This is a genomic window from Staphylococcus equorum, assembly GCF_001747895.1.
Classification (GTDB): Bacteria; Bacillota; Bacilli; order Staphylococcales; family Staphylococcaceae; genus Staphylococcus; species Staphylococcus equorum_A.
In genome coordinates this window covers 1-57,671 of sequence record NZ_LNNB01000012.1, presented here as the reverse complement: position 1 = coordinate 57,671, position 57,671 = coordinate 1, and the positions used below count along the sequence as shown (strand labels likewise).

At 33.1% G+C, this 57,671-nt stretch carries 58 protein-coding genes and 2 riboswitches (1 of these 60 running past the window's edge); of the genes, 27 read left to right on the top strand and 31 right to left on the bottom strand.

Annotated elements, in window-relative coordinates; translation table 11 throughout:
• The 4 genes in view from guaA to xpt are tightly spaced (at most 35 nt apart) and all read right to left on the bottom strand, a layout consistent with a single transcriptional unit that may run on beyond the window.
• On the bottom strand, window positions 1–1,472 hold the 5' portion of the coding sequence (gene guaA / locus AST02_RS06680; protein WP_069816699.1) for a glutamine-hydrolyzing GMP synthase. Its footprint begins 70 nt before the window's first position; 1,472 of the gene's 1,542 nt are visible here — the first part of the coding sequence; the start codon lies at window positions 1,470–1,472; the stop codon falls past the left edge of the window.
• Between the two features lie 21 nt (window positions 1,473–1,493).
• Window positions 1,494–2,960, bottom strand: coding sequence for an IMP dehydrogenase (gene guaB / locus AST02_RS06675; protein ID WP_069816697.1), 1,467 nt, complete (start codon window positions 2,958–2,960; stop codon window positions 1,494–1,496).
• A 35-nt stretch (window positions 2,961–2,995) separates the two neighbouring features.
• Window positions 2,996–4,264, bottom strand: a complete 1,269-nt coding sequence (pbuX, locus tag AST02_RS06670) for a xanthine permease PbuX (protein ID WP_069816695.1) — start codon at window positions 4,262–4,264, stop codon at window positions 2,996–2,998.
• On the bottom strand, window positions 4,261–4,842 hold the full coding sequence (gene xpt / locus AST02_RS06665; protein WP_069816693.1) for a xanthine phosphoribosyltransferase: 582 nt from the start codon (window positions 4,840–4,842) through the stop codon (window positions 4,261–4,263). The genes pbuX and xpt overlap by 4 nt, the downstream gene beginning before the upstream one ends.
• A 250-nt stretch (window positions 4,843–5,092) precedes the next feature.
• A riboswitch (purine riboswitch) is annotated at window positions 5,093–5,195 on the bottom strand.
• Window positions 5,196–5,422: 227 nt separating this feature from the next.
• On the opposite strand from xpt, the gene AST02_RS06660 reads away from it, so the two are divergent.
• The 4 genes from AST02_RS06660 (at window position 5,423) to AST02_RS06645 (ending at window position 9,573) form a co-directional block, all read left to right on the top strand.
• Window positions 5,423–5,836, top strand: coding sequence for a general stress protein (locus tag AST02_RS06660; protein ID WP_069816691.1), 414 nt, complete (start codon window positions 5,423–5,425; stop codon window positions 5,834–5,836).
• Between the two features lie 246 nt (window positions 5,837–6,082).
• Window positions 6,083–6,745 carry a hypothetical protein gene (locus AST02_RS06655; protein WP_069816690.1) on the top strand — a complete coding sequence of 221 codons (663 nt, stop codon included), beginning with the start codon at window positions 6,083–6,085 and terminating at the stop codon, window positions 6,743–6,745.
• Between the two features lie 125 nt (window positions 6,746–6,870).
• The gene (locus AST02_RS06650) at window positions 6,871–7,917 is read left to right on the top strand and encodes a hypothetical protein (protein WP_069816688.1); all 1,047 of its coding nucleotides are present in this window, start codon (window positions 6,871–6,873) and stop codon (window positions 7,915–7,917) included.
• A gap of 276 nt (window positions 7,918–8,193) precedes the next feature.
• Window positions 8,194–9,573: an L-cystine transporter gene (locus tag AST02_RS06645; protein WP_069816686.1), complete on the top strand. Its 1,380-nt coding sequence runs from the start codon at window positions 8,194–8,196 to the stop codon at window positions 9,571–9,573.
• Window positions 9,574–9,694: 121 nt separating this feature from the next.
• Here the strand turns inward: AST02_RS06645 and AST02_RS06640 are convergent, their stop codons facing one another.
• The gene (locus AST02_RS06640) at window positions 9,695–10,270 is read right to left on the bottom strand and encodes a hypothetical protein (RefSeq protein ID WP_069816782.1); all 576 of its coding nucleotides are present in this window, start codon (window positions 10,268–10,270) and stop codon (window positions 9,695–9,697) included.
• 75 nt (window positions 10,271–10,345) lie between these two features.
• On the bottom strand, window positions 10,346–11,101 hold the full coding sequence (gene nfsA, locus AST02_RS06635; RefSeq protein WP_069816684.1) for an oxygen-insensitive NADPH nitroreductase: 756 nt from the start codon (window positions 11,099–11,101) through the stop codon (window positions 10,346–10,348).
• A gap of 166 nt (window positions 11,102–11,267) precedes the next feature.
• Between nfsA and AST02_RS06630 the strand changes: the two genes are divergently transcribed.
• The 10 genes from AST02_RS06630 (at window position 11,268) to AST02_RS06585 (ending at window position 22,107) form a co-directional block, all read left to right on the top strand.
• The gene (locus tag AST02_RS06630) at window positions 11,268–12,047 is read left to right on the top strand and encodes a 2-keto-4-pentenoate hydratase (RefSeq protein WP_069816683.1); all 780 of its coding nucleotides are present in this window, start codon (window positions 11,268–11,270) and stop codon (window positions 12,045–12,047) included.
• A gap of 339 nt (window positions 12,048–12,386) precedes the next feature.
• A complete protein-coding gene (locus tag AST02_RS06625; RefSeq protein WP_069816681.1) occupies window positions 12,387–14,378 on the top strand; it encodes a catalase in 1,992 nt (663 codons plus the stop codon).
• Between the two features lie 261 nt (window positions 14,379–14,639).
• A complete protein-coding gene (locus AST02_RS06620; protein ID WP_069816679.1) occupies window positions 14,640–14,993 on the top strand; it encodes a helix-turn-helix domain-containing protein in 354 nt (117 codons plus the stop codon).
• A gap of 153 nt (window positions 14,994–15,146) precedes the next feature.
• Entirely contained in the window at window positions 15,147–16,079 is a 933-nt protein-coding gene (locus AST02_RS06615; RefSeq protein WP_069816677.1) for a LytTR family transcriptional regulator DNA-binding domain-containing protein, read from the top strand.
• 95 nt (window positions 16,080–16,174) lie between these two features.
• A complete protein-coding gene (locus AST02_RS06610; protein WP_069816675.1) occupies window positions 16,175–17,023 on the top strand; it encodes an ABC transporter ATP-binding protein in 849 nt (282 codons plus the stop codon).
• A gap of 1 nt (window position 17,024) precedes the next feature.
• The gene (locus AST02_RS06605; RefSeq protein ID WP_069816673.1) at window positions 17,025–17,732 is read left to right on the top strand and encodes an ABC transporter permease; all 708 of its coding nucleotides are present in this window, start codon (window positions 17,025–17,027) and stop codon (window positions 17,730–17,732) included.
• A gap of 381 nt (window positions 17,733–18,113) precedes the next feature.
• On the top strand, window positions 18,114–18,683 hold the full coding sequence (gene ahpC / locus AST02_RS06600) for an alkyl hydroperoxide reductase subunit C (protein WP_069816672.1): 570 nt from the start codon (window positions 18,114–18,116) through the stop codon (window positions 18,681–18,683).
• 16 nt (window positions 18,684–18,699) lie between these two features.
• Complete coding sequence (ahpF, locus tag AST02_RS06595) at window positions 18,700–20,223, top strand: alkyl hydroperoxide reductase subunit F (protein ID WP_069816670.1); 1,524 nt, start codon at window positions 18,700–18,702, stop codon at window positions 20,221–20,223.
• A 614-nt stretch (window positions 20,224–20,837) separates the two neighbouring features.
• Window positions 20,838–21,464: an NDxxF motif lipoprotein gene (locus AST02_RS06590; protein WP_069816668.1), complete on the top strand. Its 627-nt coding sequence runs from the start codon at window positions 20,838–20,840 to the stop codon at window positions 21,462–21,464.
• Window positions 21,465–21,891: 427 nt separating this feature from the next.
• A complete protein-coding gene (locus AST02_RS06585; protein WP_002511986.1) occupies window positions 21,892–22,107 on the top strand; it encodes a hypothetical protein in 216 nt (71 codons plus the stop codon).
• 41 nt (window positions 22,108–22,148) lie between these two features.
• On the opposite strand, the gene AST02_RS06580 is transcribed toward AST02_RS06585, so the two are convergent.
• Window positions 22,149–22,727, bottom strand: a complete 579-nt coding sequence (locus AST02_RS06580; protein ID WP_069816666.1) for a histidine phosphatase family protein — start codon at window positions 22,725–22,727, stop codon at window positions 22,149–22,151.
• 140 nt (window positions 22,728–22,867) lie between these two features.
• On the opposite strand from AST02_RS06580, the gene AST02_RS06575 reads away from it, so the two are divergent.
• Window positions 22,868–23,233, top strand: a complete 366-nt coding sequence (locus tag AST02_RS06575) for a DUF4870 domain-containing protein (protein ID WP_069816664.1) — start codon at window positions 22,868–22,870, stop codon at window positions 23,231–23,233.
• Window positions 23,234–23,332: 99 nt separating this feature from the next.
• On the opposite strand, the gene AST02_RS06570 is transcribed toward AST02_RS06575, so the two are convergent.
• The 3 genes from AST02_RS06570 to AST02_RS06560 all read right to left on the bottom strand — a co-directional run bounded on the left by AST02_RS06570 (window position 23,333) and on the right by AST02_RS06560 (window position 24,713).
• Window positions 23,333–23,959 carry a LysE family translocator gene (locus AST02_RS06570; protein ID WP_069816662.1) on the bottom strand — a complete coding sequence of 209 codons (627 nt, stop codon included), beginning with the start codon at window positions 23,957–23,959 and terminating at the stop codon, window positions 23,333–23,335.
• Window positions 23,960–24,072: 113 nt separating this feature from the next.
• Window positions 24,073–24,387 (bottom strand): DMT family transporter, encoded by a 315-nt coding sequence (locus AST02_RS06565; RefSeq protein WP_069816660.1) that lies wholly within the window; start codon window positions 24,385–24,387, stop codon window positions 24,073–24,075.
• Window positions 24,387–24,713, bottom strand: coding sequence for a DMT family transporter (locus AST02_RS06560; RefSeq protein ID WP_069816658.1), 327 nt, complete (start codon window positions 24,711–24,713; stop codon window positions 24,387–24,389). Before AST02_RS06560 ends, AST02_RS06565 begins: the two co-directional genes overlap by 1 nt.
• Before the next feature lie 52 nt (window positions 24,714–24,765).
• Window positions 24,766–24,863, bottom strand: a riboswitch (guanidine-I (ykkC/yxkD leader).
• A 300-nt stretch (window positions 24,864–25,163) separates the two neighbouring features.
• Between AST02_RS06560 and AST02_RS06555 the strand changes: the two genes are divergently transcribed.
• Together AST02_RS06555 and AST02_RS14330 are read left to right on the top strand one after the other, a co-directional pair.
• Window positions 25,164–25,388: a hypothetical protein gene (locus AST02_RS06555; RefSeq protein WP_069816656.1), complete on the top strand. Its 225-nt coding sequence runs from the start codon at window positions 25,164–25,166 to the stop codon at window positions 25,386–25,388.
• Window positions 25,389–25,593: 205 nt separating this feature from the next.
• The gene (locus AST02_RS14330; protein ID WP_176722975.1) at window positions 25,594–25,770 is read left to right on the top strand and encodes a hypothetical protein; all 177 of its coding nucleotides are present in this window, start codon (window positions 25,594–25,596) and stop codon (window positions 25,768–25,770) included.
• 64 nt (window positions 25,771–25,834) lie between these two features.
• Here AST02_RS14330 and merA read toward each other — a convergent pair whose 3' ends face one another.
• Window positions 25,835–27,157, bottom strand: a complete 1,323-nt coding sequence (gene merA / locus AST02_RS06550) for a hypothiocyanous acid reductase MerA (RefSeq protein ID WP_069816655.1) — start codon at window positions 27,155–27,157, stop codon at window positions 25,835–25,837.
• Window positions 27,144–27,578 (bottom strand): redox-sensitive transcriptional regulator HypR, encoded by a 435-nt coding sequence (gene hypR, locus AST02_RS06545; RefSeq protein ID WP_069816652.1) that lies wholly within the window; start codon window positions 27,576–27,578, stop codon window positions 27,144–27,146. Before hypR ends, merA begins: the two co-directional genes overlap by 14 nt.
• A gap of 193 nt (window positions 27,579–27,771) precedes the next feature.
• Between hypR and AST02_RS06540 the strand changes: the two genes are divergently transcribed.
• Together AST02_RS06540 and AST02_RS06535 are read left to right on the top strand one after the other, a co-directional pair.
• Entirely contained in the window at window positions 27,772–28,146 is a 375-nt protein-coding gene (locus tag AST02_RS06540; protein ID WP_069816650.1) for a VOC family protein, read from the top strand.
• A 229-nt stretch (window positions 28,147–28,375) separates the two neighbouring features.
• Window positions 28,376–29,122 carry a poly-gamma-glutamate hydrolase family protein gene (locus tag AST02_RS06535; protein ID WP_069816649.1) on the top strand — a complete coding sequence of 249 codons (747 nt, stop codon included), beginning with the start codon at window positions 28,376–28,378 and terminating at the stop codon, window positions 29,120–29,122.
• A gap of 69 nt (window positions 29,123–29,191) precedes the next feature.
• On the opposite strand, the gene AST02_RS14535 is transcribed toward AST02_RS06535, so the two are convergent.
• The 7 genes from AST02_RS14535 to AST02_RS06505 all read right to left on the bottom strand — a co-directional run bounded on the left by AST02_RS14535 (window position 29,192) and on the right by AST02_RS06505 (window position 34,891).
• A complete protein-coding gene (locus AST02_RS14535; protein WP_256092386.1) occupies window positions 29,192–29,653 on the bottom strand; it encodes a PTS sugar transporter subunit IIA in 462 nt (153 codons plus the stop codon).
• A 32-nt stretch (window positions 29,654–29,685) separates the two neighbouring features.
• Complete coding sequence (locus AST02_RS06530; RefSeq protein WP_256092385.1) at window positions 29,686–31,065, bottom strand: BglG family transcription antiterminator; 1,380 nt, start codon at window positions 31,063–31,065, stop codon at window positions 29,686–29,688.
• A gap of 42 nt (window positions 31,066–31,107) precedes the next feature.
• Window positions 31,108–32,487: a glycoside hydrolase family 1 protein gene (locus AST02_RS06525; protein WP_069816648.1), complete on the bottom strand. Its 1,380-nt coding sequence runs from the start codon at window positions 32,485–32,487 to the stop codon at window positions 31,108–31,110.
• Window positions 32,488–32,499: 12 nt separating this feature from the next.
• Window positions 32,500–32,814, bottom strand: coding sequence for a PTS lactose/cellobiose transporter subunit IIA (locus tag AST02_RS06520; protein WP_069816647.1), 315 nt, complete (start codon window positions 32,812–32,814; stop codon window positions 32,500–32,502).
• A gap of 6 nt (window positions 32,815–32,820) precedes the next feature.
• On the bottom strand, window positions 32,821–34,116 hold the full coding sequence (gene celB, locus AST02_RS06515; RefSeq protein WP_069816646.1) for a PTS cellobiose transporter subunit IIC: 1,296 nt from the start codon (window positions 34,114–34,116) through the stop codon (window positions 32,821–32,823).
• Between the two features lie 9 nt (window positions 34,117–34,125).
• Complete coding sequence (locus tag AST02_RS06510; protein ID WP_065337227.1) at window positions 34,126–34,440, bottom strand: PTS sugar transporter subunit IIB; 315 nt, start codon at window positions 34,438–34,440, stop codon at window positions 34,126–34,128.
• A gap of 211 nt (window positions 34,441–34,651) precedes the next feature.
• On the bottom strand, window positions 34,652–34,891 hold the full coding sequence (locus AST02_RS06505; protein WP_069816645.1) for a hypothetical protein: 240 nt from the start codon (window positions 34,889–34,891) through the stop codon (window positions 34,652–34,654).
• A 313-nt stretch (window positions 34,892–35,204) separates the two neighbouring features.
• Here AST02_RS06505 and AST02_RS06500 point away from each other — a divergent pair, with 313 nt between their 5' ends.
• On the top strand, window positions 35,205–35,810 hold the full coding sequence (locus AST02_RS06500; protein ID WP_069816644.1) for a hypothetical protein: 606 nt from the start codon (window positions 35,205–35,207) through the stop codon (window positions 35,808–35,810).
• A gap of 75 nt (window positions 35,811–35,885) precedes the next feature.
• Here the strand turns inward: AST02_RS06500 and AST02_RS06495 are convergent, their stop codons facing one another.
• Together AST02_RS06495 and AST02_RS06490 are read right to left on the bottom strand one after the other, a co-directional pair.
• Complete coding sequence (locus AST02_RS06495) at window positions 35,886–37,187, bottom strand: peptidoglycan recognition protein family protein (protein ID WP_069816643.1); 1,302 nt, start codon at window positions 37,185–37,187, stop codon at window positions 35,886–35,888.
• A gap of 217 nt (window positions 37,188–37,404) precedes the next feature.
• Window positions 37,405–37,593: a hypothetical protein gene (locus AST02_RS06490; RefSeq protein WP_065337215.1), complete on the bottom strand. Its 189-nt coding sequence runs from the start codon at window positions 37,591–37,593 to the stop codon at window positions 37,405–37,407.
• A gap of 444 nt (window positions 37,594–38,037) precedes the next feature.
• On the opposite strand from AST02_RS06490, the gene AST02_RS06485 reads away from it, so the two are divergent.
• Complete coding sequence (locus tag AST02_RS06485; protein WP_069816642.1) at window positions 38,038–39,099, top strand: type I restriction endonuclease; 1,062 nt, start codon at window positions 38,038–38,040, stop codon at window positions 39,097–39,099.
• Window positions 39,100–39,178: 79 nt separating this feature from the next.
• On the opposite strand, the gene rpsR is transcribed toward AST02_RS06485, so the two are convergent.
• Genes rpsR through rpsF form a run of 3 tightly spaced genes read right to left on the bottom strand, consistent with a single transcriptional unit; the run spans window position 39,179 to window position 40,337 of the window.
• Complete coding sequence (gene rpsR, locus AST02_RS06480) at window positions 39,179–39,421, bottom strand: 30S ribosomal protein S18 (protein WP_002506086.1); 243 nt, start codon at window positions 39,419–39,421, stop codon at window positions 39,179–39,181.
• Window positions 39,422–39,472: 51 nt separating this feature from the next.
• Window positions 39,473–40,012: a single-stranded DNA-binding protein gene (gene ssb, locus AST02_RS06475; RefSeq protein WP_069816640.1), complete on the bottom strand. Its 540-nt coding sequence runs from the start codon at window positions 40,010–40,012 to the stop codon at window positions 39,473–39,475.
• 19 nt (window positions 40,013–40,031) lie between these two features.
• Entirely contained in the window at window positions 40,032–40,337 is a 306-nt protein-coding gene (gene rpsF, locus AST02_RS06470; protein ID WP_002511967.1) for a 30S ribosomal protein S6, read from the bottom strand.
• Window positions 40,338–40,741: 404 nt separating this feature from the next.
• On the opposite strand from rpsF, the gene AST02_RS06465 reads away from it, so the two are divergent.
• Window positions 40,742–41,536, top strand: coding sequence for a GH25 family lysozyme (locus tag AST02_RS06465; RefSeq protein WP_069816638.1), 795 nt, complete (start codon window positions 40,742–40,744; stop codon window positions 41,534–41,536).
• Window positions 41,537–42,551: 1,015 nt separating this feature from the next.
• Here AST02_RS06465 and ychF read toward each other — a convergent pair.
• The 6 genes from ychF to AST02_RS06435 all read right to left on the bottom strand — a co-directional run bounded on the left by ychF (window position 42,552) and on the right by AST02_RS06435 (window position 50,797).
• Complete coding sequence (gene ychF, locus AST02_RS06460) at window positions 42,552–43,649, bottom strand: redox-regulated ATPase YchF (protein WP_069816636.1); 1,098 nt, start codon at window positions 43,647–43,649, stop codon at window positions 42,552–42,554.
• Window positions 43,649–43,864: a DUF951 domain-containing protein gene (locus AST02_RS06455; protein WP_002506091.1), complete on the bottom strand. Its 216-nt coding sequence runs from the start codon at window positions 43,862–43,864 to the stop codon at window positions 43,649–43,651. Before AST02_RS06455 ends, ychF begins: the two co-directional genes overlap by 1 nt.
• Before the next feature lie 21 nt (window positions 43,865–43,885).
• The gene (locus tag AST02_RS06450; RefSeq protein WP_069816634.1) at window positions 43,886–44,770 is read right to left on the bottom strand and encodes a mechanosensitive ion channel family protein; all 885 of its coding nucleotides are present in this window, start codon (window positions 44,768–44,770) and stop codon (window positions 43,886–43,888) included.
• A gap of 1,297 nt (window positions 44,771–46,067) precedes the next feature.
• Entirely contained in the window at window positions 46,068–46,436 is a 369-nt protein-coding gene (locus AST02_RS06445; RefSeq protein ID WP_002506093.1) for a DUF2294 domain-containing protein, read from the bottom strand.
• A 202-nt stretch (window positions 46,437–46,638) separates the two neighbouring features.
• The gene (locus AST02_RS06440; protein WP_069816627.1) at window positions 46,639–49,266 is read right to left on the bottom strand and encodes a DUF2309 domain-containing protein; all 2,628 of its coding nucleotides are present in this window, start codon (window positions 49,264–49,266) and stop codon (window positions 46,639–46,641) included.
• 1 nt (window position 49,267) lies between these two features.
• Window positions 49,268–50,797: an NADH dehydrogenase subunit 5 gene (locus AST02_RS06435; protein WP_069816625.1), complete on the bottom strand. Its 1,530-nt coding sequence runs from the start codon at window positions 50,795–50,797 to the stop codon at window positions 49,268–49,270.
• Window positions 50,798–51,461: 664 nt separating this feature from the next.
• Between AST02_RS06435 and fmdA the strand changes: the two genes are divergently transcribed.
• The 5 genes from fmdA (at window position 51,462) to AST02_RS06410 (ending at window position 56,102) form a co-directional block, all read left to right on the top strand.
• Complete coding sequence (gene fmdA / locus AST02_RS06430) at window positions 51,462–52,655, top strand: formamidase (RefSeq protein WP_069816623.1); 1,194 nt, start codon at window positions 51,462–51,464, stop codon at window positions 52,653–52,655.
• A complete protein-coding gene (locus tag AST02_RS06425) occupies window positions 52,655–52,921 on the top strand; it encodes an FmdB family zinc ribbon protein (protein ID WP_069816621.1) in 267 nt (88 codons plus the stop codon). The genes fmdA and AST02_RS06425 overlap by 1 nt, the downstream gene beginning before the upstream one ends.
• 354 nt (window positions 52,922–53,275) lie before the next feature.
• Window positions 53,276–54,079, top strand: coding sequence for an oxidoreductase (locus tag AST02_RS06420; protein WP_069816619.1), 804 nt, complete (start codon window positions 53,276–53,278; stop codon window positions 54,077–54,079).
• Window positions 54,080–54,116: 37 nt separating this feature from the next.
• The gene (locus tag AST02_RS06415; RefSeq protein WP_069816617.1) at window positions 54,117–55,403 is read left to right on the top strand and encodes a condensation domain-containing protein; all 1,287 of its coding nucleotides are present in this window, start codon (window positions 54,117–54,119) and stop codon (window positions 55,401–55,403) included.
• A 3-nt stretch (window positions 55,404–55,406) separates the two neighbouring features.
• Window positions 55,407–56,102, top strand: a complete 696-nt coding sequence (locus tag AST02_RS06410) for a thioesterase II family protein (RefSeq protein ID WP_069816615.1) — start codon at window positions 55,407–55,409, stop codon at window positions 56,100–56,102.
• 80 nt (window positions 56,103–56,182) lie between these two features.
• Here the strand turns inward: AST02_RS06410 and AST02_RS06405 are convergent.
• On the bottom strand, window positions 56,183–57,671 hold a 1,489-nt coding region (locus tag AST02_RS06405; RefSeq protein ID WP_141714588.1), incomplete at its 5' end, for an SDR family oxidoreductase.

The following is a 57,671-nucleotide window of genomic DNA, read 5'->3' as shown; positions in this document are numbered from 1 at the left end:
TCATTTACAATACGACTTGAAATCTTTTGTAAGACTTCCCAGTCAATGCGTGCGAAGTCACTTGTCATGCCATCAATAGAAGTTACAGCACGGATGCCTACTGTGTGATCATACGTGCGGTAGTCTCCCATAACACCTACAGATTGGATGCCTGGTAATACCGTGAAGTATTGCCAAATCTCACGTTCAAGACCTTCTTCACGTACAACTTGTCTTAAAATCGCGTCAGATTCACGTACAATTTCTAGTTTATCTTCTGTGATTTCGCCAAGCACACGAATACCAAGTCCAGGACCTGGGAACGGTTGTCTCCATACTAAATGCTCTGGAATTCCTAATTCGATACCTAATTCACGTACTTCGTCTTTAAACAATGTATTGATTGGTTCGATTAATTGGAAATCCATATCTTCTGGTAATCCCCCAACGTTATGGTGTGATTTAATTGTTTGTGCAGTCTTCGTACCTGATTCAATAACATCTGTATACAATGTACCTTGAGCTAGGAAGTCTACGCCTTCTAACTTAGATGATTCGTCATCAAATACATAGATGAATTCATTACCAATGATTTTACGTTTTTGTTCTGGGTCAGATACACCTTTTAGTTTACTCATGAAACGTTCTTGTGCGTCCACACGAATAATGTTCATATTGAAACCTTCACCAAATTGTTCCATTACCATGTCGCCTTCACCTTTACGTAAAAGACCATGGTCTACGAAGATACATGTTAATTGGTCACCGATTGCTTTGTGTAGTAATACTGAAACTACTGATGAATCTACCCCACCACTCATTGCAGAAAGGACTTTACGATCGCCAACGAGGTTGCGGATTTTTTCAATTTCAATATCGATAAAGTTTTCCATTGACCATTCGCCTGTACAATCACAGACGCGACGTACAAAGTTACGTAATAAATCGTTACCGAATTCTGTATGACGTACTTCTGGGTGGAATTGCACGCCATAAATGCGGCGTTCTTTATCTTCGATAGCTGCATAACGTGTGCTTGGGCTATCTGCAATGACTTCAAAGCCTTCAGGAATTTCAATTACTTTGTCCGAATGACTCATCCAAACATTTTGTTCTTCTGGTAAACCAAAGAATAATTCATCCGTTTTAGCATTAATAACTGCTTTACCGTATTCGCGTTCATTAGCGCGCTCAACTTTTCCACCTAATAATTTAGTTGTAAGTTGCATACCATAGCAAATACCTAAAATAGGAATACCTAAATTATATATTTCTGGATCAATTGTAAATGAATCTTCTTCGTAAACTGAATTTGGTCCACCAGAAAGGATAATACCTTTAGGGTTCAAACTTTTAATTTCATCCATACTCATTTCATGGTCGTGTAATTCACTGTACACTCCCATTTCACGAATACGACGTGTAATTAATTGGTTGTATTGGCTACCAAAGTCTAAAACAAGTATGAGCTCTTGCTCTTTCGCCATTTCCATAACTTTTAAATCTCCTTTGACTTAGAATGAATAATTTGGTGATTCTTTTGTAATTTGAACATCATGTGGGTGACTTTCTGCTAGTCCAGCAGGTCCCATACGTGTAAACTGTGCTTCTTCTCTTAGTGCTTCTAAGTTTCTTGAACCAGTATAACCCATACCAGATCTTACGCCACCCATAAGTTGATAAATTGTATCTTGTAATGAACCTTTATAAGCAATACGGCCTTCAATACCTTCTGGAACGAATTTCTTAGGTGTTTTGTCCTCTTGGAAATAACGGTCATTTGAACCACTTTCCATAGCACCTAATGAACCCATGCCTCTGTATACTTTATATTGTCTACCTTGGAATACTTCTGTTGCGCCAGGGCTTTCTTCAGTACCAGCGAGTAAGCTTCCTAACATTACCGCATGTCCACCAGCAGCTAATGCTTTGATGATGTCACCAGAGAATTTAATACCGCCATCAGCAATAATTGATTTGCCTTGTCTACGTGCTTCTGTAGCACAATCATAGATAGCTGTAATTTGAGGTACACCAACACCTGCTACAACACGTGTTGTACAAATTGAACCTGGGCCAATACCTACTTTAACTACATCTGCACCTGCATCATATAACGCCTTTGTACCTGCAGTAGTAGCTACGTTACCAGCGATTAATGTTACTTGTGGGAATTGCTCTTTAATATGTGCAACTTGGTCTAATACGCCTTTAGAATGGCCATGCGCTGTGTCTATAACTAACGCATCTACACCAGCTTCAACTAATTTTTTAGCACGGATGTCTGTGTCTTTAGCAATACCAATTGCTGCACCAACTAATAATCTACCGTGTGCATCTTTAGCTGAATATGGGAATTCAAGTACTTTTTCAATATCTTTAATTGTGATTAAACCTTCTAAACGCCCTTCTTTTACTAGAGGTAGTTTTTCGATTTTATGTTTTTGTAATAATTTTTCAGCTTCGTCTAATGTTGTACCAACAGGTGCTGTAACAAGTCCATCTTTAGTCATCACATCAGAGATTTTAATTGAAAAATCTTCAATAAAACGTAAATCACGGTTTGTAATAATACCTACAAATTGTCTATCTTGTTTACTGTTAACAATTGGTACGCCTGAGATACGATATTTACCCATTAATGCTTCCGCTTCAAAAACACTTTCTTCAGGTGTTAAGAAAAATGGATTTGAAATAACACCATTTTCAGAGCGTTTTACTTTTTGAACTTCGTCTGCTTGATCTTCAATGTGCATGTTTTTATGGATTACACCAAGTCCACCTTGTCTAGCCATTGAAATCGCCATTTTCGATTCAGTTACTGTGTCCATACCCGCTGAAATCACAGGAATGTTCAATTTAACGCCTTCTGATAATTGAACACTTAAATCTACTTCTTTCGGTAAAACATCTGATTCTGCTGGTAACAATAACACATCGTCAAAAGTTAAAGATTCTTTTTCAAATTTATTTTCCCACATACTGGTACAGCCTCCTATTATTTGTTTTATAGTTATTATTTCATAACTTCCGTATTTTGTTGACTCTTTATACCATTAAAAAAGAAATTCAAAATAATTGCTGAAATCGCGCCAAGTACAATACCATTTTGAGTTAACCATGCAAACTGTTCACCTAATGCTTCAAATGCTTGAGGTACTGCACTTATACCCGTTCCTAGCCCAACTGATACAGCAATTACTAACAAATTGTTTTGATTCTTAAAATTAATATTACCTAATATACTAACACCATATGCCATAACCATGCCAAACATAGCTATCATGGCACCACCTAATACTGGAAGTGGGATCATATTCGCCAATGCACCTAATTTAGGAATACATCCGCAAATAATCAATAATATAACCATGCCATATATCACATTGTTCTTTTTAGCACCTGATAACGATACTAACCCAACATTTTGAGAATACGCTGTATATGGGAAGGCGTTAAAAATTGACCCTAATATAATCGCAATACCTTCTGCAGTATAGCCTTTACGGAAATCTTTACGTTCTAGTTTCTTACCTGTAATCTCACTTAATGCATGATACACACCTGTTGATTCTATCAAGCTGACTAATGCAACAATGAAAAATACAAGCGTCGCACCTAAGTCAAAGCTGAAAGTTGAAAACCTAAATGGTTGTGGTAACGCAAACCAATGCGCTGTTCCAACTTGCTTCACATCTACAATACCAAATATCGAAGCTAAAATCGTCCCTGCAACCAATCCTATTAAAATAGCAATAGATTTTAGAAAACCTGATGTAAATCGTTGAACTATCAAAATAATAATTAACGTCGTCGCACCAAGCATAATATTCGTAGCATCACCATAATCTTTTGCGTCTTCTCCGCCAGCTAAATAATTCATTGCAACTGGCATTAGGTTAATCCCTATTATCGTAACGACACTACCTGTTACAACAGGTGGGAATAACTTCACTAAATGCGAAAAGAATGGCGCAATAACAACAACTAAGATACCTGATAAAAATAGTGAACCATATAAGTCACCAATACCTTTTGTCTGACCAATCAAAATCATCGGTGCTACTGCAGTGAATGTACACCCCAATACAATAGGTAATCCTGTACCAGTACCTTTCCAAACTTGTAAAAATGTAGCTACACCACACATAAAAATATCTACTGTAACTAAGAATGCAATTTCTTCTGGAGAGAAGTCTAAACTTGTTCCAACGATAATAGGAACTAGGATGGCTCCTGCATACATTGCCAATAAATGTTGTAAGCTTAAGAAAAAGGTCTTCATGCTTCGTCCCCTAGAAACGTTACTTTGTTTCCACTTAAAGAAGCAACTTTACATAGTGATGAAACTGTAAGACCTGCTTGTTCTAATCGCTCTCTTCCGGGTTGGAAGCTTTTCTCTACTACAATGCCAACACCGACCGTAGTTGCATGCGCTTTTTCTACAATTTCGTTTAAACCAAGTGATGCATCGCCGTTCGCTAAAAAGTCATCTATGATTAATACGCGATCATGCTCACCTAAAAATTCATTTGAAACAATGACCGTACTTGTCGTGTTTTTTGTGAATGAATGGATATCTGCTTGATATACATCTTTCTTTAACGTACTCGGCATTGCTTTTTTCGCAAATAGACACGGTACATCAAAGTGCATTGCAGCCATGATAGCTGGTGCAATACCTGAAGCCTCTATTGTTAATATTTTAGTAATACCTTCGTCCTTAAACTGCTCATAAAACGTTTGTCCTACATCGTACATTAACCTTGCATCGATTTGATGATTTAAAAATCCGTCCACTTTCAAAATCTTCTCATCAATAACGACACCATCTGCTTCTACTTTCTGTTTCAACAAATCCACTCGAAAAAACCTCCTCATTTTGTGTACAAAAAAAGTCCTAAACTAACTTAGTTTCAGGATCTATGAGTGAACTTGCAATACGAGAAGAAGCCCTTCTTCAACTTATAACTCATGTTGCCCAAGTTGGTTGTTTCACATTCATTTCCCAAATTATATGTAAAAAGGTTAGATTTGTGACAACAGTAGCGATAAGTGTTCTAAAACGTGTACGTCTTCTTACGATTTAAAACATATGAATTCGAATTACTTATGTATTGTATTGGTTACCCATAGTCATATCGTTAATGGCGACATGGTAGAAACTTCTAAAGCCTTATCCTTTAGATTATATGAGTTAGATAAATTATTAACTGATGATAGCAAATTTTAGCTTTATTTTCAATACACATATTACAAGTAAGCGCTTCACAACGACCTTTTTATTACTTTTTTCTCGAATTTGTAAACGTTTTCTATGGCGATAAAATGATGTTTGTCAGAGTTATCATTCCGTTATATAATAAAGTTGTATTCGTTTTATCTATATGTGAACTGGGTAAATACTTAATAATCATTAAAACAATGGCTGGAGGGATTTTACATGACAGATTTTACAATTGTACAAAATGAAGAAGAATTATTACAAAAAGTTAAAGAAAAAGTTTCTGAAGGATACGATGAATCAGAGCTATCCGTTTTATCTAGAACAAAACTCCATATTGATGAATTACATAATTCCGAAGTGAGTTTAATAGCAACAAGCGGATCATTTAGTGATAAAGTCGCTAAGATTATGACTGGTGAAGACGGTGAAGAAGTTGTCTTATCTCACTATGATATTACAGATGATGAAAAAGAACATTATAAAAAGGAAATACTAAACGATAAATACATTATCGTAGCTGCGAGAGATACCTCTTCACATGAAGAAGTAGAAAAAACAAATGCTGCTTATGAAGATGAATCAGTTGTTGGGCATCATTATGCCGAAGAATCAAACGGCCCAAAATCGTAAAGATGCACTTACTATAATCATTTTGAGTCTGAAACATAATTGCATTTATTAATTTAGAGACTGCACAGTAGTTGACTAGATATTTAGTCAACTTAGTGGGGGCGGGAATACGAAATCAAAATTTGATTTCTGTCCCGCTCTTTTTCAATTACATAATAAGTATTAACAAGATTTAGATTATGTGTTAATAAATTACAAATATAACTATTATGTTATAATGAACGCAATAATTTTGGGGGTGAGTCTATGGAATTTAAAGCCGTAACATCAATTGATGATCCATTGTTCAAATCAGCTTTAAAGATATATGACGAAAAGTTTGATATCGGGTTAACAGAGGACGAACAAATATTTAAACAATCGTTAAAAAACGAACGTACTAAACATGATTATTTATTTTTAGTAGGTATCGAGTCAGAAAAACCAGTGAGTTTAGCTACTGCTCACTATGAAGCAACGACGAACTCAGCTTTTTTAATTTATTTAATAGCCCTCGATCAACCGAACCATGATGAATTAATCAATTTAACACTAAAACGTATGGAAAAAGAAATTAATAAATTATCTAATCAACTCCATGCTCATGATGTTAACTTCATCATGTTGGAAGTGCCAAAAGAACCTGAAGAAGCGTCTGAAGACGAAATAACTATTATGGATAACAGACGTCAGTTTTTATTCGAAAATGGTTTCGAAAGACAATATGACATCGATTATTTAGCACCCAGTCTGAAAGGTTTTTCTGAAGGACGACCTATGGATTTATTTATTAAATCTAATATCGAATTAACTAAAGATATTTATGGACCAAGTATTAAATCAAATTATATATTAAAGTATGTATTTGCTAACAGAATATCTAGAAGTGTTATTTATCCTTTACTCACGGAAATGGATTTGCGCAAATGATAGCAGGCACTACTTGAAATCACTGTTAAAACAGTTTAGACTAACATAGAGGTAAGACTGACGTTTCACTAACCGAAGACAAACGTCCGTATACATAAATCGCTTATATGAAAGGACTTATTACTATGTTAACTAAAGAATTTGCACTACGTGTAGAGCTAAGTGAAAAACAAGTCCGTAAAATCGTTCAACATTTAGAAGAACGCGGGTACCAACTTAGCAAAACCGAATACCGTGGCCGTGAAGCTACAGATTTCAAAGAAGAAGATATTGAGCTTTTCCAAGAAATTGCCGAAAAAGTTAAGCAAACCAATAGCTATGATTTAGCTTTCGAGGAATTAGAAAAAGAAAAAGACTTCCTACAAGTACTTGTTAAAGACAATGACAGTAATCTACCTACTGACCAAAATGTTTCTAAACTTGTGGATGACTTACGTTCTGAAATCCAAAAAATGCGTGACGAACGTCAAATGCTTGGCCAAATGATTAACCAAGTACACCAGCAACAACACGAATTACATGAAATGCAAAATCAAATCACATCAAAATTAGATGCTAACACGGAATCATTAAAAGCTATCCAAACATCAACGGATGAAATTAAGACAACTCAAAGTGTGATTCAAGATTCTCAAAAAGAACAATCAGAACTTGTGAAATCTAACGTTGAGACAGACAATATTACTGCTTCTACGGGTACAACTGCTGGTAAAGGTGATAATTTGACTGATAATACTACTGAACAAGCTTCATCTGCTACTGCACATCCAGCTAAAGACAGTAAAGTAAGTACGGAAAACACTTCAAACTCAGTTCAAGTCGAAGATAGCGAGATTACACAAGTTGGTGCTCAACCATCTACTGTAGCTAAACCAACAACTGATGATAGCAAAGTTGCTTCAACTTCTTCTACAAGTCAGACAGGTAAAGAAACTGACACAACGGGTGCTGCAACTACTGCATCATCAGAAGAAAAAGATACAACTTCAGTTGATCAAGCTAAAGATGATTCTATCCAAAAAACACCAGACAATGATCATGCTACAGACCTAGCATCGTCTAGTGAGCAAGAAGCATCTTCAGAGCAAACGCACGCTTATGAATCCCCACTTGCTAAAGAAGAACCAAAAGATGAACGCAAAGGATTTTTTGCTCGTTTATTCAATCTATAAAGAAAATCTAATTTATTTTAACCATCCCAACAATCAAGGGATGGTTTTTTTATATAATTATCCAGTATATCAATCTTCTCTCCTCACCCCTTTCTTCACCCACAAAAACATCTTCATAGCAGTGTCTCACTGCATTTCATTATTGTCAGAATATAAAGTCATTTTCATTTTCAAATTTTCTTGCAAAATAGACTTGAATATTATTAACTTTTCTAATATCCTTAGTATGCTTATCGGAATTAAAAAATTAAATTATGAAAGTGTAGGTCCTGCTTTATGTTATTAACAATTCTTAACATCGTCATTTTTGTGGCCTTCCTCATCGGATTATATGTAATGGCTAAACGACACGTATCATTTCCAAAACGTGTTTTCAGTGCTTTAGGCGTAGGTATCATTTATGGTATTTTCATTCATCTAATTTATGGTGTGGATTCTACGATTACTAAACAAACAACAGACTGGTTTAGTATTGTCGGAGATGGCTATATCTCATTATTACAAATGATAGTAATGCCCTTAATCTTTATTTCAATCGTTTCAGCTTTCACTAAAATTCAAATTGGAGAAAAATTTGCTAAAATAGGCATTTATATTTTCATGTTCTTAATCGGTACAGTAGCTATCGCAGCTATCGTTGGTATTGTCTCTGCCCTTGTTTTTGGCTTAGATGCTTCATCTATCGATTTAGGAAGTGCTGAAAGTTCAAGAGGTGGCGAACTCGCAAGTCAGGCTAAAGACATGACTGCCAATACATTGCCACAGCAAATCTTAGAGTTACTACCAAGTAATCCATTCTTAGATTTCACAGGTCAACGTACAACTTCTACTATTGCAGTCGTTATATTTGCTGCATTTATTGGTTTTGCATTCTTACGTGTAATGCGTAAACAACCTGAAAGTGGAAATATCTTAAAACGTGGTATCGATGCATTGTATAACCTAGTAATGGCGATTGTAACGTTCGTATTACGCTTAACACCTTATGGTATTTTAGCGATTATGACATCAACGATTGCCACAAGTGACTTCGGTGCTATATGGACATTAGGTAAATTTGTGCTCGCATCTTATGCAGCCCTTATCGTAATGTATATCATTCACTTACTTATTGTTACAGGATTAGGTTTAAACCCTGTTACTTTTGTTAAGAAAACGGGTGAAGTATTACTCTTCGCCTTTACGTCTCGTTCAAGTGCAGGTTCATTGCCACTTAACGTACAAACTCAAAAAAATCGTTTAGGTGTACCAGACGGTATCGCTAATTTCTCCGCCTCATTTGGTTTATCTATCGGACAAAATGGTTGTGCGGGTATTTATCCAGCTATGTTAGCTGTCATGGTGGCACCTGCTGCCGGTGTGGAAGTTAACTTACAATTTATATTGGCAGTTATCGGCGTTGTCATTATTAGTTCATTTGGTGTAGCTGGTGTTGGTGGTGGCGCAACGTTTGCTTCAATCATCGTATTGTCTACACTGAACTTACCTGTAGCACTTGCAGGTGTGTTAATTTCTGTAGAACCCTTAATTGATATGGGTCGTACTGCATTGAACGTCAATGACTCTTTACTTGCAGGTACAGGTACAGCTAAACTGACAGACAACTTAGATAAAGACGCATATAACTCAGAAGAATATGGTGAAATTACTGGCTAATCAGCCTTTAACCAGAACTATCCCTGCTCATTAATAGTTCTAACTATAATTAAAATTAAATATGTAAAAAACCTTCCCAAACCGTGTGATTTCACGTTGTTTAGGAAGGTTTTTATTTTATCTAGTATTCTGGTTTGAATGGCCCCCAAGTGATTCTTTCTTTACCATCTAGTGGAATTGCATCAATTTCTTTCGACACATCATCAAACCATTTTAAAAAAGCGGGATCTTTTTCCAAATATGCTTCGACACTTTCTTGAGTAACATCATGTAAATACCAAGCTTTACTTTCAAATTCATATTGAATTTGAGCATATGCTAACCTAACTTTGTCTACACTATCGTATAAACAATTCACTTGTTTCACTAAATTCGGTGCTTGAGAAACGATACTACCTGAAATAACCTTTTTATGTGTTTCATTATCCAAGTCATTCCACATTCTGAGTTGACCATCCATTTGAAAAAACAAATCGATTGTCGAATCTTTCTCATCAAAGGTGATTAAAATAAATATGCGCTCAGCTGTATGATCTACTGAATTGATTGCTGTGACAAGTACTTTTTGCGCCATTTTCGCCCAATACTTTTGCGCTTCTTCCGGGGTTAGTTTGCTCTCAGATGAATAAATATATTGATTATTTATGTCACGTCCATCAATCTCATCCGGTTTTTTTCTAAAAAATCTATTAAACATGCTCAACTTAACCAACCCCTTCCTTAATGTAATGAGTTTGTGAAAATGAAACACTTTAGCTATCTTGCTATACTATTATTTTCTAATAAAACCTGCTCTATTCAATTGATCTAACATATCTAATCTTTGTTTTGCGCTCATAAAATTCGCAATTTGATTAGACCATGTTTCACTACGTTCACCGTTTGTACGCGATTTGTAATAATCACTTACGGTTTGATCATATCTTTGTAATGCTTCTTTTTGCTCGTCCTTATCGCTATTATATCTATCACGATGAAAAACATGTTCAAACGGTAAACGCGGTTTCGGGCTACCATCTTCCTCATCTTCAGGTATACCAAGTGCCATACCAAATAGAGGGAAAGTATGCTCGGGTAGGTCTAATACTTCTTTAACTCGTTCAACATCATTTCTTAATGAGCCTAGATAAACAATTCCATAGCCCATATCCTCTGCTGTAGCAGCGATATTTTGTGCTACTAACGTTGCATCTATTGTACCAACAAGCAAGCCTTCCGCAGATTCAAATGATGTCTCCATTTGATGCTTGGAATCTTCATTCACTATTGAGTGTCTATAATAATCCATTACAAAAACAAACAAATAGCCATTTTCTACGACATAAGCCTGCCCAGATACTTCTTTTAAATCTTCTTTTATCTCAGGATCTTCTATACCTATAATGGAATAAGTTTGTAAATAACTAGAAGTCGAAGCGCTTTGCCCTGCCTCAACAAGTTGTTTAATATGCTCTTCTGGAATAGGTTCTTTCTTAAAATTTCTTACTGAATGGTGTTTTTTCAATAAGTTGTACACGTGATCAGACATGCTATCGCTCCTCTTTATGAAATATATCCATATCTTACCAAAAGCATATTTTGATTGCTTATATTATGTTTACCCATTTTTCACCTTTCTTAAAAGATTTGAAAGTAATTAAGTTTATGGTTAGTATAATAGTAACAATATTCTGAAAAAGGAGTGCTAATATTTCATGACACAAGCCAATACAACTGTCGCAGATGCATTGTTTGAAGCCTTTAAACAGCACGAACCCATAGATTTTGTTAGTCACACGTACAATATCAGTGAACGAGAAGCATACCAAACACAGGATTTACTTATCGATAAACTTAAAGACGTTGATCAATCCAATATCGCCGGCTATAAAGTAAGTATGACAAGTGCAGCAACACAAAGTATCGCTAATACTGATGAGCCAGCTTATGGCACAATACTTTCTTCTAAAATTGTAGAAAGCAATGGCTCTGTATCACTTTCAAGTCTATTTTCACCTTTAATTGAACCAGAAATTATGTTTATTCTAACGAAAGATTTATCTTCTAATCCAACAAATGAAGAAGTCCTATCTAGCGTTAAAGTTGCACCAGGTATTGAAATACCCGATGCACGCTACAAAAATTGGTTTCCTAATTTTACTTTAGGTGATTTATTAGCAGACAACACTGCGACAGGATTAATTGTTGTTGGTGAAACAATTGAGCCTCTGTCATATGAAGATTTTGCAAACATCCATATGAAACTATCGTATAACGGAATAGTAGAACATGAAGGCGATTCTACAGAAGTACTTGGCAACCCAATCGAGTCTGTTAAATGGCTTGCACAAAAACTCGCAACGCACGATAAAAAATTACACAAAGGTCATATCATTTCTTCAGGTACCTTTATATCGCCTATTCCAGTAGAACTAGGATCTTATAAAGTGGAATATAGCAATGTAGGACAAGTGGATGTCACATTTGTGGACTAGACTCCCCTTTCACTCATGTCACAGAATGTAGACAAACCAAGTGCTATAAAGGCATTTGGTTTTTTTATAGTATTTTTCTTTAAAAATGGTAGTGCTTGGGTCGACTCCTACAGAAAATGCAGTAGCCGAAGCCCACAGTCTAAGTCTGTACCAAGGAAAACGTGCACAAAAACTGCCAACAAAGTCGGAGTCTTGTCGACAATCTCTCACATATAATCTTCTCACTATGCATACTATAATTTATAAATCATTTAAAATAATTCATTTAACTCATAGATATGTTTCTCTTTATCGTAACGTGGAAAACACTAACTGTACGTAAAGATAGGGGGTATTTTAATGAGCAATAAAAAGAAAGATCAATTAAATGAAGTAGAAAAAAGCAATGACGATAAAGCAATGACGACTAATAATGGTGTCAAAGTAAGTGAAGATGAAAACACGCTAACTGTTGGTGAACGTGGTCCTAGCTTATTAGAAGATTTCCATTTCAGAGAAAAAATCATGCACTTCGATCATGAACGAATCCCAGAACGTGTTGTACATGCCCGTGGCTTTGGTGCACATGGAGAATTTCAAGTTTATGAAGATTTATCGAAATATACTTCAGCCGACTTTTTAACTCACCCCGAGAAAACAACGCCACTATTCGTTAGATTTTCCACAGTTCAAGGTTCTAAAGGCTCTCCTGATACAGTTAGAGACGTCCGTGGCTTTGCGACAAAATTTTATACAGATGAAGGTATTTTCGATCTAGTAGGTAACGATATACCAGTGTTTTTCATACAAGACGCAATCAAATTCCCAGATTTAATTCACGCAGTTAAACCTGAACCACATAACGAAATGCCTCAAGGTGGTACTGCACATGATACATTTTGGGATTTCTTTGCTCAAAACCCAGAATCTACACATACCGCTGTATGGGCTATGAGTGATCGCGGGATACCTAAAGATTTCAGACAAGTCGAAGGTTTCGGCGTGCATACGTTCCGCCTTGTTAATAGCGAGGGACAGTCTTATTTTGTTAAATTCCATTGGAAACCACTTCAAGGGCTAGAGTCTCTCGTATGGGATGAAGCACAAATTCTACATGGTAAAGACGTTGACTTTCATCGTAAAGACCTTTACGAATCTATCGAAAAAGGCGATTATCCTGAATGGGAATTAGGCCTACAAATTATTCGTCCCGAACAAGAATTTGACTTTGATTTTGATATTTTAGACCCGACAAAAATTTGGCCTGAAGATGACGTTCCAGTACAAAGAGTTGGTAAAATGACGTTAAACCAAAATGTTACGAATGTGTTTGATGAAACAGAACAAGCTGCATTCCATCCAGGTCATATTGTGCCAGGTATCGACTTTTCTAACGACCCATTATTACAAGGACGTTTATTCTCTTATACAGATACACAAATCACGAGATTAGGTGGTCCAAACTTTAATCAAATTCCAATTAACCGTCCTGTGAATGAAGTACACAACAACCAAAGAGAAGGTATGCACCAAACAAGTGTAAACAAGGGACAAGTTGCGTATCATAAAAATGCACTGAATAATAATGACCCTCATACAACGCCAAAAGAAGAAGGTGGTTATGAGCACTATCAAGAAAAAGTTGAAGGCCGCAAGATTCAAAAACGCAGTGAAAGTTTCAAAGATTATTATAGCCAAGCCAAACTTTATTTAAACAGTCTGACTCAGCCTGAATTTGATCATACCGTAGATGGCTTTTCATTTGAAATCGGTATGTGTAAATCGGTTATGGTTAAACAAAATGCTGTTAACCAATTGAACAAGGTTGACCGCACATTAGCCGAACGTGTAGCTAAAAATGTAGGTGTGGAAGTGCCCGCAGAAAATGAAGAAGTCCAATCAGACGCAAAAGATAGTAAACTAACAATGGAAAAATTCGACATCCCATTAGCTGGACATTCTGTAGCTGTTGCAGTAAATGGCGATATTAGTGCTGACACACTAAAATCATACGCTAAAACGTTCACTGAACATAAATTAAACTACGCATTTGTGGGACAACATCCTAAAGATATCTCAGAAGACTACGGTATCACTGAAACATTTGATACTGCTCATCCAACTTTATTTGATAGCTTAATTGTACTTTCAGATGGTAGCGACATACTTCCACCTGTCGAGGAGTTTGCAGAACTCACTTATAAACACAATAAACCATTAATTGTTAGCCAAACAGCTGCGACAAATTTAGCAGATGCCAAATTGAATTTAGCAGCACCTGGTGTTTTCGTATCGGATGATCCTAATACAATTGTGCAAGCTTTTGATAGAGCAAGATACTGGGATAGATAAAAAATTCAAAATTATTATTAACTGACTAAGTTATAACTTAGTCAGTTTTTTATTATAATAGAATGAAATGGGTATTATTACATTAAAGAGGTTGTTCATAAATCCCTGTGAACATAAATCAATCTTATACATATTTAATTTTCAAAAACTGATAATGATGATAAACACGCGATTGCAACCTGTCGTTGCGACAGACAATAACATTAAGTTCGTGACGCTGAACATGTAATAGATTAACTTTAAACAAAGGATGTGGTTGATATGGAAATTGGTAAAAAGATTAAAGAGCAAAGAGAACAAAAAAATTGGTCTCAAGATGATTTAGCCGAAATACTTAACATTTCACGCCAAAGTATTTCAAAATGGGAATTAAATAAAGTCTATCCGAGCATTGATATGTTAATTAAAATGAGCGATCTATTCGACATCTCATTAGATGAACTCATTAAAGAAGACAAGCAACTTAAACATACAATTATTGAAACATATCAGCAACCTGTTTCAGATGATAAAGAGAAACCTGCTATGAATGGTTGGGAATTCCTAGCAGGTTACTGGTGGTTGTTCTTTCCTGTTGCTGCAATGATTTGGTGGATAACACAATCATTCATGTAATTAAGTGCTAAAACCTTCTTTAGTAACTTTATACTTCTAAAAAATACGAGACCTATTTCAAACTGTAAATAGGTCTTTTTTTCATAAAAATCTCACACATTATCACTATAGCTTGTTATACTGTTTTATAAATACACTATAGGAGTATTATTTATGGTTAAACACATAGAATTATTTGTAAAAGATAATAGATTAGTTGAACTTCAAAATGATTTAGCTACTATTGTCACAGAAGATGAGTTTCAAAATTCGATTATAGAACTCAATCAAGATACGAGTGGATTCAAGACATACACGCTTAAAGCACCACTACCAGAGCGACTATCAGTAAAAGAAATCATTAAATTTTGGTGTAAGTGGTACGATTCAAAATTATCCTTAGATACAGTCCTTTATGAATGTAAGTTATTCTCCTTCAACCACAAGAAAATTAAAAAGCTCACAACATCTGAACTTAAACTCGTCCATTTAGCAAAATTATTCCTTGTACCTGAAACGAAATTTATTATTAAAGAACCTTTACAAAATGTCTCTATTGAAACAAAACACACCGTACTCAACTTACTCAATGAACTCAGCAAGTACAATTCAATTATTACATTAACAAATCACACAGAGGAAGCATTACTTATCAGCAACAATTGTTATCGCCTTACTGAAAAAACATTTAAACCTATAGAAATATCACAATATGAACCCAATCATCAGCAAGATATAAGCGACAGCAACCAATTAGAGCGTCAACAAATCAAACGTTTAACAGTTAAAACTAATGAAAAAACGTTATTTTTAGATCCTATCGACATTGATTACTTAGAAGGTCAAGATGGCAAAGTGGTTATACATGTAGGTAATGAACAATATACCCATGATACGACTTTACAATCTATTGAAACGATTATTGTTCCTTACGGTTTTTATAGATGTCATCGTTCTTATATCGTAAACTTACAAAAAGTCAGTGAAATTATTTCTTGGTCTAAAAACAACTATTCGATACGACTCAATAATACTAAGGAAATGCTAATCCCTTTATCTAGGCAGAAAGCAAAAGAAATAGAACGATTTTTCAATATTAATGAGTAACCATTCAACACTTATACGTTACATTTCACCTTCTTTTGAACGTCAGATTCGCGTGAACACGCTATGCTGAAGTTAATTCAAAAGGAGGTAATTTAATGGAACACATAATTGAAATGAATCATGTAACAAAGTCATTTAAAAACAAAATAGCAATTAAAGATATGAATTTCACTGTGAAAAAAGGGGAGATTTTTGGTTTCCTTGGTCCTAGTGGCTCTGGCAAGACGACAACAATTAAAATGTTAACTGGAACATACGATCCGTCTAAAGGTAGTCTAAATGTTCTTGGACACAATGGTTCTGAAATAGGCACGAGCAACTTTATGTCAAAAATTGGTATCCTTACAGATCACAGCACTGCTTATGAACGCCAAAGCATTTGGGATAACTTAAAGTTATTCGCAAAACTTAACAAACTACCATTACAAAAAATTGATGAAGCTTTAGAATTTGTTGGTCTAACACAGGATAAAAAATCATTATTTAAAAACTTGTCTGCTGGTATGAAGCAACGTGTACTACTTGCTAAAGCAATCTTACATCAACCTGAACTATTATTTTTAGATGAACCAACAGCATCTTTAGACCCTATGACAATTCAACATGTGCATAAAGGCCTTAAAGCATTAAACGAACGTGGCACAACGATATTTTTAACAACACATAATATGGAAGAAGCAAACGCCTTATGCGATCGCGTGGCTTTTATAGAGTCAGGTGTACTCAAAGAACTTGATACACCAGAGAACTTTCGCTTTAATCATGCAAATCATACAATTAAGGTCATTCATAATAATAATCGAGAAAAAACCTTACCCATGACTACCGAATCTGCACAGTATATTACAGATATGCTCGAAGCAAATGATTTAAAATACATTTCATCTGATTTACCTACGCTTGGCGATGTTTTCTTGAAAATCACTGGAAAGGAGCTTGTTTAGTATGAATATTACACGCTTGTCAGCACTGTTAGAGAAAGACTTTAAAGAATCTATACGAAATCCTTCCATTATTTTCATGCCGTTAATGATCATATTAATCAGTATATTTTACAGTATCATTCCAACTACAAATACAGTTCAAAGCGCACCGACTGTAATGCAGTTCATCATAATTAACATGGCATTTGTTTTTGTTGCTACATCACCTCTTATCACAATGATCTCTGAAGAAAATGAAAAAGGTACATTGAAAGGCTTAGTAGAGTCGCCAGCATCTAATATTGAAATATTGTTTTCTAAAGTCATCATCACGTTTATAATCACAATCATTACGACTATCATAAGCTTAATGATTGTGAACAGTAACGTGAATTTCGATTTTCAAACTTATTTAGGACTTGCAGTCATGCTATGCTTTTACCTTGTCCTTGGTTTAGTCTTTGGTTTGTTGTCTAATACTGTTGGTACTGCCACAACATTAATGATGGTGCCCTTCATTCTCTTCGGCATGACACCAATATTTAATACCTTAGAGGGTGTTATAAAATTAGGCTTTTTCGACAAAGTACTGGAAATATTACCTTTTGGCTTAATTTTAGAATTAGAAATCAATAATGCTAGCTTGAGCCTACTATATCTTCTGATTTGGTTTATTCTTATTATGGTTTCGTTGTTCATTACTTATAAGTATAAATTCCGTAAACGCTAGTCGTTCACAAAATTGTAAAAAATGCTCTGAAAAGCTGTGTAATTCATGTTTTTAAGCCAATTTAATAAATAACAAGCCTTTCTTCTCAGTTTCATATGTTTAGTTGAGAATTGAAAGGCTATTTAATATGTAGAAAGATTATATCAACTATGTAAACGCTCTCTTTTACGTGCATGTTTTCACTTGTCACTAATGGTTCAAAAGCACACACAGAGCGTTATTTTACACTTTTATATATAGCCTTTCATCGTTGACGAGAATATATGAGCGTGCAATAATAGTACGTGAAAGATTAGAATCATTACAATTAACAAACTATAATAATCTACTTAACTAATATTCTAATCAAAATTAGTTAATCAATCAGGAGGATGTTTTTTTATGTCTTTAATTAACAAAGAAATTTTACCATTCACAGCTAACGCTTATGATCCAAAGCAAGATGAGTTTTTCGAAGTTTCAGATGAAAACTTAAAAGGTTCATGGAGTGTTGTTTGCTTCTATCCAGCAGACTTCTCATTCGTATGTCCAACTGAATTAGAAGATTTACAAGGACAATATGATAAATTACAAGAATTAGGCGTAAACGTGTACTCAGTATCAACTGATACGCATTTCGTACACAAAGCTTGGCATGACCATTCAGAAGCCATTAACAAAATCCAATACACTATGATTGGTGACCCTTCTCAAACAATCACTCGTAGTTTTGATGTATTAGATGAAGAATTAGGTTTAGCTCAACGTGGTACTTTCATCGTAGACCCTGACGGTATTGTACAAGCAGCTGAAGTGAATGCTGACGGTATCGGCCGTGACGCAAGTACATTGGTACACAAAATCAAAGCAGCACAATATGTACGTCAACACCCAGGCGAAGTTTGCCCAGCTAAATGGGAAGAAGGTTCAGAAACATTACAACCTGGTCTTGACTTAGTAGGTAAAATCTAAGGAGGCATTGATTTAAATGCTTAATGATCAGCTAAAATCACAATTACAACAATTACTTCAATTAATGGAAGGTGACGTTGTACTAAGTGCAAGTTTTGGTACAGATGAAAAGTCTAAAGAATTAAAAGAATTATTAGACGAAGTAGCAGAGATGTCATCTCGCATTACTATAGAAGAAGTTGACCTTAAACGTACACCAAGCTTTTCTATTAATAGACCTGGTGAAGAAACAGGTATTACATTCGCTGGTTTACCAATGGGTCATGAGTTCAACTCTCTTGTTCTCGCTTTATTACAAGTAAGCGGTCGTGCACCAAAAGAAGAACAAGCAGTTATAGATCAAATCAAAGCTTTAGACCGTCCGTTACATTTTGAGACTTTTATTAGTCTAACTTGTCAAAAATGTCCCGACGTTGTTCAAGCTTTAAACTTAATGAGTTTGGTAAATCCAAATATCACACATTCTATGGTAGACGGATCTATCTTTAGAGAAGAGTCTGAAGACATTATGGCCGTTCCTGCAATTTTCCTAGATGGAGAAGAATTTGGTAACGGACGTATGACAGTTCAAGATATATTAGCAAACTTAGGCAGTCAAGCAGACCCAGCTGAATTTAACGACAAAGATCCATATGATGTACTAATTGTCGGAGGTGGACCTGCAAGTGGTAGTGCAGCAATTTATACTGCACGTAAAGGTTTACGTACAGGTATTGTTGCGGATCGCATCGGGGGTCAGGTCAACGATACCGCTACTATCGAAAACTTTGTCACTGTTAAAGAAACAGATGGACCAAAATTTACTTCAGCACTCGAAGATCATATTAAACAATACAATATTGATGTAATGACTGGTATTCGTGCCAGTGATATTGAAAAAACAGACGATGGTATCATTGTCACTTTAGATAATGGTGCACAATTAACAAGTAAAACTGTTATTATTTCAACAGGTGCGCGTTGGCGCAAGCTAGAAGTGCCTGGTGAGGAAGAATTAATCAATAAAGGCGTTGCATTCTGCCCACATTGTGATGGTCCATTATTTGAAAATAAAAATGTTGCTGTTGTAGGCGGCGGTAATTCTGGAGTCGAAGCTGCAATCGATCTTGCAGGTATCGTTAAACACGTAACGTTACTTGAACGTAACGCTACGCTGAAAGCAGACAACGTATTACAAGAACGTTTGGCTTCTTTGCCAAACGTAACTATAATTAAAAATGCTCAAACAACAGAAGTTTTAGGTGACAGTGCAGTAACTGGTATTAAATATCAGGATAAATCACTTGGCGAAGATCATACTTTAGAACTCGAAGGTATCTTTGTTCAAATTGGTTTATTACCAAACACTGAATGGCTTGATAATTATGTTGAATTAAACCAAGCTAAAGAAATAGTAATTGATCGTAAGAATGCTACAAGCATCCCTGGTATTTTTGCTGCTGGTGATGTTACCGATGATCGTAACAAACAAATTATTATTTCTATGGGTGCTGGTGCAAATGCAGCATTAAACGCTTTTGATTATATCATCAGACATTAATCGCACCCCTTTCATTTAACAATAAAGATTAAGGAGAACCCTTATGCGGTTCTTCTCTTAACATTGACAAACCACTTGCAAAAGCAAGTGGTTTGTTTTTTTATAGTTTTTTCCTTGAAACAGTTCTTATTTATTATCTAATAATGGATTATATTATTTGAACACTAGCAGTGATTTGGGCAAACTTATGCGGGAGAATCACTAGTCGAAGCATACAGGATTAGGCTGTGTTCCCGCGGAAAAAGTGCACACAAACTCCCAACAAAATCGCATACGCTTAACAAAATCTATATGTGCTTCTCTTTTTATTTGTATACTTTTCTCTTTTAAATCTGAGTTTAACCCTTATATGCTTATTCTTGTATCTATGCGATTAATTATTTAAATTAGCTAACATTTTATAATGAAAATCTAATGAATTTTTAAATTTATATAGCAATTATCCTCTTACACCATTCATTTGTTCAATAGATTGTGCGTTTATTATTTAATTCATCATACAAATAGATAGCACTACATGATACGCTTAAGTTATAATTTTCTAAGAACGTATGTAAACATACAATGGGACTGTTAAAATAGAACGACTTATTATTAAAGGAGCAATATTATTTATGAAGAAAAGTATACTTTTATCGTTAGTTTTGGTGCTAGCTGTCATACTCGCAGCATGTTCAAATGGTAATACAGAAGATGATGAACAAGAGGAACATAATGAACGCAATGCACCAAAAAATGTGAGCAAATTGGCTGAGAAAGATATCTTCCATTCAGATAAAAAGGGTGAAGATATTAGTGAAGATGAAATGAATAAAGCGATTAAAAAATATTTAGATGTTAACTCACTTATTATTGATAATAAATACCTCATGCAATATAAGTTAGACAAACAAATAGGTACAGATACAAAAATCACTGATGCACAAGAAAAACGTTTATCAGATTTATCGAATAATGCAATTAAAAATGACCTTCATTTTAAAAATTTCGTAGAAGATAACAACATGCCAAGCGGTTATAAAGATAATCTCGATGAAATTATCGCTTATTTTACATCCCTAAACACTACAATTAAAAACGTTGATAAAGAAATTGAAGAAATAGATTACCAACCTGACAATGACCTCAACGTTGTTGACGTTCCTGCTAAAGTTGCCGGAAATGTAAATCATAAAAAGCAAAAATCAATTAAGAAATTCCTTGATGAAAAAGGAATTGAAAGTGACGCAGTAGATAAATAGATGACAAATGGGAGTAGGACAATGAAATCTAATTTTTCCAACAAGATTTCGTCGTATAATTCTATCCCGGCAAAGCTGACTATATAATGAATGAGGCTAAGACATGTATTAACGCCCTAGCCTCATTTGTGTCAAAAGATTGTTGTTTTAGCGTCATGCTTTTCATTTATGTTTCACAATTTTAGCCAAGGTTACAAAATGATGACATGTCACCTTTCCATGATGGCAAAGGCGTTGAGCCTATTTTCTACTCATACATTGATACACTCTGACTTATTCTCGTAAAAAACCTTACATGATTGTAAGGTTTTTTAATATGATTATCCTGTTTTTCTCAAAGCTTAATTTGTTAAGCTATATACAAGTTAAGAAATACGTTATTAGAAGCACAGCCACTCATTAATAAATTTAAGGAGGCCACACTGTTATGATATTAACTATTTTAATAGGTGCCATGGCTGCTATTTTCATAGCTTTTAATCTCTTTGAGAAGAAAGAAAAATATGGCGTCGTTTCTTTTAGAACAATTGCGCTAAGTGTAACTTACGTCATACTGGCTGTTATTGTCGGAAGCTTTTTAGACAATATCAATACATTATTCCAAGGATTTCATGATAGCTTAACAGCAGCTAAAAAATATTAAACCTGAACCGGCAACGTCGCAGTTCAGGTTTTTTGTTTGTCTTACATTTCAAGTTCATAGGGTACACAATTTTCTATTTTTCTATCAATTACAGTTTCTTTCGTTTCATAGCGTAAGTAAACAAGAAAACATCTGATTACGACCTGATGCGCAACAATTGCGATAGACTCTAAAGACGGATCAAGTTCTTGGTCAAAAAATTGTTCAACACGCTGTAATACATCCGAATAGCTTTCTCCTTCAGGGGCTTTTTGTGTGAAACTATGACGAAAAGCAAGCAAATTTTCATCATTAAAATAAGCATGATATTCAGGATTTTGTTCAATTGCATCTATCATTTTACCTTCAAAGATGCCTAAAGAACGCTCTCTTAATAAAGGGGTCACACTCGCTGGAATGTGCTTATCAAATATCGCATTATATGTTTGTCTCGTGCGAGTCAAATCAGATATATACACGTGTTCAATATTCTTTTTTTCAAAATAGCTTTGCAGTAATTGAGCAGAATATACACCACTTTCTGTTAAAGGTACATCTAATTGACCACAAAAGTATTTTTTTCCTTGTTTTTTATCGTAATTTGACTGCGATTCTCCATGACGAACTAAATAAATTTTCATAGTGATTACCTCTTCTCTATTTATAATCCAATATTTCATTATTCTTTTAACGAAGCTCATATCTTACAATACTGTTAGATGAAGCAATATGTCTATATTTCAATGATTATTCTTGTTATTATCCAATTGAGGTGATACAAATGAGCGAAAAAATGTTACATCATGACACACAAAGTGGGCGTGTATTAGCAGCAGTCAGTTATTTCAGTATATTCTTTGCACCAATTATATTACCTATTATCCTTTGGATTTTTGCTGATAAACCCGCTTCAACGCATGCAGCAAAATCATTAGTCTATCATATTATAACGTATATTGGACCAATACTATTAGTTTTAAGCGTAGCGTTTGGAACTACAATAATTGATCAACAGAATACTACAATTGCAATCATAGCGATTGTGGTGGCCATCCTTTTATTAGTGGTAACCATTTGGTACACAATCAAAAATATATATCGTGGTATCAAGATATTGATTTCTGAAGATGCTTATTTCCGTCCATAAAGCATTGCAATTTTTTAGAAAATCTATTTAGAATATGATTGAGGCTGAGACAATTTTTTGTGTCCCAGCCTCCTTCTTTCATTATACTTTTAAGTTGAATCAACTGCTTTTACTAAATAATAAACTAATAGATAAACCAATGAGGATGGCACCTACTGCATAATCAAACACCGCTTTTATTTTTCTGTTTCCAAAAAGTAATTTAATATATTGGAATATGTATACACAAAAAATAAACCAGATAAGAATCACCGTTGTTACTACTGCCGATAATATTGCAATTTGAGATGACACACCTTCGCCAGCAGTTATAAACTGCGGTAAAATACTTATGTAATAAAGTAATGCTTTAGGGTTTAATATTGTGCTGATAAAACCTTGGCGATAAGAACTTAAATAACTAATCTGTTGTGTCTGCATTTGAGATGTTGAAAAATTCATGCTTTGACGTGCACAGATGATACTTTTAATGCCTAAATAAATCAGATAACACGCGCCTAAAATTTTAATCATCAGAAAGACATAATACATATTTGCCAAGATAAATATAATGCCAAATACTGCTAATAAAGAATAGATAACGTGTGCTGACGTAATACCTAACGCAGCCATCGCGCCATTACCTTTACCTGAAGTAATTGAATTTTTCATTACTACAAAAAAATCTGGACCAGGAACAATAATAATCATTAATGTAATCGTAATAAATGCTGCAAGACCTTCCATCACATGCACCTCCATCTTAACTACATGGTATCAATTACACTATGTCACCGCAATATACCTAGTCCATATTTCTTTTGGCAAACTGATTAGCAAAACCTTTTATCACTTCCACGTTAACTCAATAATTTTAAACCAACCGTACTAGCTAATATGACTGCAATACAAATTATTCTTTTGATATCGGTAGACTCTTTATAAAAAACCATACCCAATATCGCTCCGCCCACTGCACCAATACCTGTCCAAACCGCATACGCTGTACTCATAGGTAATTGAGTCATTGCCGTAGATAAAGCTAAGAAACTCAAACTAAAGAAGCCTATCAATCCCATGACAGCGGATTTTTTCCGTGTATGCGTATAAGCATTTAAAAAAGTAATACCTAACATTTCAAAAATACCTGCAATGATTAATAATATCCAAGCCATTATGCTTCTCCCCCTTTATCTGGTGTGACTAATTTCAAACAAATCACACCTAAAAGTAATGTTAAAATTAAAATGATTTTTCCAAAATTAACTTCCTGACCGAAGAAAGCAAAATCAAATAGAGTAACACCTGTTGTTCCTAGACCAACAAATACTGCATAAGATGTACCCACTGGTAACATTTTGGATGCATCTATAAGCAAATAAAAACTTAAAAATATAGCTATAATTGTTAACATCCATTCGAGACCTGTCGTTGCATGTGTTAACCCTACGACCCAACCAACTTCAAAGATTGATGCGATAATAATTTTTATCCAATTCATTTATATTCCCCCTGTTAAAATAAAAAAAGCCCGAGAGATAGTCATCACTACTATCTCCCAGGCTTTTATCCTTCCGTGTCACATTTAACATGTGGCTTCCTCTCGGACCAGGCCAACATTAAGTGTTGCGGAACCCTAGAAAGCTTTTATTTAATTCTCTGTATCATATCAATTTATCTTATAGACATCAAGCATAGCATTTTATTTTCACTCAATTTAAAATCATTATCATTTAAAAACGCTTACAAGAAACGCCTCGGTGTCTTTTTACATTTTTATTTTAAAAAGTTTTAATTATTTAAGTCATTCCCCTCTACATTTTATAGTATTTCATGTATACTGAATATCAGATTAGAACAATTATAATCTGAATGATTAATCAATGAAATGAATTCTCAATTAAAACAATCCGATTATTGGATTGAAATATAAAAAAAGTGAGGGATGACTATGCAATTATTAAATTACAAAATGCACAATGATGAACTCATCGCTACAGTGTTATCCGACAAGAAGCAAGTATTCAAATACACATTTGATGTAAACACGCCGGAATACGAAATTTTAGACGTACTTGAAGAAATTAACGAATATGTAGACAATGGTCACCATCCATTAGGTTGTTCATTACTAAAAAATTACACATATGCGGATGTGAGCCACAATAGTTTATAATATTAATCACATACCAAAAAGATGAGTATACTGTTAACTTTAAAACAGCGTACTCATCTTTTATTTTTGCTTATATATGCTTCAAGAAAAACACTACCTATAATTGAACTGTGCATGGTATATTGAGTTAGTTCACATCATTTACCGGGTAAATACATAATAAAGATATTCAAACGTGATAAATATAGTTTAGGGGGGACGCAATATGTTCTATGGTTCAATATTACTCATAATCCTTGGTATTGTACTACTCGTTTTAAATAAACGCCTTTCAAAAAAAGGTGATACAAGTAAAAAACAAAGTTTGGTCAGTTTCGGTGTGATGTCATTGGTTTTTGGCCTCTTTGGTCTAATAGGTGTTATTATTATGGCAATGACCTAATTTACATGAAAAAAAGAGATAGATTCCCTATAAGGAATCTATCTCTTTTTAAATTTCTACACTCTTACATATCGAATAAATCATTAAATGATTCAACCATCGTTGGATGTGTATAGATATTATCTTTCAATACCTTATAATTTAATTTCTGATCTATTGCTAATTTTATTAGATTGATAATTTCTTCTGCTTCTAAGCCGTATAATGTTGCTCCAAGTATTGTTTCCGTATCTTTATTCACTACTACTTTAAACAAGCCTCTTGGATCATTATTCACTTTATGTCTAGGGATAGCGTTAACTGGTAGTGCGTTTTCTATTACATTATAGCCTTGATTTTCAGCTTCTTTACCAGTCAAACCTACACGTGCCATTGGTGGATCAATAAATACTGTATAAGGTACAGCGCCTCTATTTTCAGTAGAACGCACTCCTGTTCCAAAGAGTTGGTCTTTTACAATTCTAAAGTCATCTAAAGAAATATATGTGAATTGCATGCCACCTTTAACATCACCGATTGCATAAACATGTGGCGCATCCGTTTGGAGGTATTCATTGACCTTAATCTCTCCATGCTCACCTAGTGTTACATCTGTATTGTCTAAATCTAAATCCACATTAGGCTTACGACCAGTCGCTAATAGAACTGCATCCGCTTCATAATCTCCATTAGACGTATGCACAATAGTTCCAGAGTCAGTATCTTCAAAGCCCTCTGTATTCACATTGTATATGATATTTACACCTTTGTTAGCTAAATCTTTTTTAACTTCTGTAACAATGTCCTTATCTTCTTTAGTCATAATATCATTGCCACGTTCAAGTACGGTCACTTGTGTGCCAAAGTTAGCAAACATAGAAGCAAATTCTAAAGCAATATATCCACCACCAATGATGACTAATTGTTTAGGTTGAAAATCCAAACTCATTATCCCAGCTGAATCGTATAAATGTTGAGAACTTTCAACACCTGTGATTGGCGGAATCACTGACATTGCACCCGTATTAATAACGACATCTTCCGCATGCAATGTTTCCACTATCTCATCATTGTCATTTAATAAGTTCACTTCATTGTTAGATTTGAATTTCGCAGTATAATCCAACACTTCAATATTGTTATCATCTGCAAGATTATGATAATTTTTATTGTTTAATGCATCTACTACATCTTTTTTTCTAGAAAATGCTTTATTAAAATCATTATGAGTTAGACCTTCGTGAACAAGCGTTTTTGAAGGGATACAGCCAACATTGATACAAGTCCCACCATACATCGCTTTAGATTTTTCTACTACTGCTACTTTTTTACCTTGTGCTGAAGCAAACTTCGCTAATGTTTTACCACCTTTACCAAATCCTATAATCACTACATCAAATTGTCTCATGAATATCCTCCTTCAATACATCGTCTAATACATCAGTAATCTTGACGCTTTTATAATAATTAATTAATATATCATTTTCTTTTTGCTGAAACTTAGACATCGTGGTTCCTATTTCCCTGGAAATCTCACAATCGCTACCTTCATCACCTGTAAATATTCGTCCATCTGACCTTTCTTCATTAAATAATTCAAATAAGTCTGCCAGATTAACATCAGCGGTCACTTCATTAGCTTGATAACCACCATATTTCCCTCTACTAGCATCTAGGTAATGTTGATCATTTAACTTTCTTGTTACCCTGCGTAATTGCACTGGGTTAATACATATTCGTTCTGATAATGACCCACTACTATAACGCGCATCTGGATGCTTAACTAGAAATGTTAGCAGATGTACTGCTATATTAAACTCTAAATTCATTTACATCACCTTTAATCGTAACTTTTATAATTACATTAAAACATGTCTTGAAATTTCTCGAAAGTTTTTTGCTTATATTATTTACATTCCCTAATTACAGTAATAGGTATCAGCAAAGTTATTATTTTGCATTACTGAATATATTTAATATACTTATGTGCAAGACAAGATAAACAATAGAGGAGATGGCGAAATGATTAAAAAACTAGATGAAGTTATGATATACGTATATAATCACGATAAAGCAATTCAATTTTGGACAGAAAACTTAGACTTTGTAGTAGTAGCCGATGACGAAGAAATGGGTATGCGCGTAGTAAAACTGCTTCCAGAAGACGATGCTCAAACTGCTATTGTATTGCAGGACAAAGCGAAAGTTGACGAAATGGACATGGGTGTCAGTACAACTACACCATCACTGATTTTCGCAACAACACAATTCGACGATTTATATAATCGTTTGAAATCTAATCAAAATACAGTTGGAGATATTATGGATTTACCTATGGGTAGAGTGTTTAATTTTGCAGATGCAGAAAATAATTATTTCGCAGTTAAAGAAATATAATATTTCAGTATTGTAACTAAATTTGCCCCACGGCCTATGTCATAAATACATGTCCCGCCCTAAATTGTTAAAAGGTGCAGCATGCTTAAATTTTGTATCTCTTGCCCTAAACAATTGTAAAGGTCTGTTAAGTCGTAAGTAATGTATTTGTAATCAACACATAACCTGTATAACTTATTAAATTTGTTATACTTTTATAACCACTAAATATGTAATACAGGAGACAATTATGAAAAGAATTTTCCACTTATATTTATACTATTTTATTATGTTAGCTATCGTTGCCGCTGTTTTACTGTCTTTATATTTTTTATATGTGTGGAAAAACGACCAGCCACAAAATCAAGACTATTATAAGAATTTTGAAGAATTGAAAGCCGACACAAAAGAAGATCGTGATTGGCAAATCAATTCAAAAACGACAAATAACAAAGATATATTAGTTACTGCTATTCATGGTGGCGGTATTGAACCCGGCACTTCTGAATTGGCAAAAATCATTTCTAAAAAAGGTAACTTTAATCTATATAGTTTTGAAGGTTTATTAAAATCAAACAATACTAAATTGCATATTACTTCGACTCGTTTCGATGACCCCAAATTAAAAGACATGACGAGTAGATCAGATGAAACGGTGTCCATACACGGCATTCGAGAAGATAAAAAAGTTGTCTACATTGGTGGTAAAGATAAGGATATGGCCAAATCTATACGTAAGGAATTAGAAAAAGAGGATTTTAATGTTGAAAATAGTCCTAATTACGTAAATGGTGATTCTAGCCAAAATATCATTAATAAAAATGATACAGGATCAGGTGTTCAACTTGAGATTTCAACGGGATACCGCAAATCATTTTTTGAGGATGATGACCTTGGTCGCTCCACGAGAGAAAATCCAAATGATTACAGACAATCCATCCACGATTTTGCTGAAGCTGTTACAAAAGGTGTAAAAGAACAAACAACAAAAGACTAATAATAAAAAATCCAGAAGCCTACTTGATGAGCGTAGCTTTCTGGATTTTTCATTTTTTAAAATTCATTATTAGTAAATATCAAAGTACGTTTCTTTTAAATCTTTTTCATTAGGCTGGTTTAATAATTCTACTACTAAACTAAAATCATTAATAATATGACTAATCCTTTTGAAAATAGGTTCCATATCAACTGTTGTTTGTGATTTTAAACCTAAACAAAAAACAAGTTGAACATCTTTGTCCCCCCATTGAATAGGTTTGTCTAATTTAACTATATAAATAAAAGATTTTTTAGCAGAAGGTGTAACAGGATGAGGAACAGCGATAAGGTTACCATAAGCCGTAGTAGCTACTTCTTCTCGTTCTTTAACTTTTTCAAAAAAGTCTGATTTTATATAATGTAATGCTTTTAAATCACATTCAATTTTTGATAGTAATTCATCTTTACTTTCAACATTACTTTTAATAGCAAAAAGTTCGATTAACTTTTCTTTTTGGTCTACATTGTAGTTATCTATAAATTTTTTCAAGTTTAAAATATCCACATCAGTTAAAATGGTATTCACATAAATGACGGGCACAGAGGGATTGTTGATATTATTAAATCTGTTCCCTGTAATTTATGTTCACTTAACTCATACAATTGTAATGAATTGGTTGTTGTGATTTCGTCACTAAAGTTTTCAATCAATTTGTATTTTATTAGCTGTGAACTAGCCAAACCAGATGCACAAACAATGGTTGTATTGATTTTGTTATCCAAATTATTAGGTTTCTTCAAAGCCAATTCAAAATGCAAAGCTAGGTAGCCAATTTCACTTTCAGAAATTCTTATTTTGTATACTTCTTCGATTACTTTACTTCCTACTAAAGCGATATCAAATGAAAATGGATAGTTCTTTTTAATTTCTGCTAATAATGGATTTCTGATATTCATTTTATATTTATATCTCGTAATAGAAGTAGATAAATGTAAACTTAGATTATTTCTCAATTCTTCTTCATCCGCTAAATCTATGTGAAATACTTGTTTTATTCTTCTTAAAATATGCTCTATCAACATATTTAGTTCTTTATTTTCATGAATATTAGCTTTTTCAGAAATAAGCCCTGATGTTAATATATGTGCCCAAATATATTGTTTTTCTTTAGTAGGTAATTGGATATTAAAATTGCATTCTATCATTTCTACTAACTGCTTAAAAAATTGATTAACATCATCACTCGTTTTCGTATAGCCATTAAATATATTACTTTCATCTTTAATAATGAGTTTATGCTCAACCCTAAATAGTGCTATATATATGTGAACAACCAAATTTTCTAATTTTACATCAGGTATTGTAATGTTAAATCGATTGATTATTCCGACAATTTTATTTTTAAGTAAATTTATTTCTTCGCTATCAAAAAACTCATCCATAGATAACGGATCTAATAAAAATTCGGCAATTGCATATCTTTTCTGAAATTCATGTCCATCTATTTTCAATCCATGATATGGGCTTGTTATCAGATTCAAATCATGTTTTTCTAACTGTCCTCGTATCATTTTCAAGTCTTTTTTAATAGTTGTATCACTTACAAACATTCGCTCACTTAAATCATCAATCTTTACATAGTTATCCAATATAAGTAATTGGCTAAATATATATCTAACCCTACTATCTTGATTATTAAAATTGAGAAGCTCATCTTTTAAATATTGGTCATTTAGGAATAAATTGAATTTCTCTTTGTTTTTTATTATCAATTTATATCCCACTGATTTTTTAGAAAAAATATAAAATCCAAATTCTTTTTCTGATTCATTTAATTCTTTCAAATCATTTCTAACAGTTCTAGGAGAAACACTCAAACTTTTACCTATAAACTCCCCAGAAATATAGGTGCTTGAATAATTATACATAAGCCGTATAATTTTTAAAGTTCTTTTGTTCATTCCCTCACTCCAATTACCTTACACTTTAGTATTGATTATATATTATAATTCAAACATGTTTTCCTCTGATAATTTTTTAAACCAATACCCACTCTTTTTAATTGTACGTGCTTGTGTATTAATGTCTACAGAAATAAATCCATATCTATTTTTATAGGCATTCATCCAAGACCAATTATCCATAAATGTCCACATATGGTAACCTTTACAATTTGCACCTTCTTTAATCGCTTTATTAAGCCAATACAAATGATCTTTCAAAAATTCAATTCTATAATCATCTTGTATTTGATTGTTTTCTATAAACCTTGCTTCATTTTCCACGCCCATTCCATTTTCAGAAATAAATGAAGTAATATTGCCATAGTTATTTTGTAAGTTTTTCATGATATCATAGATACCTTCGGGATAAATTTCCCAACCTCTATAAGGGTTCATTTTTCTGCCTGGCATTTCATAATTATCAAAATAAAATTCTGGAGTGAAGGGTGAATTAGGGTTAGGCATACTTTCTTTAGCTTTAACACGTCTAGGTAAATAATAATTTACACCTAATAAATCTACTGTATTATGTTTTATGATTTCCAAGTCTTCACTCTTATAAAAAGGCAGTAAATCCTGTGCTTTGATCATTTCTACTAATTCCTCTGGAAAAGTACCTTTTGTAGCAGGATCTAGAAAACTCTTATTAAAGAATAAATCTGCTATTAATGCAGCTTTTTTATCTTCCTTATTTTCACTTCTTGGGTAAGAAGGGGTTAAATTTAAGACTATTCCTATTTCCCCATCATAGTTCTGTTCTTTAAATAACTTAATTGTTTTAGCATTTGCTAATATTGTATTAAAAGCATATTGAAAACCTCTTTTAGCATCATTTATATCAGGGTAATGGAAATTATATAAATAACCTCCTTCAACAGGCACAATTGGCTCGTTAAACGTAAACCATTTTTTTACTCTATCCCCATACAAATCAAAGCATTTTTGTGCATAATCAACATAATTTTCGACGACTTCTCTTGATTCAAAACCGCCCTTGTTTTGTTGTTTCATAGGCATATCAAAGTGATATAAATTAACAAAAGGTTCAATGTCATTAGCTATTAATTCATCAATGACATTATTATAAAATTCAACTGCATTTTCGTTTGTATTTCCCGTATCTTGATTTATCATCCTAGTCCAAGAAATGGATAAACGAAACGAATTGTGCCCTGTTTCTTTCATCAGTTTAATATCCTCTTTATATGTGTTATAAAAATTCGACGTGACATCTGGTCCAACATTATCATAAAATCGATTCGGTTCTTGTTCATACCAATAATCCCATATAGATTGTTCAGTCATAGATTGCGTTCCTTCAGTTTGTGTCGCACTTGCCGCACTGCCCCACCAAAAGTCTTTTGGAAAAGTAATTTTCATAAAAGTTCTCTCCTATCTGTTTGCTTTAATTTCTTGATAAATATCGATGATTTCATTTGCCATATCTTTTATCGTTAGTGCATTCATCAAATGATCTTGTGAATGTATAAGTATTAAATTTAATTGGTAATCTTTGCCTCGTGCTTCTTCTTGCAATAAACTTGTTTGAAAATTATGTGCCTTATTTATTTCTTGTTCTGCTTCTTTCATTTTTTCCTTAGCAGTCTCGAAATCATTTTCTTTCACATATTGAATTGCTTCCATTGCACTTGATCTACCATTGCCAGCTAGCAAGATAATTTGGAATGCTATTTCTGTATTATCCATGATATATTACTCCTCACCCTTTGATTTTTCTTGTTCTTTTCTAAAATAGCCATTGTCCAATACTTTGAAGAATGGTAACCAAATTAAGAACGTAACAATTAAATTAAATAGCTGTAATACTGCACCTTGCCAAGCATTTCCTGTAGCTAAATATCCACTTATAAAAATAGGAGTTGTCCAAGGAACAATGACCCCAGAAGGCTTAGGTACCAATCCTAATCCCATAGAAAAATAAGTTATTATCGTTACTACTACTGGAGCAATAATCCATGGTACAAGTATAATTGGATTCATTATTACTGGTAATCCAAATAATATCGGTTCGTTTACATTGAAAATAGAAGCTGGGGCGCCTAACTTTCCAATTTCTTTGTTTTGCTGACTTCTGGAAACAATAAATATCAATATAATGACTACCATTGTGCCACCAGTACCGCCCATGCCTACTAAGAACGTATCTATAAATTGTTTGGTAATAATATTAGGCAACTCTTGATTTGCTTTAAATGCCTCTAAATTTTCGTTATTCAAAGAATACCAAATTGGGTCAAATACTGTATTTACAATAATTTGGCCATGTAATCCGAAAAACCAAAATATTTGTATTAGAAGTACTGCAATAATTGTAGCCGTCAATCCACTACCTAATTCTGTTAATGGTTGTTGCAAGATCGTATAAATAAAGTTTTGTAATGTATCGAAAGGCGTAAAAGAAATTAATATTCTAACAATTAATATCACCGAAAGTGTTACCGAAATAGGAATTAAAGCACTAAATGATTTTGCCACTTGAGTTGGTACACCATTAGGCATTTTAATTGTTATCTCTTTCCGACATAGATAACTGTAAATTTCACACGAAATAATAGATACAAAAATACCTAAGAACATACCTTTTGCTCCTAAAATCTCAACCGGTATGACGCCTTCCGTTTTTTCAAAAACTTGAGGTGTTAAAATCAAAACACTACTTAATGCTGTTACAGCACCATAAATACCTTCAAATCCATTTTTCTCTGTCAGCTTATAACCAATACCTATAATTACATATAGCCCCATTATCGAGAGCGTGGACTCTGAAGCTGGTCCAACCATAGCTTGCCAAGCCGAAAATTGTGATTCAGATAATATTTTGTCTAAAAATGGAAAATTGGCTATTACAATAAAAATCGAACCAAAAATAATTAAAGGTAAAGCAACCATAAATCCATCTCTTAAACTCGAAAGATACTTATTGTTATTCAAGTTATCTGCAATTGGCAATAATATATCTTCCAGTTTTTCCATAAATTTATTTTCCATATGGTTTCACTACTTTCCTATTAAATTTAGTGATTGCTTTAATACGCCATCACCATCAATACGCCCATATGCAACAGTATCAATAATATCAATAGGAATTTCGATATCGTTTTCTTTAGCGTATTTTTCAAATTTTCGCTTCATGAATCTCATTTGCGGACCAATTAATAACACGTCATAGTTATCTAATTTTGAAAAAGCATTATCACTTGATACTGCTTCAATGTTAACTTCAATATCAGCACTTTCTGCTGCCTCTTTCATCTTGGTAACTAATAAACTTGTAGACATCCCTGCGGAACATGATAATAAAATATTCTTCATATAAATCATCCCTTCTGTTTGTTTATCAAACTATACTATGTATGCGCTTACACATTAATGGACATTTTTTCCTTTACTATAGGAAAATGAGTTTAATCGGAGTATGAAGATAATATTATCTCGCTATTTATCTAACTTTAAAGAATAAAAGTATTATAAAAAACGCCTTACTATCTATGATAGTAAGGCGTTTAAAAATTTAAGTTTTTCATTATTTTATTTTTTTCAAAAGAAAGGATGCTAAAGCACTGATAATTGTCACCCAAAATAAGATACCACATACGATAGCGTTGCTCCCGCTTATTGTGATTCCCGCATTAAAATTTCCGTTAGGATCACTTTCTATGTAAAAATTAATCCCAAATACAAATACCAAGGTAATAAAAGATAATATACCAACTACATCAAACAATAATTTAACATAAGGATACTTAATATTTTTAGCTATCATGTGACCACTCCTTCTTTAATTATTAAAAACATTTGACTGCTTCTAAAACAAAGAGTAACTAAGAGATTATTCTTTATAATAACTATAGGCACACTTTGTATACATAGAACCTCATATAACTGTCATTTTAGCATTTCTGCAGTCTACAACATTTAGATAGTTGTACTTTAAATCAAAAAAGAGGTTACTCAAACAATAAAGGTGTAGTACAATAGAGTTAATTAATTATATATGATGTTAGTAGCTATAAAAATATAAATTAACGAAAATATTTTTAATAAGTATTGCAAACTTTAAATTAGAGGAGACTGTAATGGAAAAGAAAAAGAAAAACGGTTGTTTTGGTTGCCTAGGGTGCTTAGGACTCATCATTCTATTGATACTACTCATTAGTGGATGTAGTGCACTATTTGATTCAAATGATAATAACGAAAACAAGAAAAATGACGAACCAAAAAGTTCTACAAAGAATGAAAAGTCTAAGAATAATGATACTGAGAAAGATAAAAAACCTAAAAACAATGACGTGAACACTTCAAATGAAACTGATGATACTTCAAATCAAAACAATTCTAATCAAGAACAAACTACTTATGAAGAAACAAACGATACAGAAGATACAACTTCAGAATATAATCAAGATGAATCTACAAACACTGATAACTCTAATTATAATACAGACCAAAACCAGTCATCTAACAATAGTGGTCAAAGTAATGAAATAAACAGTGCCTCTCAAAATGATGAAACTAATTCAAAATCAAATACCACGTCACCTTCAACCGAGGTAACTGAAAGTAACAACAACTCTAGTTCTTCAGACATCGATGTAGCTAAGCCTGGAGAAATAACATCTGATATGCCGGGTTATGACCCATCAAAAGATAGAGATAAAGATGGCATAATTAATGAAAAATAAATAAAAACGCTCTATAGTATTTGTTACTATAGAGCGTTTTATTTAAATGTATATGTTCGCATGAACGTTACATGCCTATTTTATTTTTAAAATTTGTCCTGTTTTAATGCTATTTGAGTCTAGATTATTATCAGATTTGATTTTACTTACTGTTGTATCTTGTTTCTTAGCGATACTATACAATGTATCACCTTTTTCAACAGTATATGTTTTAACTAAGTAGAGTGTTTGCCCTTTACTGATATTATTCGTTTCAAGATTATTCCATTTTTTGAGATCTTCAATACTCACTTTGCTTCTTTTAGAAATATTATATAGAGTGTCACCTTCGACTACTTTATGTGTATCACCTGAAATACTGTCATCGTTACTATCAGGGTCCGTCAATTTCAATGTTTGACCGATGGATAATGTATTATCGTTTAAGTCATTCCATTTTTTAATATTATCAATTGTTACGCCACTTCTCTTAGATATACTATACAATGTATCGCCTTTAACTACTTTATAAGTAGAACCTGTAATGGCATCGTCATCTTCGCCACCTAATTCTTTATAGTGTTTCTGAACTAAACTATAAAATTGATTCATGTTATAGCCCCATTGGTTAAAATAACCTACAGGATCAGTATGGTTTGTCCCACCCCAATATTGACTAACTGCATTATGACTAATAATTGTTCCAGTTCCTTGATTGTTATCTGCAAGTGAAGGTTGTAGTCCGTTTTGTTTTAGCATTTTAGCAGTTAAATAAGCTTGGTTGTTCACAGATTTAGCAAAACCATCAAACGTGTTAGATCTTGTTAATTCTATTTGATAAAAATATGGGTTAGCATTCGCTCCGGCGCCCCATGCTAAATAGTCGCTTGGTGCCGTTTGTATAATTTTGTCACTACCTGCGTATGCGTGAACAAAGGCATTATTGTAGTTATTATACATGTAATTTACTTCACCATCGATTGTACTATTAGGGTTTGCAGTTTCGTGAATAACGACACCGATGAATTTCCCTGATTTATAATTATATTTTGGTAAATTATTCATACGAGAATCTTGCACTATTTCTGCAGGTTGTATGTTGTTATTGTCTATGTATGTATTAACGTCTTGGTACGCTCTATTTGCAAATGTACTCATTTCTACTGAATTATGTTCTGCAACTTTATCATGTAGCTTCAAATCCCCTGGTGTTAACTGATCTTTCAAAGCCTGTGGACTCATTTTTTGTGCTTTTTCAAAATCTATTGCCTTACTTGTATTTTCATTTTTAGTTTCTTCTGTATTCTTATTAGCATTATCTTCTTGTGCGGTTGCAACTGTACTACTTAACAATAAACTCGTTGCTAATACTAATGACAAACTAATCCTGTACTTCATAAAAAACATCTCCCATTTCAAATTTTTAAAAACACGACACTATATAAACATCCATTCCTTGCACAACACCTTATTGTCTCATCTTATAATATTATAAGATTATTTACAAAACATAGTTTTATTTTATGCTATTATTTTAAATATTTTTATATAAGCATAATCATTATTTTGATTTTTGCACAAAAAAGCTACTACCTCAAAAGGCAGTAGCTCATATTCAAATATCCATAACCACACTAGATAAAATAGCAACCAATGCGACTACAAGTACCAATACTAAAAGTGAATCAATTCGTTTTTGGTTACGTTCATTCATAGGTTTTCTAAATTCTTTTAATGCGAAAAATCCTGTAATTAATACAATGACTAAACACAATAAATGAAATACCAACGCTAATACTTCCATTATCATCACTCCAAACTTGAAATAATTAAGTTTGTTGCTTTAAATCTTCTTTTATTTAGGCTTTTCATGTACAAAGCCTTCCCGATTAGATATGTTACGATTTATATTTCACAGTTACAAAAAACAAAGATTAATTTATATTCTTTTTATTCAATTACCCCTTTTTCGACGATTAGAAACAAATATCAATCGTTCATCTAGCATATGTAATAATATTTTTATAAAGTATGCCTTTTCTTTTACCTTCTCAAAACAATTATTTCTATTTTAGAATACAAGCAACATATAAAGTTAATTAATAATCATTCCTATAAAATTGATTTGAGTGTATAATTAACTTATAAGTATCATATTTCTATCAAGTGTATTTTTGTTCTATTGTATAAAATAAGGAGTTTACAAACCTATATTTAGGTAGCTCACAATTTTTTAGGAGATGGTTAAATGAAAGAGTTCACTCAAAAGATAGAAGATCTTCAAAAAAGAGTTTCTAATTTAAAAGATAATATTAAAACTGAAGAAGCTACTAAGAACGCTTTAATTTTACCCTTTTTTCAGTTACTAGGTTATGATGTTTTTAATCCAATGGAATTCACACCTGAATTTATAGCTGATGTCGGTATTAAAAAAGGCGAAAAAGTTGATTATGCAATTATAACTGATGACTCTCCCTCTATATTAATAGAATGCAAATCTATTAATGAAAAATTGAATAACCATGATTCGCAGTTATTCAGATATTTCGGTACTAGTACTTCTAAATTCGGAATTTTAACAAATGGGATTGAATATAGGTTTTACACTGATTTAGAAATCCCAAATAAAATGGATACCAAGCCTTTTTTAGTAGTAAATATTGAAAAATTGAAAGAAAATAGTATTAAAGAACTATTTAAATTTAAGAAGGAAAATTTTGATATTGATAATATCTCAAGTTCTGCTTATGAGCTTAAATATATGAATTTAATTAAATCATTTTTCGAAAAACAATTAGAAGAACCTAAAGAGGATTTTGTTAAATATTTATTAACTGAAGTGTATGAAGGTGTTAAAACAAAAACAATTATTGATAAGTTTACTCCAACTGTAAAAAATACTTTGAATATATTTATCAATGAAAAAGTAACTGATCGCTTAAATGCAGCATTAAATTCTAGTTCTTCTAATAAAATTACAATTGAAGAAAACGAAGAAGAAGAAATCAAACCTATTAAAAAAGATGATATTATAACAACACAAGAAGAGCTCGAATCATATTCAATGACTAAAGTAATTGCTTCAGAAATTACAGACGCTGAGCGTATTTTTTTTAGAGATAATAGAAGTTACTTCAATATACTGTTAGATAATAATATAAGAAAATGGATTATGAGAATTTATATAACTAACACTAAATCAGAATTTGTTTTAAATGATGATGATAAAACAATTATAAAATTTGATAAACCTTTAGATATTCTAAAGTACAAAGAATCCATTGTAAAAGTTGTTGAAAAATTCTTATAGAATTACTTAAAATTCAATATAAAACCACAAAAATAACCCCGTAAGCCTAAGCTTACGGGGTTTTCAGATACAATATCTATTATTGTTCTTCTTTAACATATGGTAATAATGCCATATGACGAGAACGTTTAATAGCTAATGTCAACATACGTTGATATTTAGCTGAAGTACCTGTTACACGACGTGGTAAAATTTTACCGCGTTCTGAGATAAAACGTTTTAATAAGTCTGTGTCTTTATAGTCGATGTGTGTAATTCCGTTTGCTGTGAAATAACAAACTTTTTTACGACGACGTCCGCCTCTTCTTGGTCCACCTGCCATGGTAACTGCCTCCCTTTTTATGATATTTTCTTATTTATATACGCTATATAATTAGAATGGTAAGTCATCATCACTAATATCAATTGGTCCGTTTGCATTTGCAAATGGATTATCCGATTGGTTATTGTTGTTTGATGAATTGTTGTTATTATTATTATTGTTGTTTTGGTTTTGGTTATTGTTTTGATAAGATGACGTATTTTGACCTGATTGTTGTCCGCCAAAGTTTTGGAAATTGTTATTTCCTTCTTGGGCATGACGTTGATTTTGATTTTTAGGTTCAAGGAATTGAACACTATCACAAACCACTTCAGTTACAAAAATACGACGTCCTTCTTGGTTTTCGTAGCTACGTGATTGAATGCGACCGTCAACGCCAGCTAAACTACCTTTGAATAAGTAGTTATTCACATTATCTGCTTGTTTTCTAAAAACAACACAGTTAATGAAATCTGCTTCGCGTTCCCCTTGCGCATTTGTAAACGTACGGTTTACTGCTAGAGTAAAAGTCGCAACACTCACGCCTGAGGGTGTTGTTCTATATTCTGGATCTTTCGTTAAACGACCGACTAAAACAACTCTATTTATCATTTAAACGAACCCCCAATTATTATTTTTTAGTCTTATCTTCGTCTGCACGAATTACGATATAACGGATGATATCATCGTTGATTTTAGCTAAACGTTGGAATTCATCAGTAGCTTCATTGTCTTCAGCTTGGATACGTACTAAGTTGTAATAACCTTCACTGAAATCATTAATTTCATAAGCTAAACGACGTTTACCCCAATCTTTAACTTCTAAAGCCTCTGATCCGTTAGAAGATAAAATACCGTTGAAACGTTCAACAACAGCTTTTTTAGCATCTTCTTCAATGTTCGGACGAACGATGTACATAACTTCATATGTTCTCATTTATAATTGCACCTCCTTGTGGTCTATGCGGCTCATCATCATATGTGATAAGCAAGGAATAATTTTCATTACTCACAATCAAGAATTATAGCACAGCGCATTACATTTTACAATGGTTATTACACTGCTATAATCTAAAATTTATCAAAATGTTTCATATGAAACATGCTGTACAGTCACAATAAAATGCCTTTCAAAAGTTTCTTGCAAAACGCTTTATGCTGACTTTCATTTTTTAAATTCTAAATAAAATTAATCTTAATAAAAAATTGATTCCATAAAATATATGGTTGCTAAATCTTTTTAATTCTAATAGCATACAATCTGAGTTCGTTTTTTATAATTATAACCTTATTTAGCACCTAGCATTTTCAAAATATTAATTACATACAAAGGAGCATATTATGGTTTCAGTAATCAAAAAAGGTTTAGTCACTGCAAGTGTATTATTTGCATCAACGTTAGCAATGAACGCAGCACACGCCGCTGGAGATACATCAAACCAAAAAGGAACGATGGGGTATGGCTATCAACAATACATTGAAAAACACCCTGAAAAATCATCCAAACAAAGTTCAAATGAGGTACAGTCTGAAGCAAGCACAACACAATCTGGCGAACGTGTTCTAGATATTTCAGAATGGCAAGGTGACTTAACAGAACAAGAAGTTATAGACCTTAAAGCTAATTACGACTTCATCATTATTCGTGCTCAATATGGTTCTGAAAAAGTGGATGCATCATTAGAACACAATTCAGCTTTATTAGACAAACACGATTTGGACTTTGGCGTATATTCTTATAGTATGTATGAAAATCCTGAAGATGCACGCTACGAAGCGCAAACGTTATACAACCGTGCACCTAAAGCTAGCTTTTACATCAATGACTTTGAACAAGATACAGTCACTTCGGGTACTACAGAAGAAAGTACATCTGCATGGTATGATGAAATGAAAAGTTTAGCTGGCAACAAGAAAGTATTATTCTATTCATATGAAAATTTCATGAAGGAACATGCTTCAGAATCTGTCGGTGAATATGATGGTTATTGGATTGCCAATTACAATCCTGATCAACCCGCTAGTGAACACGTTTTATGGCAATATACTGATAGTTACGCATCACCAGAATTAGACCAAAATGTCGATGCAAACTATACTGGTCCAGGTGTCGATACATCATGGTTTACATCTTAAATTCATATACTTTCAAAATATACAGCTCATATATCGTAACTGTTTAAGTTGATTATATGAGGGTCATTTAAATAACGACAACGGTTTGGGCCGCGACTCCTGACTCGTTAATAAAACACTAGCCGAAGATTACAGGTTGAGGCTGTGCCCGTGGAAATAATGCACAAATAAATGCCAACAAAGGCAAAGAATTTGTTGGCACTCAAGGACAATCTCTATTACAGGGATTGTCTTTTTTAAAATGTTAACATCGTATGCCATAATTTTATGGTAAGAAAAAAGGCCAAACAACACGATTGGTTGTCCGGCCTCTTATATATTTATATTCAACGTTATAAGTCGTTAAATATAAATGTATTTTGATTGGGTGTTAAAGAATCATAATCTTTAATTAGGGTACTTCTAGGTAATTTTATACTGGTAAGATGCTTGATACTAAGTCTAATACTGTTTGTAATAATTCGCCTAACATAGTAACGCCTCCTAATTCTAAACATCGAATGTTGTTATTCTAACTGTTTAATTTAAGTGACACTTAAAATATAAATGTTACACAAAATACCTCGTATTATTTAAGTAATGCTTTAAAAATTAGTTCGACAATATTTTCTATCATAATCGAGCCCCTCCCATCACATAAACCTACTCACTGTATTTTTACTATTCAACTTGATCAAGGATTAATCCAAGAATTTGTTCTACTAGATCTGCTAACATATGATGCACCCCCTTGAAGTGTCTAAATACAGACTAACATAAAATAATTTTCAATAAAATCATTTTGTGGAGGAAAATAATATTTTTACTAAAAGTTAACTTTAGTTTTACATAACATAATTATTTAATGCACAACTGAATTGATTGCATTTATATTTACTAAATAGTCCATCGCCCCGTTCTTTATTTTACATTTATACAATTGTGTAAAATTCCACATAAATACACATTGTAGTTTTAGCTAAAATAAAAAAGCCTTCTCATCACTATTCTGTAATGAGAAGGCTCCGTGCTTATCTTACACGTTAAATCTAAAGTGTACGACGTCGCCATCTTTCATAATATATTCTTTACCTTCTAAACGCTGTTTCCCAGCATCTTTGGCACCATTTTCACCATTGAATTCAACGTAATCATCGTAGCTTGTTACTTCGGCACGGATAAAACCACGCTCAAAGTCTGTATGAATAATACCCGCACACTGTGGCGCTGTCATACCAGAGATGAACGTCCATGCACGTACTTCTTGAACACCTGCAGTAAAGTAAGTTGCTAAACCAAGTAAGTCGTATGTTGTACGAATTAAACGATCTAAACCAGGCTCTTCAATACCTAAGTCTTCTAAGAACATTTCTCTATCTTCATCTTCAAGCGTTGCAATTTCTTCTTCGATCTTAGCGCTAATTACGATAACTTCTGAATCTTCTTTGCTCGCATACTCACGAATTAATTTAACTTTTTCATTATCTTCATCGCCAATTTCATCTTCGCCCACGTTTGCAATATATAACATTTCTTTAGAAGTTAATAACTGTGCTTGATTCACAAATTTTTGATCGTCGTCATTAAATTCAAGGCTACGAACAGGATTTCCTTCTTCTAATGCTTCCTTAATTCTTGCTAAAATGCGTGCTTCATTCACTGCATCTTTATCTTTTTGTTTCGCCATTTTTTCTGCTTTTGGCAAACGTTTTTCAACAGATTCTAAATCTGCCAATACTAATTCCATATTAATTACTTCGATATCATCAACTGGGTCTACGCGTCCTGAAACGTGTGTCACATTATCGTCGTCAAATGCACGTACCACTTGGCAAATTGCATCTACTTCTCGAATATGTGATAAGAATTTATTACCAAGTCCTTCACCTTTAGAAGCCCCTTTAACGATTCCAGCGATATCTGTGAATTCAAATGTTGTTGGAATTGTTTTCTTTGGTTGTACCATTTCTGTTAATTTATCTAATCTGCTGTCTGGTACTTCTACGATACCTACGTTAGGATCGATTGTCGCGAAAGGATAATTCGCTGCCAGTGCACCTGCTTTTGTGATTGCATTGAAAAGTGTAGACTTACCTACGTTGGGCAAACCAACTATACCTGCTGTTAAAGCCATTATTCATTCTCCTTATTTTCAGTATCTTGATGAGACACTAATATTTTTTTTAGTTTTTTATTAAAAGTTTGTCTTGGGATCATAATACTTCTTTGACAGTTTTCACATTTTATTCGGATGTCTGCACCTACACGAATGATTTTAAAACAATTCGTGCCACATGCATGTTGTTTTTTCATCTCTACAATATCATTTAAACCGTAATTTGATGTCATTCTGTCACACCTCCGAACATCTTATGCATTATTTTGTTGATTCGCATCGTATTGCACCATCATAGGTTTCGGTATTTGAATCTCATGCTGTTTAAATACTTTTAAAATCTCTTTTCTTAAAATACGTGCACCTGAAAATCCTTCTCCAGGTATCGTTTCAGCAGAAATCCACAATGTAATTTCATCTCTTGTAATGGAATTAATACCAATCACTTCTGGATTTGATATAAATAAGTAATATTTAGAACGCATTGTTTCAAAATGTTCGACTAATATCTCTTCTACTTTATCTATATCTTCTTCTACGGAAACTGGTATTTCTACCATTGACTCACCATTCGTTACTGAATAGTTGGTAATTTCACCCACACTACCATTAGGTAATGTTGTTAACTCACCTGTAATCGTATTAATTCGCATCGAACGTAAACCAATGGACTGTACTGTACCTTCTGCAACGGTAGTACCACTACTATTGATTTTAACATAATCTCCTACATCAAATTGATTTTCAAAAATAATGAAGAAACCCGTAATAATATCTTTAACAATTGTTTGTGCGCCGAAACCAACTGCTAAACCAACAACACCAGCACTGGCAATAATGCCTCCAACGCTTATACCAAACTTACTTAAAATTGTAGTCAATACTATAAACCATACCACATATGCTACTACGTTTTGAACTAATGCTATTAAAGTTTTCGAACGTTTTTTATTCGCTTTTTTACCTCTATTTTGTATTTTAAAGAATTGTGCTATCGCTTTATTTATGAAACGTAGGACAATCCAAGCCACAATGATATAAACAAAAATCATAATAACATTCGATATCAACGTTTGATATGTCTCTGCCTTCGTTAACGGTTCAATTAACGAATAAAGGATGCTTTTAATTTGATCCAACTACACTTCCTCCTTACTCATACTCTATACCATTCCATTATAAGCAATTTTTCTATGAAATAAATCCAACTTCAGCTTTAATTTCATAAGCTATTTTATAATTAAGAACTATCTGAGTATATCTTTACAAATACATAACTATTTTCTCTCATTAAAATAATTATAGACTTATATAGTTTATTAAAAATGTATCTAGAAGGATAGTTTTAAACCTTATTCTGTAATTAAGATTTAAAATGAGGCGTTTAATGAAGCTTTATATCAATCATTACTAGATTCACGGAATATTTCTACAAATAGACTAGTGCTGCATAGATTGAAATTTTATTATTAATTTAACTTTTATGTATACCTTTAATCTTATTCTTAGGCGTAAGATAGCCTAAATAACTTAAAAAATGGCAAAAGAAAAAGAACCATAATTAAAAATTATGATTCTTTAACACCCAATTTAAAATTATACTACCAAATACTCACAAAATTCAAGTGTTTTTTAAGTTTTTTGTATAAATTTTTAAACAAGTCATATTCACTACCTCTCAAATGTATGTAGTGCTATTTAAACATATTAAAAATTAATCAACATCTTTTTATAATATTTAAAATACAACTAAATTTATATAAAATTACAATAAATTTAACATATTAACACTTACGCATTAAATTTAGACACTTGGGGAATTTCCACCAAATTTAAATGTATTTATTATAATATTCAGATAAAGGGGGTGCATACAATGTTAGCAACTCTAGTAGAACAAATCCTAAACTTAGTATTAGACCAAGTAGAATAGTAATTACAAGATAGCATTTATGAAGGAGGGAATTGAAATGATCGAAAACATCGTTGAACTCATCTTCAAATCACTTTTAAAATAATCCTCGTAAATTTAGATTGAGACAATTTTACACTTTGTATAACGTCTTGAACTATGAGATTACATAACTTTTATAAGGAGGGGTATTATGCTAGGAGATATCGTACAAACAATTTTAGATTTAGTATCAAGTATTTTACCATTATAAGAACAAAACGTTAACGCTTAAGAACTCTAATTAAAGATTATGATTCTTTAACACCCAAATATATATATGATGATAGTCATTTTTAAGTAAACGTTTCTTCTGAATTCCTATAATTAACAAGCACTTACTGAGCCTTACATCGGTAAGTGCTTGTTTTGCCAAAAATACTTTAATTACAATATTAAAAAGCCTAATCAACTTCTATTCGGAAATTGATTAGGCTTTTTAAATACTAGAATTTAATTTTCATTAATAAATACTGTGAATTGTTCTATTCAGCAATTTGTTTTTCAAGGTCATTATGAAGTTTAAAAATCATCACACGTTCACCTGTACGAGAACTTAAATCAGTATGAAAGCCTTTGACTTCTTCACCAGTAATGGATAATACAATGTCATCGAGTGCTTCAATACCTGATTCCACGAGTTTTGAGCGTGTTCTTTTAATTGTTACTAGTCCTTCGTTCGTTTCACAAACTTTATACTCTGCTTGTGTTAATACACCTTGTAAACTCACAATAATCATATCGCGCAATATATCTGTTTTTACAGAAAGAGAGCCACGGCCAAGGAAGTCTTTTTCCCATTGTGTAATTGCTTTGCTGATTTCAGACTCGTAAGTGCCTTTGGTTGTTTTCATTTAGTATGCATCTCCTGTAGAACCAAAATGAGGTTAAGTTAGATTATTATTTGAATAAAGATAACATTATCATTTTTGCATACTTTTCTCCACAGTTCTACAATATCACCCGGGAAATCATTTATATTTTATTTAATAAATTAAGTACGATAAGATATCAATATGCTCATAGATTTTCAATGACATGACATTCAAATATAGCTTAATAATCCGTTAACCAGTCATGCCATTGGCCATCTTCATCAATCGTTGCTAATCTCACCCAACCGTTTTGTACTTTTTGTTGGAATGCTTTATCCGCTTCTAATCTTTCTTTTACAAAGTTTTCAGGAGCTTGGATCACTACAAGTAAACGTATAGGTGAATGGTACATTTTATCATCTGACGACATCACGGATTGCCAAGGTAAGCCTGTTAACAAGTCACTCGCATTCCCTTGCATAACACCAATGCCAGCTGTCACAGTTTGTGTTGTTTTACTACCACTACCATAATAATGTGGCGCAACTGTAGAAGCATAGTATTGTAAGTTAATCCATTGTGCTACAACTGCAGGCCCACCAATAATATTGGCTAATATACTACCATCTTGGTCGTTTTTCCAATCATAATTATGCAAAAATGCTCTGCCTTGTAAGTCACTGTGCTTTGTTAGCTCACGTTGTCCAATAATAAAGGCAGCATTTTTAGCTAATCCCCACTCTGGTCTTATCTCGCTCCAATCATTTGATAAGCGATGTGCTTCATTGACAGGATCTTTCTTCGTTACATTATTATTTGGTAATTGTTCTAAGCGTTGTTCATTAGCATAATAGCTGACGTTAGGCATTGCTGCTTCAATAGCATCATAAGCTTTTTGTGCCGCTTCTGGTAATTCTGGTACATAAACCCACTCTAATGTATCCACAGAAGTCTGATGTTCTGCAGCTGCAAATACGGTCGTTTCCGGAATTTCAATACCATCTCGGGCTAGCCCTTGTCTCACTTCTGGCAAATTACACAACTGTGCTAATACCTTGCCATTAAAACCACTTGCTGCACCACCACATGCACCACAATCTAACGAAGCAGCATACGGATTGTTCGCACTTTGACTACCATGACCACACATAACAACTAAAGGTGAAAAGTCCGTCGTTAAATCCATTAAGCGTAGCGCTTGGCGCGTATAATTTAACCGCTCATCTTTTGTAAACCCTACAGGCAAACCATCTTCTCTACGATGATGATGATTAAGCGTAAGTGCTGTATCTTCTGGCTTTTGCAACCAACCTGCATAGAACTTGCGAATCACGTTGCCTACACGATTTGGTATAAAACTGCGTGTAAATGTTTGTAGTGTTAACCACGGACCACTGAGTTCTGGTAATAGTAAACTAGGCAACACGTTTTGTTTCATTTTCTTAAACGTATAAGTGACCGATTCAAGTACATGCTTACGTTGTCGGAAAATAGTTGGTTCTTTTTCTTGTGTATATTCTTTAATTTTATGCTGCGGCTTACTCATTACAGGTAAAGATGGATGACTATGTTGATTTCCAAGTTCATTTTTGGCAATCGGCAAACCAAAGAACCCTGCAATACCTATCGTTTCAAAGGGACCTGCTGCTTCAATTTGTTTACGAAATGGCTCAGAACGTACATCTATACAAAATGCCATTTGTGCAAGTGGCGTGTCATTCTCCAACAACACTTGCTTTTCAGGCGCAATAATCTTTCTTAATTGCTGATTATAAGTTGCTTCCCAAGCCTCTAACAATAATTTACGACGTAATTGATCATTAAACTGAACGGCAAATAACACATGTTGCTGTTGTTCTTGCGTTGTTAATTTGTCCCATTGTTGTGCCGTAAAACCGCCCCATTGCATCCATGACAAAATGCAATCCGCTAATGAAATAGATTGATTCGCTGATGTATCATTTGTAGGTAAGTCTGATAAATACGGTTCCATGATTACCCACTCCATGCCTAAACGAAGCGCAAGGTAATCTAATAACAACGACTCCATTTTACTATTATTTTCATGCTGCCATAGCATCATACCTGCCCAACCTGGTAATGATAATAAATGATTCTCTAAATAATTTTGCGTGTCTGCCTCAGCAATACCTAATTTTAACAATGTGGCTCTAATTAATGACTCAGCATCATCAGGTAAAGTCTTCAACCGGGCACGTTGATCTTTTGTTAACGCTGGATCATATTGGATTAAACGTCTCCAAGAATAGAATAATCCTTTTTCACGATGCGGCATTGTCCACCCTGATTGTGCATCATCAACAAATAACTTACACCACTTAATAACGTGATAATCCACTGTATCGATTAATTTTTTATTATTTTCATCCATTACATACGTAGACAATAACGGCGTTGAGCTTTTGACATCACTTGATAAATCTAAATCCTCTAACTGTTGTGCCAATGCATCGACTTGCTCTTGTATATGATGATTAGATTTTAAAGGATGTAATTTTAAAGCATTACGCCCATATTTTATTGCGTTTTCTCTTGGTATTGCTAATGACGCTTGCTCCAACCACTGTTGGAATCGTTCCTCTATCTTGTGGTCATCTATTTCGCCTTGTTTCTTAGCTTCTAATATACTTGCTATCGCAGGATAAATATCTACTTCTCGCACTTGTTTAAGCCAATGTGCAACTTCATCAAACGTTTTATCCTCTAACCCAGACCACGGACTTCTTGCCGCAAACACTGAAATGGGCGATAACGGGACAATAACCTTACTTGCAGCATCAATTAATGTTCGAATATCATTAGGATTGTTTTGTGAAACATAGTCTGTCTCTCTATTTGCTTCCCCCATTTTAGTGTCCTCCTTTTGTTAAATATGTTTTAAGGTAGTTTGGATGACGTTCTACAGTGTCAGCTTTTGCATCCCCGATACGTACAAGCCACATATATAATATTGAAAATGCGACCGATGAACGATTACGTGCGACCCATGTACTCATTAAACTACCAATCAAGAGCATTAAAGCTACAATTACAACGACAAGCATAGGTGGTTGAACACTATTGAAAGTCATCGTATGTAAGGCGCTAGCGAAGAAGTGATGAACGATAAAGTATACCGAGCCAACGACAATGAGTATCAATAATCCCATGATACGTCCGAATTTTCCTTCTCCAAATGCAACAAGTTGTGTCCATGATACCGATAATGACCAAGCTAAGATGAGGCCACTCACTAAACGGTAGCCTTCATCAGGAGATGTAAGCCAAAAACCTAAACCAATAGCCAAAGCTAATACACGACCTGATATGATCCATAAATATGACATTCTCTCACTAGCACGACTTGGTACATTAAAGTGACGCACCGCCGAACCAGAGCGTAAGAAGAGCGTTGCTTTAAATAAACCATGTAAAATCAAATGGATAATCGCAGGAATGTATGCACCCATTGCACACTGGATTAACATAAAGCCCATTTGTCCAATTGTAGATCCTACTAAAAGGCGTTTATAATCTACATGCACTAAACTTATACCTGCACCAATCAGTACAGAAATACTGGCAAACAATAACAATACGAATGTTGCAATGTCACCATTAAATATCGGTGAAAATCTCGCCAATATGATACCACCCGCATTCACAATACCTGCATGCATAATCGCCGACACCGGTGTTGGTGCTGCGACTGATTCTATTAACCATCTTTGAAATGGAAACTGTGCAGCTGGCACCATAACTGCTAATATAATGAGCATATTAATACCAAAACTTTCCCACGCATTAATTTGAGCTAAATTTGTAGCTGTGAAAATCGAGGTATATTGCCATTCACCAGTTAATAATGCAATCCACACTACCGCCAACAATAATGCTAGCCAACTTAACAAAAACAATTTACCGGTTACTTTTGCAGCAGCTCTTGTCACTTTCCAAGCGCTTGTTAAGCTAATTAATAGCGTTAAACCAAGTAACGTTACGCCCCAACTGATCACCATAATACGCAAATCACCTGTTAACCAAGCCATTGCGGCAAAACTAGTGGTAATTGTAAATAAAGTGAAGTACTTTCTATAACTTCGATCGCCCATTAGATACTGTACACAATAACGTTGAATGATTAAGCCTATGACTAAAACGAAAAAGGCCATTAACCATGCTAGAAAATCCGAATACCAAAATCCTACTTCTATATTTTTCGGTGCGCCTATAAGTCCGATAAATGCTACAAGTGGTGGTAAAGCCACTAAAAATATATGTATGCGCACATACGCCAATGGTATGCGTGAATTTAAAAACATGATGCCACTCAATACAGAAACAATAACAGTGATGAAAAATATTATTAACAGTATTGATACATTAAGCGATGTGAACATATTGGATTCTCCTTTCTTTTTACATTAATTTTAGTGTTACAAAATCAAGCTACTTTTATGTATAACTTAGTATGTTCAGTTATTTTCCCATTAAAAAAAGCCGACAATATACAATAAACCACGGACGGTTTATTACAATTGTCGGCTTCATTGCAACGCACTTTTTAACGAAGTGATTTGCTTTGCTACCTTATATGTATAAATGTTTATGAATTTTATAATCTAAAAATATTACATTTAATCTTATATGACGGATGATTTTAACTTTTCAACACTATTCGTACACTTTTTCAATTTGCCAATATGATTATTAACAGCTTGCTAAAGCTTTAATATCGTGAAAAAAGCAGTATTCAACGACTATATTTATTTTTATTTAATATTACAAACATATACTTATTATTCGTGATTGTCAAGAAACACAAACTTCTATAATGAATTTAACAATGCTTTTAATAATTATATATACAGCTTAAAACACGCTATTAATAATTAAAATAACATTCCTTCTTTGCTATATACTTTCTTAGTTTTTAACTTTCTCTTTTCTTATTTATCCATCCACTCAATTTAATTATAATTTTACACATTTTGTGTTATTATTTATTCAACATATGATACAGTCACATTTTATCTATTTAAATTAAGTAGGAGGATGCTTATTATGCCAAAAAAGTTATTCAATATTGATTTAAGTAAGAAAATGGACCAACAAGATCACCCTGGACATAACCGATGGCACCCAGATATTCCAGCAGCTTTTTCAGTAGAACTTGGTGAATCATTTCGTATGGAATGTTTAGATTGGACAGATGGACAAATTTCCAATAACGATGATGCAAGTGATATCAAACACGTTAATTTAAACCGTGTGCATGTATTAAGTGGACCTGTTCACATCAATGGTGTTGAACCTGGTGATTTATTAGTCGTAGATATACTAGACATAGGTACATTCCCAGAACACGAATGGGGTTTTAACGGTATTTTTGATAAAACGAATGGCGGAAGTTTTTTAGTAGATCATTATCCAAATGCTCAAAAATCAATTTGGGATTTCAATGGGATATACGCTACGAGTCGTCATATCCCTGGCGTTGAATTTGCTGGTATTATTCATCCAGGATTAATCGGTGTCGCACCTTCACAAGACATGCTTGATGAATGGAATCGACGTGAACAAGCGTTGGTCGATACTGACCCTAATCGTGAACCTGTATTAGCTAACTTACCCGAAACTGATGCAGTCGTACTAGGTGATCTTAAAGGAAATGATTTTGAACGTGTAGCAAAAGAAGGTGCAAGAACAGTGCCTCCAAGAGAAAATGGAGGCAATTGTGACATTAAAAATTTATCAAAAGGTTCTCGTATTTATTTTCCTGTATTCGTTGATGGCGCCAAACTGTCTGTAGGAGATTTACACTTCTCTCAAGGAGATGGTGAAATCACTTTTTGCGGTGGAATTGAAATGCCAGGTTGGATTGAATTACGCGTAAACGTAATTAAAAATGGGATGGAGAAATACCAAATCAAGAAAAATCCTGCATTTAAACCCGGCCCTGTTATGCCAAATTATACAGACTATATTGTTTTTGAAGGTATTTCAGTTAATGAATTTAACGGAGACCAAACATACTTAGATGCAAACACTGCTTATCGGAATGCTTGTTTAAATGCAATTGAATTCTTAAAAACGCGTGGTTTTACAGGTGAACAAGCCTATATGTTACTAGGATCAGCACCTGTTCAAGGCACCGTAGCCGGTATTGTCGATGTCCCTAATGCCTGTTGTACCATTGCCATTCCCCGGGAAATATTCAAGGGCGATATTTTACCCGAATTGGAGCCTGATGAATAATGCCAAACTACACATATGTATGTCCAAACTGTGATGAATTTACAATTCGTCAATCTATGAATGACACACACGATAACGTTTCATGTCCTGCATGTGGCCATTTATCTAAACGTGTATATACTGCTTTTCAAACTTATGGAATGGACTCAAAGTTAAAAAAACGCATCGAACAAGGACAAAAACCAAAAGTAGTCACTAAAGATAAATTACCACAAAAAAATCAAACAATCACAAACACTGCCAGACCTTGGATGGCCGGCCATTAATCTAAATATTTAATAGTATTACTAACACTCTAATCCATCATTGCTTATAATCATAAAGCAATGATGGATTTTTACACTTCAGCCTTCACTTCACCGACTCAATATATGACATTGCTTCCTTCCCTCTAATTTCATTAACCATCCTTAAAAAGCACAATGACAATAATCAACAAAAAAATATTAATTTAACTTTTAGTAGATAAAATTAATATTTTGTTAACAATTTTAATAAAACTAAAGAGAAGCTATTTTTTTAATAAAAGTATAATTTGTGATATATTTATAAAATAAGCAATATATTTATATTCAACTTACTTAATCTTTTTATTTAAAAAACAAAGGGGGCTGGTTTTAATGAAAGTTGCTATAGTCACAGGAGCAAGTAGCGGAATTGGTTTTGAAACAGCTAAAATGTTAGCTAAAAAAGACTATCGCGTTTATGCTCTTGCAAGAAACACAAAGAAAATGCAAGGTTTATCAGCATATAATGTCAAAATAATGAAGCTGGATATAACAGATTATGATGCGATTAAAGAAGTAGTTAACCATATTTTAAACCAAGAAGGGCATATAAACATTTTAATAAATAATGCTGGATATGGGTCATATGGTGCTATTGAGGACGTGTCTATTGAAGAAGCGAAAAGACAGTTCGATGTAAACCTATTCGGACTATCTGAGATAACAAGAGCTGTTATACCTTCCATGCGCGAACAAAAAGCAGGGAAAATTGTAAACATATCATCAATCGGTGGACGTATACCTAATTATCTAGGTACTTGGTACCATGCTTCTAAACATGCATTAGAGGGATACACCGAAAGCTTACGTTTAGAACTTTCTGATTTTGGCATAGACGTTATCGTTATCCAACCAGGTGGTATAAAAACAGAATGGTCTACGATTACAGCTCAAAATCTTAAATCATCTGCTAAAGGAGGAATCTATGAAGAAAAAGCTTTAACACTGGCAAATACAATGATCAAGTTAAATTCACTTAATTTATTTTATCCTCCTTCCGCTGTAGCTAAAGTTATCACTAATTCAATAGAAAGACGCATTGTAAAACCACGATATATTGTCGGTTTCCTTGCTAAGACCTCTATTTTTTTACATGCAGTTTTACCAGTTAAGCTATATAATTTTATTATCAAATAATAGATATCTAAATAATTTATGACAGGAGCGAATTTAAATGTCCACTGCAAATCTAACTTTTGCCCAAAATCATTATGCAATGTTGGAGTTATCACAACCTAATACAAGCATTTCTAATCTTTCTAATTTATTATATATCGAAAACACTTATTCTTATGATGCTATAAATAATGCATTAAATAAGCTTGTTGAAAATTTTGATGCATATAGAATTCATATAATTAATGAATCAGGTGAACTAAAACAATCTTTACAACCATTTAATTTCCAATACTTCCCAGTAGTTGAATTTACAGACGAAGCTCAATATAACGCTTGGATTGATCAACAAAAAAATAAATGCTTATTTGAATTAAATAGCGATTTATACGACTTTACAATTGTAAAAAACCCCGATGGAAAGCATTCTGTTTTCTTCACACACCACCATGCTATTACTGACGCATGGAGCATAACTCATTCTGTTAACTATGTCGCAAAAATTCTGATTGGTCATGATGTGGAACCTAATACTTATTCTTATTTAGATATCGCTAATGATGACCAAAAATACTTAAATTCTCGCCGTTTTGAAATCGATAAGAACTATTGGTTTAATACAATATCCAATTATGAAATGACTGATTTTTTAACAAAATTACAAAATATAGATTATAAATCATTAAGAGAAACTTATTCTCTTAATGAATACGAATTTAAGTTGATTCATAAAATGTGTAGTGATTATTCTATTAGTATTAGTACACTATTTATGTCTTTGATGCATTTATATATTAGTAAATTATCAAATAAGAATCAAAATTCAATTGGTTTGATGGTACATAATAGAAGTAGTAACATCGAAAAAGAGACTTGTGGTTTGTTCACAAAAGCACTGCCATTAATCGTTGAATTAAATCCTGAGCAATCTGTTGAAAGTTTTATAAACTTAGTTAAAAAAGAAAACTTCAAATTACTAAAACATAGAAAATTACCTACAACAGTATTGATAGAACAAAACAAAGAGAAAGATGTACCGAGCTTAGCTGACTTTGCTATTTCATATCATAATATGCAATATGATAATGAAATTACAAAAGAAGGGTTTAAAGAGGAATGGTTATTAAATGAAGCAAACCTTTACAACAAATTAAATATGAATATTAGTAATAGAAATAATGATAATACATTGCATATCGATTATGACTTCAGTACATGCTACTTAACCGAGAAAGATATTGAACAAATCCATTATAGTTTAGTAGATATTTTAGTTCAATTTTATAATAACCCGCACGCACGTTTAAACGACATAGAAGTTGTTACTTTTAAAAGCGGTCGATAATTTATGATGAACGTTACTTTGTTTTGTATCCCATTTGCAGGAGGGAATAAATTTATATTTTACCCTCTAAAAAATAAGCTTCAAAAGGATATTGATTTAAAATCCTTAGAACTTCCAGGTCATGGAGAAAGGTTAAATGAGCAACCTCTTCTCACAATTGAAGATATGGTCGATGATTTAACCGATCAAATTATTAAAGAAAAGCCTGAACAATATATAATATTAGGATACAGTTTAGGAGCCATCTTGGCTTATGAAATTTACTTTAGATTACATAAATCTCATCATATTCTTCCTAGCCATATGATTCTTTGTGCTTGTGAACCTATTGGATATGCTAAGCATAATAATATAAATAATATGAGTGATTTTGAATTTAAAAAGTTTATAAAAGATAAAGGTGATACTCCTGAAGAAGTCTTGAATCACGAGGAATTATGGGAAATTGTTGAACCTGCTCTTAAAAACGATTTTCTCGCAATAGATAACTATCATAATAGTTATGAGAAGAAGAAGAAAATGAATACTACACTTTCTATATTTGTAGGTGAGAATGACACTATAGCTAATCATACTTTGTACAAATGGTCGAATCTAACAAGTGAACATGTAGAATATAAATTCTTTCAAGGAAGTCACTTATTTATTACTGATGCTTACGACCAATTAAGCGAAGAAATAAAATTAGTTTTAAATTAAACCGCTTTTAATTTCCAAAGTTTATTCATACGTTAAAAATAAAAATGAGGTAGCAAAATAAAATTTGCTACCTCATTTTTTTAGAAATTATTTTTTGTATGATTAATCATTATATCTAATGTGTTTTCACTTGTTGGTTCCCACTGGAAATTTAATTTTTCCAGTATGAAATTAGTTTTATAATCTAAAATTTCGAAATGTACTTTATTAAATAATGTATTGTCTAAGATACCTGTGTGAAGTAAGAACGCATTGACTTCATCGCTCATTACTCCAAGGTCTATACATTCCATTAAGTGATCTAAAAAGGCATCCCAATAAACAGCTTCTATATAATGGTTATTCGCATTATATACTTCCATTAATTTCTGAAGTGATAAGCGCTTGTTGTTATAAATGTGATGGATTTCATTGCTTAATTGATCATTCAATATTAATTTATTACATGCTTGTGCAGCTTGGTCAACATGAGTAAATTCTAAGTCATCATCTTCGAGCCTTGGAAACTTCTGAAACATCTTAAATGATTTTATGACACTATAAAAAGCATTGTTTTCTTCATTTTTTTGAAAAATTCCTGTTCTAGAGTCACATTGTAAGTTACCTAGTCTATAAATATTTGTCTCAATACCTTCTTCACGATAAGCAATAAGTAATTTTTCAGCTTCTATCTTACCATCAATATAGATATTATTTGGTTTTTGAGAAATATCTACATCATATTCAGAAAAAGTAATACTATTTTTATCCTCTACGCTACCTGAAGCTACGCTAATTGTAGACATATGGTGAATTTCTTTTTTCTTTTTGTCTTTCGCAAAAGATATTAAATTGTGGATTGATTTAACATTTGTGTTATAAGAAGATTCTTCTGTCGCAAAATGATTTACATTTGCTGCTGCATTTATAATAATATCTATATTATTTACTAAATAATCATAATTACTATTAGAAAAACCTAAATATTTTGATTCAATATCGCCCTCTACAAAATGAATACGGTTCAAATCTTCTGTTTTTAATTGAGAATTAAAGTAATAGGACCAATTGTTATTTAATTTGCTCTCACCGCTTATTTTTTTATTATTTCTCACTAACACATGAATAATTAAATCTTTACGTTCTAATAAATCTTTTAATATATGGATACCTAAGTAACCTGTAGCGCCTGTCAATAATATTTGTTTGTTAGATTTAACGACATCTTTATCAATGAATTTATAATTTTCGTTACTTTGCACTTTGTAATCATTGATTTCTGATATAAAATCACTATTTAAATGATGTTCGTTCTTAACATTCGGAAATTTTAATGCGTCTAATTTTGTCATTACATTCATTTCTTCACGTTCAATCAATGCTTTACTTATAGATTCCACTGTCTGTAATTCAAAGATATCTTTAATTGATATATTATATAATTTAGATATTAACGATGTTAACTTTATGGCCTTAAGTGAATCTCCGCCCATTTCGAAGAAATTATCATGAATACTAACTTGATTCACGTGTAATACTGCTTCAAATGCTTTCGCTACAGCGCTTTCTATGTCGTTTGTCGGCGCTACA

Coding starts and splice junctions, on each gene's coding strand:
- AST02_RS06560 (WP_069816658.1), bottom strand. CDS start 24,713: ATGAATTGGATAAAAATTATTATCGCATCAATCTTTGAAGTTGGTTGG.
- AST02_RS06625 (WP_069816681.1), top strand. CDS start 12,387: ATGAGCAATAAAAAGAAAGATCAATTAAATGAAGTAGAAAAAAGCAAT.
- AST02_RS06640 (WP_069816782.1), bottom strand. CDS start 10,270: ATGTTTAATAGATTTTTTAGAAAAAAACCGGATGAGATTGATGGACGT.
- rpsF (WP_002511967.1), bottom strand. CDS start 40,337: ATGAGAACATATGAAGTTATGTACATCGTTCGTCCGAACATTGAAGAA.
- ssb (WP_069816640.1), bottom strand. CDS start 40,012: ATGATAAATAGAGTTGTTTTAGTCGGTCGTTTAACGAAAGATCCAGAA.
- AST02_RS06650 (WP_069816688.1), top strand. CDS start 6,871: ATGTTAACTAAAGAATTTGCACTACGTGTAGAGCTAAGTGAAAAACAA.
- AST02_RS06485 (WP_069816642.1), top strand. CDS start 38,038: ATGAAAGAGTTCACTCAAAAGATAGAAGATCTTCAAAAAAGAGTTTCT.
- celB (WP_069816646.1), bottom strand. CDS start 34,116: ATGGAAAATAAATTTATGGAAAAACTGGAAGATATATTATTGCCAATT.
- AST02_RS06590 (WP_069816668.1), top strand. CDS start 20,838: ATGAAGAAAAGTATACTTTTATCGTTAGTTTTGGTGCTAGCTGTCATA.
- hypR (WP_069816652.1), bottom strand. CDS start 27,578: ATGAATTTAGAGTTTAATATAGCAGTACATCTGCTAACATTTCTAGTT.
- AST02_RS06445 (WP_002506093.1), bottom strand. CDS start 46,436: ATGAAAACAACCAAAGGCACTTACGAGTCTGAAATCAGCAAAGCAATT.
- AST02_RS06630 (WP_069816683.1), top strand. CDS start 11,268: ATGACACAAGCCAATACAACTGTCGCAGATGCATTGTTTGAAGCCTTT.
- AST02_RS06440 (WP_069816627.1), bottom strand. CDS start 49,266: ATGGGGGAAGCAAATAGAGAGACAGACTATGTTTCACAAAACAATCCT.
- AST02_RS06495 (WP_069816643.1), bottom strand. CDS start 37,187: ATGAAGTACAGGATTAGTTTGTCATTAGTATTAGCAACGAGTTTATTG.
- AST02_RS06575 (WP_069816664.1), top strand. CDS start 22,868: ATGAGCGAAAAAATGTTACATCATGACACACAAAGTGGGCGTGTATTA.
- AST02_RS06580 (WP_069816666.1), bottom strand. CDS start 22,727: ATGAAAATTTATTTAGTTCGTCATGGAGAATCGCAGTCAAATTACGAT.
- AST02_RS06505 (WP_069816645.1), bottom strand. CDS start 34,891: ATGATAGCTAAAAATATTAAGTATCCTTATGTTAAATTATTGTTTGAT.
- AST02_RS06645 (WP_069816686.1), top strand. CDS start 8,194: ATGTTATTAACAATTCTTAACATCGTCATTTTTGTGGCCTTCCTCATC.
- rpsR (WP_002506086.1), bottom strand. CDS start 39,421: ATGGCAGGTGGACCAAGAAGAGGCGGACGTCGTCGTAAAAAAGTTTGT.
- AST02_RS06500 (WP_069816644.1), top strand. CDS start 35,205: ATGGAAAAGAAAAAGAAAAACGGTTGTTTTGGTTGCCTAGGGTGCTTA.
- AST02_RS14330 (WP_176722975.1), top strand. CDS start 25,594: ATGTTCTATGGTTCAATATTACTCATAATCCTTGGTATTGTACTACTC.
- AST02_RS06520 (WP_069816647.1), bottom strand. CDS start 32,814: ATGGATAATACAGAAATAGCATTCCAAATTATCTTGCTAGCTGGCAAT.
- merA (WP_069816655.1), bottom strand. CDS start 27,157: ATGAGACAATTTGATGTAGTGATTATAGGATTTGGTAAAGGTGGTAAA.
- AST02_RS06615 (WP_069816677.1), top strand. CDS start 15,147: ATGGTTAAACACATAGAATTATTTGTAAAAGATAATAGATTAGTTGAA.
- AST02_RS06465 (WP_069816638.1), top strand. CDS start 40,742: ATGGTTTCAGTAATCAAAAAAGGTTTAGTCACTGCAAGTGTATTATTT.
- AST02_RS06435 (WP_069816625.1), bottom strand. CDS start 50,797: ATGTTCACATCGCTTAATGTATCAATACTGTTAATAATATTTTTCATC.
- AST02_RS06490 (WP_065337215.1), bottom strand. CDS start 37,593: ATGGAAGTATTAGCGTTGGTATTTCATTTATTGTGTTTAGTCATTGTA.
- AST02_RS06535 (WP_069816649.1), top strand. CDS start 28,376: ATGAAAAGAATTTTCCACTTATATTTATACTATTTTATTATGTTAGCT.
- AST02_RS06655 (WP_069816690.1), top strand. CDS start 6,083: ATGGAATTTAAAGCCGTAACATCAATTGATGATCCATTGTTCAAATCA.
- AST02_RS06555 (WP_069816656.1), top strand. CDS start 25,164: ATGCAATTATTAAATTACAAAATGCACAATGATGAACTCATCGCTACA.
- AST02_RS06570 (WP_069816662.1), bottom strand. CDS start 23,959: ATGGAAGGTCTTGCAGCATTTATTACGATTACATTAATGATTATTATT.
- AST02_RS06420 (WP_069816619.1), top strand. CDS start 53,276: ATGAAAGTTGCTATAGTCACAGGAGCAAGTAGCGGAATTGGTTTTGAA.
- pbuX (WP_069816695.1), bottom strand. CDS start 4,264: ATGAAGACCTTTTTCTTAAGCTTACAACATTTATTGGCAATGTATGCA.
- AST02_RS06610 (WP_069816675.1), top strand. CDS start 16,175: ATGGAACACATAATTGAAATGAATCATGTAACAAAGTCATTTAAAAAC.
- AST02_RS06660 (WP_069816691.1), top strand. CDS start 5,423: ATGACAGATTTTACAATTGTACAAAATGAAGAAGAATTATTACAAAAA.
- AST02_RS06540 (WP_069816650.1), top strand. CDS start 27,772: ATGATTAAAAAACTAGATGAAGTTATGATATACGTATATAATCACGAT.
- ahpC (WP_069816672.1), top strand. CDS start 18,114: ATGTCTTTAATTAACAAAGAAATTTTACCATTCACAGCTAACGCTTAT.
- guaB (WP_069816697.1), bottom strand. CDS start 2,960: ATGTGGGAAAATAAATTTGAAAAAGAATCTTTAACTTTTGACGATGTG.
- AST02_RS06510 (WP_065337227.1), bottom strand. CDS start 34,440: ATGAAGAATATTTTATTATCATGTTCCGCAGGGATGTCTACAAGTTTA.
- AST02_RS06455 (WP_002506091.1), bottom strand. CDS start 43,864: ATGACATCAAATTACGGTTTAAATGATATTGTAGAGATGAAAAAACAA.
- AST02_RS06565 (WP_069816660.1), bottom strand. CDS start 24,387: ATGGCTTGGATATTATTAATCATTGCAGGTATTTTTGAAATGTTAGGT.
- ychF (WP_069816636.1), bottom strand. CDS start 43,649: ATGGCTTTAACAGCAGGTATAGTTGGTTTGCCCAACGTAGGTAAGTCT.
- AST02_RS06620 (WP_069816679.1), top strand. CDS start 14,640: ATGGAAATTGGTAAAAAGATTAAAGAGCAAAGAGAACAAAAAAATTGG.
- AST02_RS06605 (WP_069816673.1), top strand. CDS start 17,025: ATGAATATTACACGCTTGTCAGCACTGTTAGAGAAAGACTTTAAAGAA.
- ahpF (WP_069816670.1), top strand. CDS start 18,700: ATGCTTAATGATCAGCTAAAATCACAATTACAACAATTACTTCAATTA.
- AST02_RS06525 (WP_069816648.1), bottom strand. CDS start 32,487: ATGAAAATTACTTTTCCAAAAGACTTTTGGTGGGGCAGTGCGGCAAGT.
- AST02_RS06415 (WP_069816617.1), top strand. CDS start 54,117: ATGTCCACTGCAAATCTAACTTTTGCCCAAAATCATTATGCAATGTTG.
- nfsA (WP_069816684.1), bottom strand. CDS start 11,101: ATGTCTGATCACGTGTACAACTTATTGAAAAAACACCATTCAGTAAGA.
- AST02_RS06585 (WP_002511986.1), top strand. CDS start 21,892: ATGATATTAACTATTTTAATAGGTGCCATGGCTGCTATTTTCATAGCT.
- AST02_RS06425 (WP_069816621.1), top strand. CDS start 52,655: ATGCCAAACTACACATATGTATGTCCAAACTGTGATGAATTTACAATT.
- fmdA (WP_069816623.1), top strand. CDS start 51,462: ATGCCAAAAAAGTTATTCAATATTGATTTAAGTAAGAAAATGGACCAA.
- AST02_RS06530 (WP_256092385.1), bottom strand. CDS start 31,065: ATGAACAAAAGAACTTTAAAAATTATACGGCTTATGTATAATTATTCA.
- AST02_RS06410 (WP_069816615.1), top strand. CDS start 55,407: ATGATGAACGTTACTTTGTTTTGTATCCCATTTGCAGGAGGGAATAAA.